Below are 57,671 nucleotides of genomic sequence, written 5' to 3' on the forward strand. Positions count from 1 at the left end.
TGCGTCGAAGCGGGCACGACGACGCAACTCAACCTCTCTGACTTCCTGCGCTCGAACTCGATAACCTATGAAGAGCGTGCCTTCCCGACGGCTGCCGCCGCTCTCGCTGCCTTCCAGGCAGGCGAATGCAATGTGCTGACGCGCGACCAGTCGGCGCTTTATGCCGAACGCCTGAAGCTTCCTCGCCCCGCCGATGCCGTCATCCTGCCTGACGTGATCTCGAAGGAGCCGCTCGGCCCGGTGACGCGCGGCGGCGACTTTGCCTGGTTCACCTTCGTCAAATGGGTGAATTTTGCTCTCGTGAACGCCGAGGAGCTCGGCATCACCTCGACCAACACCGCCGAGGCCCTGGCCTCCGCCAAGCCTGACGTCCGTCGCTTCGTCGGCGCCGAGGGCGGTTTCGGTAAGATGCTCGGCATCGACAACGCCTGGGCCATTCGCGCCGTGAAGGCCGTCGGCAACTACTCCGAACTCTACGAGCGCAATCTTGGTGTGAAATCCCGCCTCGGCATCCCGCGTGGTTTGAACCAGCTCTGGAGCATGGGCGGAATCCTGTACGCTCCCCCTCTGCGCTAGATCCGCTGAACGCAGCCCCCCGACCGTCGCCGTCCTCAGCCATCCTCTTCTAGCTTCCGCACGCGACGTGACGGCCATGGCCGACCGGCCACGGCCGTCATGTCGCGTGCGGCCCTCGTTAATCTCATGGAAACCACCGAGGCTGCGAACGCCGTATCTGAGGATTTTCCCTATCGACAGTTTTCCGCGCAGCAGCCAGCATCCGCAAATTCGGCAGAAACACGGGTGATTCGGCGCAAGGCGAGAACAGAAGCGAAGGACGCAAGCGCCACCGCAACCGGGGGGCATCATGAGAATGATGTACCGTTGGGTCGTGCCTACGAGTGGCCTGCCAGCCTGCGGAGCAGCAAGCGTCGGACTGCTCTTGTCCTCCCTCCCGCTCGGCGCCCAGACGGTCGGGCCAAGTCCGCCTACGATTACGGCGACGATCAATGTTACAGCGGGCACCACAACCGTCGTCGGGAGCACGAATGTCGCGACAGCAGGTGCCGCGAACGCAAGCAACGTCACCGGCGGCACGCTCGTCATCGACAGTCTGGCGGGGCCGCTTCCCGGCGCGATTACCTTCCAGGCCTTGAACGGCAATGCGCTGCAGGCCAATGGCGGCACGATCACGGTGCCGAACGGCAATCTCAGCATCCTGACCCAAGGCGGCCACGCAGTTCTCGCCAATGGCGCCACGAGTAGCGCAACTCTCAACGGCGCTTCGATCACGACGACTGGAGTTGGAGCAGCACTGGTCGCGATCGGCGGCAGGATCGACGCCACCAATGTCATCGTCAACAACACAGCGATCGCAACCCCGACCATTTCGGCCGGCCATGGCGCGATCGCCGAGGGCGGCGGCACCATCAATCTGCACAGCGGCACGAGCATCACGACGGCTGCGTTCAACTCGGTCGGTCTCGGTGCTTCGCGCGCCGGCAGCCGCGTGATTGCAGACGTTCTCATTCCGCTCACGATGAATGGTGGCGGCTCGATGGGGATCTATTTCCATGACGGCGGCCAGGTCAGCATCCTTCCCGGGTCGACGTTTCAAATGAACGGCACCGGCAATGTCGGCATAGGCGTCGACAATACGGCTGTGGCGCTCGGCACCATCGGCAACGGATTGACCGTCAATCTCAACAATGCCTCCGGCGGACCAGGCAGCACCGGCCTTTTCGCCGTCAACGGTGGCTCGCTCAACATCGCGGACGTGACAGTTCAGGGTCCGAATGCCGCTGCCGGCGCCTGGGCGCGCAACAATAGCAGCATCACGCTCTCAGGGCGCAGCGTCATCACCATCAACTCCGAGCAGGGCCCGAACGCCTATGTGCTCCAGACGGCTAATCTCGCGACGGCTGCAGGACCGGTCGGCTCGGTCTTCGGTCTGGTCGGCGCGATTCCAGTCAGCGGGCTGCTGGCACAGGGAGCCGGAGCCCTGATCACCAGCACGGGCACGACCATCACTGTGACCTCGAGCAATGGTGCAGCCGGCGTCGATGCTGGCCTCGGCGGTACGGTCGACATGACCGACAACACGATCACCACAACCGGGACAAACGCATTTGGCATCCGTGTCGATTCCAACGGCACCGTCATCGGGCGCGCTTCGCGCGTGACGACCTCCGGTGCAGGCGGCGCGGCGCTTTTCATTAATGCCGGCCCCGGCTCGATCCACCTCACCAACACCGCCGTGAGTGCCGTGGGGGCAGGCACATTCGGACTCTTCTCGCTGAACAACACCGCAGGGTTCATCAACCCTGTCCGGATTGCAGGGGGCAGCCTGGTCAGCAGCTCGGCTCCCGCGGTTGGTGCACAGGGGCCGCTCACCCTGACCGTGACGGACGGGGCTGTCCTCACCGGCGGCGACGGCAACCTCCTGGTGACCTTCGCGAGCACCGGTGCCCAGCTGACCGCCGTGCAGCTCGACGCCTCGAACGGAAGTATCCTGACCGGCGATGCCGTCATTGGGGCGCAGACCACCGCCAACATCAATCTCGCGACCGGAACGCAATGGACCGGCGCGGCCTTCGACGTCACCAATGTCACCGTCGACCCGACCAGCACCTGGACTGTCACAGCGAGCTCAACCGTCACGCAGCAGGTCACGAATGCCGGGCTGATCCAGTTCACGCCGCCGGGTGGCGACCCAACACTCTTGGCCAGCTACAAAACCCTGACAACGCAAAACTATCTCGGCGCAGGCGGAACACTCGGCCTCAACACCTTCCTCGGCAGCGATGGCTCTCCCTCCGACCGGCTCGTGATCAATGGCGGCACGGCCATCGGTAATTCGTTCCTGCGCGTGGCGAACACGACTGGACCGGGCGATCTCACCATCGGCAACGGCATCCTGGTGGTCGATGCGATCAATGGCGGCAGGACGGTGCCTGGAGCGTTCTCGCTCAGCCGGCCGGTGGTTGCCGGCCCCTATGAGTATTCGCTCTACCGCAGCAGCGTCGACGCCACGGGTCCGGAGAACTGGTATCTGCGCTCCGAGCTGACCCCGACGCCGCCCACCCCGGTTCCACCTGGTCCCGGACCGACGCCGCCGAACCCCGGGACGGGCATCCCGGATTTCCGGCGCGAGACCTCCCTCTATGCCGCGCTTCCGGCCATGGGACTGATATATGGCCGCACCCTGATCGACAGCCTGCATGAACGGGTCGGCGAATTGCGCCCGCTCGAACCGCCGCCGGTCAGCGAAGAACGCACGATCTGGTGCAAGAACCCGGAGAAGAACTTTCGCTGCACCACAACCGTGCAACTGCCGGCGGGAGCCACCGCCCCCGGCCGCTCCTATGCTTCCGCCGGATGGGCCCGGATCATCGGCCAGCACGGAAACCAGGACGGCGGCCCCTGGGGCATCTATCGCAACGGCCCGAACTACGACTACGACATCTACGCCTTCCAGGCCGGCCTCGATCTCTATCGCAGTCGCAGCGCCGACGGCAGCCGCGATCACGCCGGCCTCTATGCCGCCATCGGCCGGATCGAGGGCGATGTCACCCATTTCAACGGAACCAGGGCCGGTACCAACACGATCGACGGCTATTCGCTCGGCGCCTATTGGACGCATTTCGGACCGTCCGGCTGGTATCTCGACGGAGTCGTGCAAGGTACCTGGTTCGATGCCGAGGCCGATTCAAAACGCCTGATCAAATTGAAGCGCGACGGTTTCGGCTTCGCGGCCTCGCTCGAGGGCGGCTATCCGATTCAGCTCGGCAACGGTTTCATCCTCGAGCCACAGGCGCAAGTGATCTACCAGACCCTGGTCAACGGGTCCGGCCATGACGGGGCGGCGTTGGTGCGTTTCAGCGATGTGGATTCCCTTGCCGCACGGATCGGCGCACGCTTGGCGCGGAGCTGGACGCTGGAGGAGGACCCGCGCGCCAAGCCTCGCCTGCTCACGGCTTGCCTGAAGGCGAGCCTCTGGAACGAGTTCCTGGGCAATCCAAAGACCGAATTCTCATCGGCCACCGGGCTGATTCCCTTCCGTGCCGATCTCGGTGGCTCCTGGGCCGAACTGAGAACCGGCGTCGACGCGCAGATCACCAGCAACACGGCACTCTACGCCTCGGCAGGATACCAGATCAGCCTCAACGGCCGTTCGCACGCCTATGACGGCAAGCTCGGCATCAAGGTCAGTTGGTGAGCCTCATCGCCAGAGCGGGCAATTGAAGGGGCGGTGATGCGACGAACTCGTCCCTCCAGCGCAGTGCCGGCCGCGCGCGCCATTCTGCTTGCCCGGCTTACCCTCATATCGCGCTTCCAATGCGCAGCGGCTGAGGCAAGACCGCTCTCAGCCTCCAGGCTGCGCCACGATGCGGATATAGGGCTTGGGTTCCCTCCAGCCATCCGGATAGAGCTGCTTCGCTTCATCGTTCGACACCGAGCCGGCGATGATCACGTCTTCACCCTGCTTCCAGTTGGCGGGGGTCGCGACCCGATGCTTCGCCGTCAGCTGGAGTGAATCGATGACACGCAGAACCTCGTCGAAATTCCTCCCTGTCGTCATCGGATAGACCAGGATCAGTTTGATCTTCTTGTCGGGCCCGATGACGAAGACATTGCGCACGGTCTGGTTGTCGGCCGGCGTCCTGCCATCCGAGGTGCCGGATGTGCTGGCCGGCAGCATGCCGTAGAGCTTGGAGATCTCCAGTTCGGGATCGCCGATCATCGGGTAGTTCGGCTTGTGGCCTTGCGTTTCCCCGATGTCCTCCGCCCAGCGTGCATGGTTCCCGACCGGGTCGACGCTGAAGCTGATGATCTTGACGTTGCGCCGATCGAACTCGGGCTTGATCTTGGCCATGTAGCCGAGCTCGGTCGTGCAGACCGGCGTGAAATCCTTGGGGTGGGAGAAGAGCACACACCAGGAATCGCCGATCCAGTCGTGGAAGCGCATTCGCCCTTCCGTCGTTTCGGCCTCGAAATCAGGTGCTGTACTGCCGAGCTGGAGAATCATCACACGCCTCCTGTCGCAACGACCTTGTCGCACAGGCCGATATTAACACGGAACGGCTGGGCGAAGGACATTCGCGACCGGCCACTGGACCAGATCAATGGTGGCATGAGGCGGGCCACCGCGGCGAATGCAGGCAATCAGCCCTGACGCGGCCGGCCCCCGATCTTCAACAACCACCACGTCCCAACACTGTCGCGGTCTATCGAAGTCGACCGCGACAGCTCGCGCTTGCGGCTCAGGCTGATACCTCGGCCAGAAAGCGCTCCGCGTAATGGCAAGCGACAAGCCGCTCATCCAGCCGGCGCGCCACCGGGCGCTCGGCACGGCAGAGATCGGTCACATAGGGACAGCGTGTCGAGAACACGCAGCCCTTCGGCGGATCGAGCGGTGACGGCAGCTCGCCGCGCAGCACGATGCGTTCGCGCTTTCCTGCCGCCACGCTTGGCGTCGAGGCGAGCAGCGCCTGTGTATAGGGATGCAAGGGCCGAGCGAAGATCGCGTGTTTCGGGCCATGCTCGATGGCGTGGCCGAGATACATGACCATCACGTCATGTGCGATGTGACGCACGACGCCGAGATCATGCGAAATGAAGAGATAGGCGAGCTTCAGCTCGTCCTGAAGGTCGGCCAGCAGATTGAGCACCTGTGCCTGGATCGAGACGTCGAGCGCCGAGACCGGCTCGTCGGCCACCAGCAGCTTTGGCGAGAGGATGAGCGCGCGCGCGATCGCGATGCGCTGGCGCTGCCCCCCCGAAAACTGGTGCGGATAACGGTTGTAGTGCTCCGGACGCAGGCCGACCTTGGCCATCATCGCGCGCGCCCGCTCTGTCCGCTCCGCCTTCGTCAGCGAAGTATTGATGAGAAGTGGTTCTTCCAGGATCGCGCCGATCTTCTTGCGCGGGTTCAACGAGCCATAGGGGTTCTGAAAGACGAGTTGCACGGTTCGCCGCAGGCGCTTGGCTTCGCCCGGAGGAGGCGTGACGGCGTCAAGGCCGTCGAGCATCAGTGCGCCAGAAGTCGGCTTCTCGATCAGCGTCGCCATGCGGGCGAGCGTCGACTTCCCGCAACCGGACTCGCCGACGACGGCGAGCGTCTTGCCGGCTTCCACGGAGAAGGACACGCCGGTGACCGCCTGCAGCTGGGCCGGCGCGCGGAGGAAGCCGCGATTGACCGAATAGACCTGTGTCAGCTCGCGCGCTGTAACGATGGGAGTGCTCACGATGTGCTCTCCACCGTCACGGGGTGAACGCCGCCCGCCGCTCTGGCCTTCTCCCTCTCCGGATCGCCGAGCGGGTAGTGGCAGCGGATCTGCCCTCCCTGCCAGGGTCGGAGATCGGGGCGCACAAGGCGCGAATGATCGGTGGCATAGGCGCAGCGCGGGCTGAACAGGCACCCCTGCGGGCGGTCGTGCGGGCCGGGAACCATGCCGGGAATCGTCGCGAGCCGGTGCTCGCCTTCGCTGCGCTCCGGCAGGGCGGCAAGAAGTGCTGCGGAATAGGGATGCTGGGGGGCAGCGAAGAGGGACGCCACATTGCGCTCCTCCATCACCTGCCCGGCATACATCACCATGATGCGCTGCGCAGTCTCGGCCACCACACCCATATTATGGGTGATCAGGACGAGCGCCATGCCGCGCTCCTTCTGCAGTGACATGAGGAGATCGAGGATCTGCGCCTGGATGGTGACGTCGAGCGCCGTCGTCGGCTCGTCGGCGATCAGCAGCCGGGGATTGCACGCGATCGCCATGGCAATCATGACGCGCTGGTTCATGCCGCCGGACAATTGATGCGGGAAGGCCTTGAGGCGACTTTCCGGCGCCGGGATTCCAACCTGTTCGAGTAGCTCGATGCTGCGCCTGCGCGCCGCCTTGCTGTCCATCCCCTCATGCGCCTTCAGCGTCTCGGCCAGCTGGAAGCCGATGGTGAAGCAGGGATTGAGGCTGGTGCTCGGCTCCTGGAAGATCATCGCGACGTCCTTGCCGGTGAGCTTCCGGCGCTCCCGATCGGAGATCTTGAGCAGGTCGCGCCCGGCAAAGGCGAGGCGGTCGGCCTTGATCCGGCCGGGATATGCGACAAGTCCCATCAGCGCGAGCATGGTGACGCTCTTGCCTGAACCGGATTCGCCGACGACCCCGAGGATCTCTCCTTCCTCGAGCGACAGGCTGACACCGTCGACCGCCCGCATCACCCCCGTAGAGGTCGGGAATTCGACACTCAGATTCTCAACTTCGAGCAGCGGCATGGTCAGCGCTTCAGTTTGGGATCGAGGGCATCGCGGAGGCCATCACCGAGCAGGTTGAACGCCAGCACGGTGATCAGGATCATCAGGCCCGGCAGGGTGACGACCCACCAGGCGCGCAGCACGAATTCACGCGCATCGGCCAGCATCGTGCCCCATTCGGGCGTCGGCGGCTGGGCGCCAAGGCCGAGGAAGCCGAGCGCCGCCGCGTCGAGGATCGCGGTGGAGACGCCGAGCGTCGCCTGGACGATCAGAGGGGCGGCGCAATTCGGCAGCACTTCCTTGAACATCAGGCGTAGCGTGCCAGCACCGCTGACGCGGGCTGCGATGACATAGTCCTTGGAGGTTTCGCCGATCACCGCCGCACGCGTGATGCGGACATAATGCGGCAGCACCACGATGGCGACCGCCAGCATCGCGTTCATCAGGCCCGGCCCGAGGATTGCGACGATGACGATGGCCAGCAGCAGGCTCGGCATCGTCAGGACGATGTCCATCAGCCGCATGATGACGATCTCGGCGATGCCCTTGAAGAAGCCGGCGACGAGGCCGAGCACAATGCCTGCCGCCATGGCGATGGCAACGACCACGATGCCGATCACCAGCGAGAGACGGGCGCCGTGGAGCAGTCGGGACAGGATATCGCGGCCGATCGCGTCGGTGCCGAGCGGATAGGCCAGCGATCCGCCCTCCTGCCAGAAGGGCGGCTTGAGGAAGACGGCATTGTTGGTGAGATAGGGCGAGTGCGGCGAGAGGACGTCGGCGAACACCGCCATCAGCAACACCGCGACGATGACGACGAGCCCGGCAACCGCACCGCGATTGGCGCTGAAATAGCTCCAGAATTCGCGCAGCGGATGAGGCGGCGTGCCGGCCGGCACGGCAGCGGAGGGTGCTTCAAGGGTTTCGGCGGTCATTTGTCAGCGTCCCGCGAAGAAATCAGCCATGTCACGATCACAGGTCCTTCAGCGCGCATGTCTGATGCGTGGATTGATCAGGCCGTAGAGCAGATCGACCAGCAGGTTGACGCTCATGACGACGACGCCGATCAACAGGGTGCCGCCCTGCAGGACCGGATAGTCGCGCCGACTGATCGCCTCGATCAGCCATTTGCCGACCCCCGGCCAGGAGAAGATCGTCTCGGTCAGGATCGCGCCGGTAAACAGCACGCCGACCTGCAGACCGATAACCGTCACCACCGGAATGAGCGCATTGCGCAGCGCGTGCAGCGCAATGACCCTGAGAGGCGCCATGCCCTTGGCGCGTGCCGTCCGGATATAGTCCTCGCCGAGCACTTCCAGCATCGCGGAGCGCGTCATCCGGGCGATAACCGCAAGCGGGACCGTACCCAGGACAATCGCCGGCAGCACGAGATGCGACAGCGCCGACTTGAAGGCGCCGAAATCGCCCGCCAGCAGGCTGTCGATCGTCAGGAAGCCGGTTACCGGCTCGATATAGTATTGCACCGCAATGCGGCCGGAGACCGGCGTGATGCCGAGCTGCACGGAGAACAGCAGGATCAACAGCAGGCCCCACCAGAAGATCGGCATGGAATAGCCGGTCAGGGACAGCCCCATGACACCGTGATCAAAGATCGAGTTGCGTTTGACCGCAGCCAGGATGCCGGCCGGCAGGCCGATCGCCAGCGCCAGGAAGATGGCACATAACGCAAGCTCGATCGTCGCCGGGAACAGCGCGGAGAATTCCGAGATGACGCTTTCGCGGGTCACGATCGACTTACCGAGATCACCCTGCAGGACGCGGCTGATATAGATGCCGTATTGCGTCAGAACCGGCTTGTCGAAGCCGAACTCCTTGCGCAGAAGCTCGTGGCGGGCCGGATCGATGCCACGCTCGCCGGCCATGGTCTCGATCGGATCGCCCGGGACCAGCCGGATCAGGAAAAAGGCGAGCAGCGTGATGCCGATGAAGGTCGGAATCACCAGGCTGACACGGGTCAGGATGAAACGCAGCATGGGTGAGCCAGTCTTGTCAGGGTACCGGCGGCCTGAAGCATGGACCGCGAACGGGATGTTTCGTCCTGCTATTGCAAATTAGAACTATATCCTAATGCGAAGACCAGGAAACGCTGCAAATCGAGGATGTCGTCGGCGATGTAGCGCACCGTGAACGCGTCGATGCGCTCGATGCCCTTGAGCATCATGAGGAACTCGACCGGCTGCCGATAGAGGAAGCTGAGTTCCAGCGTGATCGGGCCCGGCAACCGATAGGGCACGATCCCCGCCCGGCGTGCGATCGCGCGCTGCACGCCCTCGGCAATCAGCTCGTAAGAGGCCTCCGGCATCAGCGTGCGCGCCGAGAGGCGGCTATGCGCCCATTTGACCGTGACGGCCTCGATATCGGGCAGGAGCGCCCGGGTCTCCTCGATGCAGATATCATCGCCGCTGACCAGCAGCACCGGCGTGCCGAAATGTCCGGCAATCGCTGCGTTGATCATTGATTCCGGCGCCGAGACGCCATTGACGCGAACCTCGCGCAGCGAGGCGCTGCGAAAAGTGTGCGCCAGGATACCGTCCGGATTGGTGGCTCCGGCATGGTAGCCGATGAAGAGCGCACCGGCATATTCGCCGGACTCCATGCCCTGCATCATCGAGAGCGGGCGCGGCCACGAACGGACGACCTGGACCGCTCTGGGCAGGCGATCCAGCAGCAGGTTCTGCGCGTTGCCATGGCTGTCGCTGATGACAACCTCGCTCGCTCCGGCGGCGAAGGCGGCGTTGGCGGCCGCCGCGACGCTGTCGGTCATCCAGATCCGGGCCGACTGATACTCAAACCCTTCGGGGCGCGTGTGCTCGCGCGTCACGACACCGGCGATACCCTCGATATCCGCCGAAATATAGATCCGCATGACACTGCGCCCCCGTCACCATTCGTATTCGGGCGCGGTTCGCCTCTCCGCGCCCGAATGTCAACGTCATTTCGCCAGCGATACACCGGTAAAGGGCTGACCGCCGAAGAAATGGATCTTGTAGTCTTTCACATCCTTGCGCACCGGCGTGAAGGCCTGTGCGTTTGCAAAGAGCAGACCCCCGACATCTTCCTGGAAAATCTCCTGCATGCGCAGGAACATCTTGGTGCGCTCGCCCTGATCCGTAATCGTGTTGGCCTTGGTCAGGAGGTCGGAGAATTCCTTGTTGCACCAGCGTGCCCGGTTGGCACCGGTTTTCACGCCATCGCAATGCCAGCCCGACAGCAGGATCTGGCTCGGGTCCGGATAGTCCCAGGTGTAGCCGAACATGCCGACCTCATGGTCGCCGGCGCGGCCGCGCTTGAGATACTCGCCCCATTCGAAACTCTGGATCTCCGCCTGGACGCCGATCTTCGCCCAGTCCGCCTGAATCAGCTCGGCCGCACGGCGTCCATTCGGCATATAGGCGCGGACGACGGGAATGGCCCAGAGCGTGGTCTTGAAGCCGTTCGGCAAGCCCGCCTCCGCGAGCAGGGCCTTGGCCTTCTCCGGATCATAGGGGCGCGGCTTCAGGCCTTCGTGGTGCGACCAGAGCGATGGCGGGACGATCGCGGCCGTCTGCTTGCCGGTGCCCTGATAGACTGCATCGATGATTGCAGGGATATTGGTCGCGTAGACCAGCGCCTCGCGCACCCGCTTATCGTCAAAGGGCTTTTTCTGCTGGTTGAAGGCGAGGAAGCTCTGATCGGCGATGCTGCCGGAGAGCATCGTCAGATTCGGATCCGCCCGCATCGCCGGCAGGTCGCCGGGATTCGGATAGCGCGCGATCTGGCATTCGCCCGATTTCACCTTGGCGAACCGAACCGAGGCATCCGGCGTAATCACGAAGATAAGGTCGTTGACCAGCGCCATGCGGTCCGGGTTTCCGGCTGCCTTGGTCCAGTGGTCGGGCACCGCGCGGAAACGGATCGTGGCGTCCTTCTGGTAGGCCAGCAACGAGAAGGGGCCGGTGCCGATCGGCGCCTGGTTGACCTGCTCGGGCGTGTTCGCCTTCAGCATCGCATTGCCATATTCCGCCGACAGGATCGACATGGGCTCGACCGAAAGCGCGCTGAGCAAGGGTGCGTAGGGCCGTGACAGGATGAGCCTGACGGTCTGGTCGTCGACCTTCTCGACCGCCTTCAGGCTGGGCCGGACGATCTCGTTGAAGAACTGATAATTCGTGCTGCCGACCTTATGGTAGGGGTGGTTCTCGTCGAACATGCGCTGGAACGAAAACACCACGTCGTCGGCGGTCAAGCCACGTGTCGGCGTGAACGCCTTGTTCGCGTGCCATTTCACGCCACTGCGCAGCTTGAACGTATAGGTCAGCCCATCCTCGGAAATGGTCCAGGATTCGGCGAGGCTCGGAATGATCTGGGAGCCGCCGCGTTCGGTGGCGACCAGGCGATCATAGATCTGGGCCGCGACGTCATAGGCCGTGTTCTGCGAGGAGAACTGCGGATTGAGGAAGTCGGGACTCGCCTCGGAGCAGACGACGAGCGTTTGAGCCGCGACCGCTCCAGCCTGCAAAGCCAGGGCAACGGCAGCAGCCGCTGCGAAATGTCGAATCTTCATCACGCTCTCCCGATGTAAAAAAGGGCGCAGCCTCTCGGCCGCGCCCCTAATCAATGCATCAGTCGGGCCGGAGCCTCAATTGATGTCAACGCCATAGAAGGTATGCCGGCTGAACGGGGACAGCTTGAAGTCCTTCACTTCCTTGCGGACCGGCTTCAGCTGCACCGCATGCGCAATCGTGAACCAGGGCGCCTGCTCCTTGAAGATCACCTGGGCCTGGCGATAGAGCTCGGCGCGCTGCTCCGTATCCGTGATCTTCTTGGCCTTCTGCACGAGGTCCTCGAAGGGCTGGTAGCAGAACTTCGCGACGTTGCCGCCATTGTTCTTCGAAGCATCGCAACCCAGCAGCGTGTGCAGGAAGTTGTCCGGATCGCCATTGTCGCCGGTCCAGCCGAACATGCCAGCCTGATGCTCGCCCGCCTGCAGGCGCTTGCGGTATTCACCCCATTCGAAGGTCTTGATCTCGGCCTTGATGCCGACCTTTGCGAGATCCGCCTGCATCAGCTCCGCGATGCGCTTGGCGTTGGGGTTGTAGGGCCGCTGTACCGGCATGGCCCAGAGATCCATCTCGAAGCCGTTCGGATAGCCCGCCTCCGCAAGCGCTTTCTTGGCCGCCTCGGGATCGAAGGGATCGTCCTTGACGGTCTCGTTGTAAGACCACATCGACGGCGGAATCGGATTGATCGCCGCGATGCCGCTGCTCAGATAGACGGCATCGATGATCGCCTTCTTGTTGATCGCCATGTTGACGGCATGGCGCACTTTGACGTCGTCGAACGGCTTCTTGGTGGTGTTATAGGCGAGATAGCCGATGTTCAGGCCCGGCTGCTCCAAGACCTGGACATTGGCGTCCTTCTTCATCGCATCGAGATCGGCCGGGTTCGGATAGGGCATGACATGGCATTCGCCCTTCTGAAGCTTGGCCCAGCGAACCGAGGCGTCCGGCGTGATGGCGAAGATCAGGTCGTCGATCTTGGCCTTGCCCGCCCAGTATTCCGGGAAGGCCTTGTACCGGATGATCGCGTCCTTCTGATACTGCACCAGCGAGAACGGCCCGGTTCCGATCGGGTCCTGATCGATCTTCTCAGGCGTGCCGGCCTTCAGCATCGCATCGGCATATTCCTTCGACTGGATGCTGGCATATTGCATCGCAAGGTCTGACAGGAACGGCGCCTCAGGGTTGTTCAGCGTGATCTTGACAGTGTAATCGTCGACCTTCTCGACCGATTTCAGCAACTTGGGCATGCCCATGTCGTTGAAATAGGAATGGTTCGAGCTGGTGACCTTGTAATAGGGATTGTCTTCCTTCCACTGCCGGTCGATCATGAAGATGAAATCGTCGGCATTGAAGTCACGGGTCGGCTTGAAGGCGCGGGTATTGTGCCACTTCACGCCCTTGCGCAGGTTGAACGTGTAGACCAGCCCGTCGTCCGAAACCGTCCATTTCTCGGCCAGACCGGGCAGGACCTTGGTGCCGCCGCGCTCGAACTGCACGATCGTGTCATAGATCTGGGTATTGGCGTCGAACGACGTACCCGTCGTGTTGATGCTCGGCGCGAAGTTCTCGGGACTGCCCTCCGAACAATAGACCAGCGTCTTGGCTGACAGCGGCGCCGCCGCCATCAGGGCGGCCGCCGACAGCGTGGCGAACAGGATTTTTTTCATGGTCAGCTCTCCCACTTAATGACCCTCGGGCCGGTTTGGTCCGCGCCCAGTTCCGCTGAACCCGCCCTGCCTGCGACAGGGTCGTCGGTCCGACCGGAAGTTGGTCCCGATTGAGGCTGAACCTATTGGAATGCGAAGAGAGTGGGTAGCTGATTTTCTGGGGTTATGAACGCCGATCGGGCCAGCGCCCCGAACGGCGATGTCGTTGGATTATCCGGTCAGTCTCAGCCCTGCTCCCGCTCTGGATGCAAGCCCTGCGTGCAGCCGCGCACAGGTGTCCCTGGCATGCTCATCAGGCCTATGCTGGGCAGAGCCCTGTTCGGGAAGCACGCCCTCCCAGCACGGGCCTCCGCTTGCATGTCTCCGTATTCTTCCGGGAACCTTTTTCGTCGCTTTCCATCTCATGCAGAGGGAGGAGACCATGTCCCAGATTCGAAGAGACGCACTCGACCCAGTCTCAATTCTCAATGACCTCGATCTGGCACGCCGGGCGGTCGGACGCGACGGCGATGCATTCCGCTCCATCATGCGGACGCATAATCAGCGGCTCTACCGTATCGCCCGGGGGATCGTCCGCAATGATAGCGAAGCCGAAGATGTCGTGCAGGAGGCTTATGTCCAAGCCTTCACCCATCTCGAGCGCTTTCGCGGTGATTCCACGCTTGCCACATGGCTGTCCCGCATCGTCATCAACGAAGCGCTCGGGCGTTTGCGCAGGAACCGCCAAGAGACGGAACTCGCGAGATCGGGCGATCGGGGCGCGGCGGCGCAGATTATTCAGTTTCCCCGCAACACCAGCTGTGACGATCCAGAGCGGGCCATGGCGCAACGACAGATCCTTCACCTTGTCGAGCGGGCAACCGACAATCTCCCCGACACCTATCGCTCGGTCTTCATGGCCAGGGTCATCGAAGGCCTGAGCGTCGTAGAAACGGCGGAATTGCTCGGTCTGCGGCCCGAAACAGTCAAGACCCGTCTGTACCGGGCCAGACACCTCCTGCGCAAGCAGCTGGACGAACAGATCGGTCCCGTCCTGCTCGACGCCTTTCCATTTGCCGGCCGGCGCTGCGAGCGCCTGACCGGCGCGGTGATGAAACGGCTCGGGTTTCCCTGATCAATCCGGGAACGTTTTCGATCCCGCAGCATCCAATGATCGTCAATTGAAAGACAAAGCCTGAAGCAATTCAGCGATCAGGCAAAGGAGGTTCCATGTTCACGCGACAGAACACGGCATTGGCCGCACTTTCTCTCCTCGGCACGATATCCTTGGCGCAGGCCGCCGACACGCCGACTGACCCACAGATCGCACATATCGCCTATACCGCCGGCACGATCGACGTCGAGGCGGCAAAGCAGGCCATCGCGAAATCCAAGAACAAGACCGTCATAGCCTTTGCTCATGACATGGTCCGCGACCATGAGGCGGTGAACAAGCAGGCGCTCGACCTGGTCAAGAAGCTGAAGGTCAGCCCTGAAGACAACGACACCAGCCGCGCCTTGTCTCAGGCCGCGACAGCGGAGCGGCGCAAGCTCTCGAAGCTCCAGGGCGCAGCCTTCGACAAGGCCTATGTCGATAACGAAGTGGCCTACCACAAGCAGGTGAACGGCGCGCTCCAGACACTGCTGATCCCGTCGGCGAGCAACACCGAGCTGAAGGGCCTGCTCGAAACCGGCCTGAAGATTTTCCAGGGCCACGAGCAGCACGCCGCACATGTCGCAACCGAACTCCGGTGAGGGCAAGATCATGTCGTTGAAGCGGCGCCTCTGGGCCGTTGCCGGACTGTCGCTGACTCTGGGCGCTGTTCCGGCACAAGCGGAAACCATTCAGGTCGGGATCGACCGGCTGGTGTTTTCGCCTGCGGAGATCACCGTGAAGGTCGGGGATAGCGTCGAATGGCTCAACAAGGACATTCTCGCCCACACCGCGACCGTGAGGGGTGGAATGGATGTGATGATCCAGCCGAAGAAATCGACGAGTCTGGTCCTGCAGAAGGTCGAAACGGTCGAGTATTACTGCCGCTTCCACCCCAACATGAAGGGCCGCATCACGGTGTCGGCGCCCTAGCCGCCGATATCCTGACTTTGCGGTCGTGACGGCATCCGGCGCCACGACCGCGAGACCCAAGGGGGCTCTGCCCATGTCCAGCAACGCCGCTCGACCAACAACCGCCTTCGTCCTTGCAGGAGGTGGCAGTTTCGGCGCCATCCAGGTCGGCATGCTGCGATCGCTCGCGAGCCGTGGCATTGCAGCGGATATGGTCGTTGGTTCAAGCGTCGGAGCGCTGAATGGGGCCTATTATGCGGGCAACCCCGCGCTGGAGGGCGTCCAACGACTGGAAGCGATCTGGCGCGGACTGCGCCGACGCGACGTATTCCCCTTGAGTTGGCGCACGATGCTCGGCTTCCTGTCTCGGCGGGACTTCCTCATCGCCTCGGATGCGTTGCACGAGTTCGTTGAGCACAATCTCTCCTACGCCAATCTGGAGGACGCAAAGATCCCGGTGCATATCGTCACGACCGATATTCTCTCGGGCGAGACCGTCGCGCTTTCGGAAGGTTCGGCTGCGCAAGCCATCATTGCGAGCGTGGCGATACCGGCAGCGTTCGCTCCGGTACAGTTCAACGGTCTCTATCTTGCCGATGGTGCGATATCGAGCAACACGCCGGTCAAGGTCGCCATCGGATGCGGCGCCAAGCGCCTGATCGTTCTGCCCACCGGTTACGCCTGTGCTCTCGACAAGCCACCGGTCGGGGCAGTCGCAAGCGCACTGCATGCCTTGACGCTGCTGATCGTGCGGCAACTTTTCAGCGAGCTGCAGGGGCTCGACGACAGCGTCGCTTTCTTCGTCCTGCCGCCGCTCTGCCCGCTCGTCGGATCGCCCTATGACTTCTCCCATACCAGTGAACTGATCGAGCGGGCCGCGAAGAGCACCGACGCCTGGATTGCCGGAGGTGGCCTCGAGCGGCCGGGCACTCTTGCCCATTTGAGCACCCACAAGCACGCGGGATCACCGGAGTCGGGTCGCTGGGGGAATGCGGCAGCGCGCTCTCATTGAGCGCTAACCTCGAAACGTTGCGCGTCAAAGGCGCAGCGCCGGGCTGACCGGCACGCCTCACGTTAGACAAAAATATTCGATTTGGAATTTACAGTCCATCTACCGGCTGTTATGGCTCCCGCAACGATCGGGAAGATCGGGGGGATGAATGGCTGCCGACAGGGTTGATCGCAGGAAGGGCGCGATTTACGGCGACGAGATCCTGGAGATCTCAGCGCTTCCGACGATCCGCAGACGCCATTACGGCCGCGTCGTCGGCGTGGCCCTGATCGTCGTCGCCCTGGCTTTCATCGCCAAGGCCTTCTCCGAGGGCCAGATCGAATGGAAGGTCGTTGGCCAGTTCTTCACGGCCCCGGCCATCCTCTTCGGCCTTCTCAACACGATCTGGATGACCTTATGCGCGATGACGCTGGGCATCGTGCTCGGCGTGATCTTCGCGATCATGTACATGTCACCCAATCCGGTGATCAGCCGCTGCGCAATCGCCTATATCTGGTTCTTTCGCGGCACGCCGCTGCTGCTCCAGCTTCTGCTCTGGTTCAACCTCGCTCTGGTCTTCCCCACCATCTCGATCCCCGGGCTCTTCGAAGCCCGCATGGTCGACGTGATGACACCCTTCGTCGCGACACTGCTGGGGCTCGGCCTGAACCAGGGCGCCTATACGGCGGAGGTCGTGCGCGGCGGCATTCTCTCGGTCGATACGGGCCAGGTCGAGGCGAGCAAAAGCATCGGCATGACGCCGCTGGCGACGCTGTTCCACATTGTGCTGCCGCAGGCGATGCGGGTCATCGTGCCGCCGGTCGGCAACGAGGTCATCAGCATGGTCAAGCTGACCTCGATCGCCAGCGTGATCGGCTACAGCGAAGTCCTGCGCAACTCACAGGACGTCTATTACGCGAATGGCCGCGTCATCGAGCTCCTGATCGTCACCGCATGCTGGTATCTCGCGGTCGTGACCGTGCTCCAGATCGGCCAGCACTTCATCGAGCGCTATTTCTCCAAGGGCTATAGCCGGCGCAACGGCGTGCCCGCTCCGGCCGCGTCGGCGTGAGGTGGCCATCATGAACGAGATGGTCCGCGCCGCCGGCGTCAACAAGGTCTTCGGAACATTCGCAGCACTGAAGGACGTCTCGCTTGCTGTCTCGCGCGGCGAGGTGACCTGCATCATCGGCCCCTCGGGCTCGGGCAAGAGCACGTTCCTGCGCTGCATCAACCAGCTTGAGCGCCCCGATTCCGGTGCGATCGTCATCGACGGCGAGCTCATCGGCTACCGTCGCGCCCAGCAGCACCTGCTGGAGCTCGCCGACAAGGAGATTGCCCGGCAACGGCTGATGACCGGCATGGTCTTCCAGCGCTTCAACCTGTTTGCGCATCTGACGGCCCTGCAAAACGTGATGCTCGGGCCGATCAAGGTCCAGGGCAGACCGCGGCGCGAGGTCGAGAAGGAAGCGGTGACTCTGCTCGAGCGAGTCGGCCTCGCCGACAAGCGCTTCAACTATCCCAGCGAACTCTCCGGCGGCCAGCAGCAGCGCGTGGCGATCGCCCGTGCGCTGGCGATCCAGCCGAAATTGCTGCTTTTCGACGAGCCGACATCGGCGCTCGACCCCGAACTGGTGGGCGAAGTCCTGAACGTCATGCGCGATCTGGCCCGCTCCGGAATGACCATGATCGTGGTGACGCATGAGCTCGCCTTTGCCCGCGAGGTCGCCGACCATGTCGTCTTCATGGATCAGGGCGCCATCGTCGAACGAGGCGCCCCCGGCGCCATCCTCGTCGATCCGCAGCATCCCCGGACGCAGAATTTTATCAAAGCGGTCCTGAAGTGACCGAGCAGGAGGAAAGCACCATGAAGAGATCGATTGCCCTTGGCGCCGGGTTGGCAGCGCTGCTCGCCTGCTCGTTCGCCCACGCCGACGACTCGCTCACGAAGCTCAAGCAGGCCGGCAAGCTCGTTATCGCGACAATGCCGAACTATCCGCCGATCACCTACAAGGATCCTGCCACGAGCAAGTTGACCGGCTTCGACATCGATCTCGGCGAGGCCATTGCCGCGGAGCTCGGGGTCAAGGCCGAGTGGCAGGAAATCGCCTTCGCCCAGATGCTCCCCTCGCTCCAGACCGAGCGTGTCGATACCGCCCTCGCCGGTATGAGCGACACCGTTCCCAGGCGCGAGATTGTCGACTTCGTCGACTACATGCGCTCCGGCACCCAGTTCTACACGGGCACTTTGCAGGCGGCCAAGATCAAGACCCCGGCCGATCTCTGCGGCAAAAAGGTCGGCGCCAGCCGCAGCACCAACAATCCGCAGCGCATCGCCGAATGGAGCACCGCGAATTGCGCATCCAAGGGCGCGCCCGCGATCACCGTGGTCGGCACCGAAGGCTCGGTCGACGCGCGCAATCAGCTCAAGACCCAGCGCATCGACGCCTCCGTCCAGGGCAACGAGACCCTGCCCTATTTCCAGGCGATGGAGCCGAACACCTATGTCCTGCTCGGCGAACCCTTGACCGAGGAGATCACCGGACTGCCGGTGCTGAAGACGAAACCGGCCCTGCGCGACGCCATCAAGGATGCGCTCGACAGGCTGGTGAAGAACGGCACCTATGCCAAGATCCTGGACAAATACGGTCTCGCCCGGAACGGTATGAGCGAGATCAAGATCAACAGCGCCAAGTGACACCCAATAGGTGACACGCAAAGGGGCGGCGTATGCCGCCCCTTTCGCCTATCCCCGCCGGGGCCTTGCACTGTCCATGCAGGGCTCGAGCCCACCACGTTCGGAACAACAGGAAGCTGAAGAGATGTCGGAGCAGAAGAGTGGCGCCAACAAGATGTGGGGCGGACGCTTCACAACGGCGCCGGCGGAGATCATGAAGAAGATCAATCCGTCGATCGGCTTCGACTACCGCCTCTACCGACAGGACATCGCCGCCTCAAAGGTCCATGCCCGGATGCTGGCGCGGCAGGGCATCATCGGCGAAGCGGACAACGCGAAAATTCAGGCGGGGCTCGACCAGATCCTGCAGGAAATCGAGGAGGGTCGCTTCAGCTTCAGCGTCGACCTCGAGGACATTCACATGAATGTCGAGGCGCGGCTGAAGGAGCTCGTGGGCGAACCGGCCGGCCGGCTTCACACCGCCCGCAGCCGTAACGACCAGGCCGTCACGGATGTCCGCCTGTGGATGCGCGATGCCATAGACGGGCTCGACGCCGTCGTGCAGGAACTGCAGCGCGCCCTGGTCGAACGTGCCGGTGAGCATGTCGAGACATTGATGCCGGGCTTCACCCATATGCAGGTGGCGCAGCCCGTCACCTTCGGCCACCATCTCATGGCCTATGTCGAGATGTTCGGCCGTGACCGTCAGCGGCTCGCGGGAGCTCGCGACCGCACCAATATCTGCCCGCTCGGGGCCGCGGCCCTGGCCGGGACCGCCTTCCCGATCGACCGGCATTTCACGGCCGAACAGCTCGGCTTCTCCGCCCCGACCGAGAACTCGATGGATTCGGTCGCCTCGCGCGATCACATCGCCGAACTGCTGTTCTGCTGCTCGATGCTGGCCGTGCATCTCTCGCGCATCGCCGAGGAGATCACCTTGTGGTGCAGCGACGGCTTCCGCTTCATCGCCCTGTCCGACGCCTTCACGACCGGCTCCTCGATCATGCCGCAGAAGCGCAATCCCGATGCGGCCGAACTCGTGCGCGGCAAGACCGGACGGGTCGTCGGCTCGCTGAATGCCGTGCTCATGACCGTCAAGGGCCTGCCCATGACATTCATGAAGGACATGCAGGAGGACAAGGAGCCGATGTTCGACGCACTGGAGACGGTCCAGCTCTGCGTCGAGGCGACGACCGGCATGGTCCGCGACCTGACAGTCCGCCCAGACCAGATGCGCGGCTTCCTCGAACGCGGCTTTCCGACCGCAACGGACCTCGCCGACTGGCTCGTGCGCGAGGGCGGCATCCCCTTCCGCGACGCCCATCACATCACCGCCAAGGTCGTTGCCAAAGCCGAGGCCAAGGGCTGCACCTTGAGCGCGCTCGATATCGAGAGCATGCGGGATGTCGATCCGCGCATCACGGAGAAAGTCTATTCTGTGCTTGCGCCGGAGCATTCGGTGAACAGCCGCCGCAGCTATGGCGGAACCTCGCCGGATGTCGTGCGCGAGGCGATCGTGCGGGCAACCGCGCGCTGGCTCTGAGGCCTGGTATCCAAGCAAAACCGAGGGGAAGCGCTGCCGTTCCGAAGAGAGCCCGCAGCCTTCCCGTTCAATGGAAGGACCGATCCTTGAAATTCGACATTTTCCAGATGGAGCGGAACCAGACGCTCTTCGAGAATGACGTGGAGATCAATCTCACCGAGAGCGGCGTTCATCCCTGGGCCATCGAGGACATCCTCCCGCCAAGCGAGATGCAGGACCTGCTCAAGCTGCCGCTGGGCTATGGCTGGACCGACGGGCGGCCTGATCTGCGGGCGAATATCGCCTCCTGGTATCCTGGAGCCGGGCCGTCCAATGTTCTCGTGACCAACGGCTCTTCCGAGGCGACGATGATCGCGCTGATGACGCTCGTCGAGCCGGGCGAACGTATCGTCTTTGCCGTACCCAATTTCATGCAGGTGGATGGTCTTGGCCGCGCACTCGGCTTCGACGTCCGGCGCCTTGAACTCAGTGGCGACAATGGCTGGCAGATCGACCCCGCCAGCCTCGACGCAGCTGCGGCGGGAGCCAAGGTCATCGCCGTCACCAATCCGGCCAACCCGACCGGCAGCGTTCTGACGCAACAGAGCCGCGAGGCGCTTATCGCTGCGGCGCGGCAGAGCGGCGCCTGGTTGCTGGTGGACGAGATCTATCGCGGAGGCGAGATCGACGGGCCCGAGACCCAGACGCTCTGGGGCTCCTATCCACGCCTGGTGGTGACCAGCAGCCTCTCGAAATCCTTTGCCTGCCCGGGCCTGCGCCTCGGCTGGATCGTCGCGCCAGCCGACGTGGTTGCCGGCGCCGCGGAACGTCAGGACTACACCACGATCGGCAGCGGCATCCTGAGCCAGATCCTGGCGGCAGCCGTCATGAAGCCCGATACGCGCGGTCGGCTCCTGTCGCGGGGGCGCGATCTGCTGCGGACGAATGCCAATCTGGTCGGAGACTGGATGTCGCGTCATCCCGGCTGGTCGTGGAAGCGGCCCGAGGCGGGCGGCATGGCCTTCCTGCGCTATCCGCTCAACCTGCCGTCCGAGGAATTCTCCCGCCTGCTTCGCGAGGAGGAGAGCGTCTTCGTCGTCGCCGGCAGCTGGTTCGGGATCGAGCAGCACATCCGGATCGGCATCGGCGTGCCGACCGAAACGCTCGCCGAAGGGCTAAAGCGCCTCGATCGGTTTCTGGACCGTCACGCGGGGTGAATGCAGTGGATGACGCGGTCAGCCGTGGACGGGACGATCTTACCCGTCTCGTCGCCATTCCCTCGGTCAGCGCCGAGGGGCGCTGCCTGAACGAGGCAGCGACGCTGATCCGGGAACTTCTCGGCGAGGCTGGTTTCGCCACCGAGATCCACCCCGGCTCGGTCGGTCCCTTCGTCGTCGGCACAGCTGGCGAGGGACCGCTGACCGTCGTGATCTACAATCACTCAGACGTGCAGCCGGAGGGTGACCTGTCGCTGTGGCTGAGCCCGCCCTACACCCTGACCGAGCGCGACGGCCGCCTCTATGGCCGCGGCGTGGCTGATGACAAGGGCGAATTCGCCAGCCGTCTCGCCGGCTGGCGCCGCTTCCGGGCACAGCAGGACGGCCCGCTTCCGTTCCGGCTGATCTGGATCGTTGATGGCGAGGAGGAGATCGGCAGCCCGTCGCTCGATGGCTTCCTGGCCAAGCGCTTCGCCGGCGAACGTGCCGATCTGTGCTGGTGGGAGTTCGGCGAGATCGATGCCTCTGGCCGCCCTGTCATCCTGTGCGGCTTCAAGGGCATCACCGCGATCGAGCTGCGCTGCCGCACTGCGAGAGGCGACCTCCATTCGAGCTACGGGGCGGTCTACGACAACGCGCTCTGGCGCATCTGCGCCGCCGTCGGTTCGATGCGCGACGCCGCAGGGCGGATCACGATCGATGGCTTCTATGACGATGTGCGGGCGCCATCCGTTGCCGAGCGCGCCGCCGCACTATCACCGCCTTTCTCGCTTGCCAGCGTCAGTGCAGCAACGGGCGGAGAACGTACGCTGAGCGGCATCGACGGCCAGACTTTCTTCTCCGCGATGAATTTCGCACCTTGTCTCAACGTCAATGGCATCGGCGGCGGATATCAGGGCGAGGGAGCCAAGACGGTGCTCCCCGCCGAGGCCTTCGCCAAGCTCGATTTCCGCCTCGTGCCCGATCAGACCCCGACGCGCGTCGTCGAGCTCGTGCGAAGCCATCTCGCGCGGATCGGCATGGCAGATATCGAGGTCATCGTTCACGACGCCATCGTCAGGCCGGTGCGCAGCGACGCCGGTCACTGGTTCGTCGCCGCCTGCGCGAAGATTCTCGAAGCTGAATTCGGCCGCCCGGCGATCGTCCAGCCGAGTTCCCCGGCGTCCGGCACCGCCCATCCCTTCATCGACCATCTCGGCACCGATGTGTTCGGGATCGGCCTCACCCATCACGGGGCGCAATTGCATGCGCCGAACGAAAACATCGAGATCGATCATTTCGAACGGATGGTCGCGGCGTCATCCGCCATCTTCAGGATGCTGGCGAGCCGTGCGAATGCGGACCAGGCCGCCAGCTAGCGCGACCTATAATTCGCCGGCTTCCCTTGGTCGAGACACCTGATCTCCGGTGCCCGCAGACACGATCAGGCCCCCGGCCTCGGTGAGGCGCCACAGCCTTCGAGGACAACGCGCGCGATCGCGATGTCCTGCACGGCAAGCCCGGTCAGATCGGCAATCGTGATGTCCCTGGCGTCGTTGCGACCGATCGCGTGTCCGGCAAGGACAGCACCGAGTTCGACGCAGGCTCTGCGCTCGATCAGCCCCTCGCGGGCCGCGGCGGCGAACTCGCCATGGTCAAGGCATTGATCGAGGGAATCGGCGATTCTGATATCGGCTGCCGCGACCAGTCCGCTCTCAAGTTCTTGCTTGCCTGGCGCATCCGCGCCCATGGCCGTGATGTGCGTGCCCGGGCGAATCCATGCCGCCTTGAGCAAAGGGCTCGCAGCCGGCGTCGTGGTAATGATGGCGTCCGCCTCGACACACAGAGCCTCGGGCGACGTCGCAAGGGCAACAGCAATGCCTTCGCCCAGAAGCTCCGCTCGCACCGCCTCGGCGCGCTCCGCAGAGCGCGCCCAGATCGCGAATTGCGGCACCCGTTCGCGCATGAGATGCGCGGCAGCGCGGATCTGAAAGCGGGCCTGCGTGCCGGCACCGACAATGCCGATGCGACGTGCGTCGCTGCGGGCTCCGGCTCTGGTCGCGATGGCACCGGCGAGCGCGGTGCGCAGATCGGTCAGCCACCCCTCGTCACGCAGGATCGCCACGACCGCACCGGTCTCGGCCGAGAGAGCGATCATCATGCCGCTGCTGGTCGGCAGGCCGCGCCTCGGATTGTCGTAGAAACCGGTCGCGATCTTCACCACGAAGATCGGATCCCCGGTGATGTGACCGAATTTGATATGGCAATCGCCGTGATGCGCGGGAAAGCCGAGATAGCCGACGGGCGGCATCTGCACCCGTCCCGCCGAGGCGGCCTTGAACCCCTCCTCCAGCGCCACGACGGCCCGGTCGAGATCAATGGCGGCTTCGATCTGGGCCCGAGCCAGATCAAGCATCGGACGGTCCGTTCGCCTGGTTCAGGTAGTTGTAGACGGTAGCGCGCGCGAGCCCGAGGACGCGCGAGATATAGGCTGCAGCATTGCGCCCGCCAAAAGCACCGCTCGCGGCAAGGTCGGCCACGAGTTGCCGCTTCTGTTCGCGGCTCAGCGCGGTCACGATCAGGCCGCGCTCCTGCGTCCATTGCTGGACATACTCGTTGATGCGCTCATGCCAATCCTCCTTGAACAGGACAGGCGGCTTGTCGGCACCGGCGGGCACAGCCACGAGCGCGCCGAGCGTCTGCATCACGGCGTGGAAATGCGAGACGTCGACATTGATGCAGAGTACGCCGATCGCCGCGCTATTGGCGGTGAGGACGACGCTGATCGATTTGATCCGGCGGCCGTCCCAGTTGATCTTCTCATAGGGACCGATCGTCGTCTCGGCCTCGTCGAAGCCGATCTCGTTCAGGAGCGAAGGTTCGCCCAGCACGCGCTGCGAGAAGTTTCCGGCGATATGGACCACGGTCTGCGAGCCGAGATCGTGCAGCACGACCTCGGCATAGGGACGGAACAGCAGGGCGACGGCGTCGCAAATCGGCGCATAGGCCAAGAGTTCAGTCGGCATGATCCAGGTCCTTGGCAGCCCCGATCTAGCGCGGCTGCGACTTCAGATAGTCGCTCAGGCGTTCGAGGCCGGCCTCCAGGTGGTCGCCCGGAGCCCCGATTCCGATACGGATATAGCCGTCGAGACCATAGACGTCTCCGGGCAGGAGCATGATGCCGCGTTCTTCGCGCAGCCGATGCACGAGTTCCGTCGAGTTCATCGAATGCGCATATTTCACGAAGGCCATGCCGCCGGCCTTGGGCGGAACGAAGGAGAAGAACTCGCTGTTGCGCTCGACCCAGTTCGTCAGAAGCGCCAGGTTCTGTCTCAGGATGGTCTTGCTGCGCTGGAGGATCTCGGCGCGCTTGGCCGGTTCGACGACGATGCGGGCGACATACTCGCTGATCGCGCTCGTGGTGATCGACGTATAGTCCTTGCGCTGCCAGGCGGCGTAGATATCGGCGGTGGGGCCGACCAGCCAGCCGATGCGCAGGCCAGGCAAGGCCATCGCCTTCGACAGGCCGCTGGTGATGATCGCCTTTTCGTAGAGATCGGCGAAGCTGGGCGGTTCGTCACCCTCGAGCTCGGCGCCCTTGTAGACCTCGTCGGCATGCAGATAGGTGCCGTTCTGGCGGGCAATGGCGACGAGCCCGTCCATCGTTTCGCGCGAAAGCAGGCTGCCGGTCGGGTTGTTCGGGTGGCAGATCGTCATCAACTTTGTACGCGGCGAAACGGCCTTGCGGACGTCGTCGAGATCCGGGGTCCAGCCGAGTTCCTCGCGCAGCGGAACCTCCTTCACCGTGACCCCGATGGCCCGGGCCCAACCCCAGATCTGCAGATAGTTCGGCACGAAGACGACGATCTCGTCGCCTGGCTCGAGCAGCGACATCACCATCAGGAAATTGGCCTCGGCCGAGCCATTGGTGACGATGACCTCGTCGGAGGTCCGACCGCGATAGAGCCGCGCCACCGCTTCGCGCAACTCGACGGCCCCATTCGTCCAGCCATAGCCCAGTTCGACATCGAGCAACGCGTTGCGCTGGCTTTCGTCGAGCAGCCCGTTCAGGCTGTAGGGATGAACGCCGCTATCCGAGAGATTGAACTCGACGGTGTTCTCGTAAAGCGACTGGATCCGCTCCAGGCTGAATTCTTCGATCTTCATGACGCTCGTCCAAACGCGGGTTCGAGCTGTCTAGCACAGGGAGAGAAGACAAAAAAGTCCAAATTAGAAGTACTGTCTAATTTGATCGCTCCTGGAGCTCTCGAGCACCTGTTCGCGATGGAGCCGATACACCGTCTTCGGTGTCCCGCGCAGGAATTCGCGTTTCGCCATCGCAGCCGGGTTGCACAGGCGCCCCCCAAGATTGCCCCGGCGGAGGGTGCCCACCGCCGGGCCTGTTTCAGCGAGCGACGCGCCTCGCCTGCTCGGTGCTTCTATCAGTGACTTCAGCCCAGCGTGTTGCGCATCGCCTCGTCCAGCGTCTCGAGCAGGATGTCTGCATGCTCGCGCCGAAAGGTCATGGGGGGGCGCAGCTTGATGACGTTGTCGAAGGGGCCGTCCGTCCCCATGAGCACGCCGAGCTCCCTGGCCCGATTGACGATGGCTGAAGCGGGTTCGCCGGCATGTTCCTTGGTTGCCCGGTCCCGCACGAGTTCAAGGCCGAGGAACAGGCCACGCCCGCGCACGTCGCCAACGATCGAATAACGGTCCATCAGCTTGCGCATGCCGGCGAGGAGATAGTCCCCCTGTTCCACGGCGTTCAGCAGAAGATGCTCGTCTTCGAGCACGTCGAGAACGGCGAGCCCGGCCGCGCAGGACACCGGATTGCCGCCAAATGTATTGAAATACTCCATGCCGTTGGCAAAGCCCTCCGCAACCTCGCGGCGCATCGCGACAACGGCAAGGGGATGGCCGTTGCCGATCGGCTTGCCCATGGTGACGATGTCCGGCACGACGCCATGTTCCTCGAAGGCCCACATCGATTGGCCAACGCGACCGAAGCCCACCTGGACCTCGTCCGCGATGCACAGGCCACCGGTGCGACGAACCGCGTCGTAGACCGCACCAAGATATCCCGGCGGCAGGAAGACCTGCCCGGCGACGCTTGGGATCGTTTCGGCAATGAAGGCGGCGGGCGCATTCCCATCCTTCACGAGCCGGTCGATGTTCTCGCAGGCATGCTCGCCATAGCGCTTGCCGATCTCGCCGTCCGGCCACTCCGCCGGTGCACGATAGGGATCAGCGACGGGTAGCACATGCGTATGCTCCGGCCGCCCGCTGCCTCCCTTGCGCTTAAACTTATAGGGGCTGATGTCGATCAGGCCCTGTGTGTGGCCGTGATAGGCCCAGTCCAGCACGACCATGTCGCGTCGGCGCGTATAGGCTCGCGCCGCGCGCAGCGCGAGTTCGTTCGCCTCGCTCCCGGTGCACACCACGAAGAACGTATCAAGCTCGCCCGGCAGCGTCTTCGCCAGACGCTCCGTGTAGTCGATGATGTTGTCGTGGAGATAGCGTGTGTTGGTGTTGAGGCGCTGGGCCTGCCGCGTGATCGCGTCCACCACGCGTGGGTGGCAATGCCCGATATGGGCGACGTTGTTGTAGCAATCGAGATGCGCCCGCCCGGTCTCGTCGATCAGCCAGACATCTTCGCCGCGAACCATCTTGAGCGGCCTGCGATAGGAGAGCGACAGATTGGGGCCCAGTCGCTTCTTGCGCGCCGCCTGCAGCGCATCCCTTTCCTGCCCGGTCCTGTCGAAGGTCTCCGACGGCAGGCCAGCGAAATCATAGGGCGAAGGAAAGAGATCGTTCCAAACACCACGGAATGCCGCCTCGCCAACGCCCGGAATGACGCTGACGTCATCATAATCCGAGGCGACGAGTTGCAGATGGAGATGCGGTATCCAGCCCCCATTCTCCGCATAGTCGCCGAGCCGCGCGACACAGGTGCCGGCCGGCAGTTCTTCGCCCACATGCCGATCGCGAACCGACGCATGATCCAGATGGCCCCAGAGGCTCCGAAAGCGCAGGCCGGGCTCCGGCTCATGCTCGAGGAGCAAGAGCCCACCATAATCCTGCGGCGCAGGATTGATCGTTGCGGCCACGACCTTTGCCGGCAGCGGAGTGAAGAGCGGTGTACCCGCAGGCGCAAAGATATCGAGGCCGAGATGGATGTTCCGGCGCACGCCATCGATCAGGGTCGAGTCGAAAAAGGGCGCCGTATAGACGGTGCGCAGTTCGCCATACGGCCCGAGGCCGAGCGTAAAGCCGTGTTCCCTCTGCAGATCGGCATAGGCCCGGTCCGCGGCAGCATGATCCTGCGCCGCGCTCGCCCGCGCCAGTGGCGCCTCGGGATTGCCGAGATCGACCACATGCTTCTGCTGGCGCGCCGGATGCGGGTGCATGAGCGGCGCCAGCGTCCTACGGTTTTCGGCCAGCCAGCCCCGCAGGCGCCCGGCCCCTGGCGTCGACTCGAGGCTACAAGCGTTGCGCAGGATTGCCGTGGCGATACGGCGGTCGACCTTGCCGAGCCGCTCCAGGAGATTCCAGGCCGGCCCTTCGCTGACGAGGAGGTAGGGATTCTCGATCGCCTCGGCATGGCGCGTCGCCGAAATCGACACGCTCACCGCCAACCGTGCGGCGATCAAATCGAGCAGGATGTCGAACTCGGCGTCCTGCAGCGGCAGTTCCGCGTGATAGCCTGCGGCGATCACGGCGGCTGTTTCGATCGGGCTCTTCTCGTCGAGCATCGCGTAAGTGCAGGCAACGGCGAGTTCGGCGATGAGCGGCGAATGGGCCGCGTCACCAAAATCGATCAGGCCCGCGATCGCGCCCTGCGCGGGATCGGCGACCAACAGGTTCCAGTCATTGGCGTCATTGTGGATGACACCGTGGCGCAGGCGCCCGAGCGTCGGCGCGACCCGGGAATCATAGGTGTCGAGCACCTGCTCCAGACAGCGCCGCTGCGCCGCATCGGCGACATGAGACAGGCGCTGGCGCGCCCGCGGCGTCTCGCGAATCTCCCAATCGAAGGCGCCATGCGCACCGGGATGACCGAAGCTGCCGAGCACCCGGTCGAGCTGCCCGAGGACGCGCCCGATGTCGCGCAGCGTTTCCGGCGTCTTGGCAACCTCGGCCAGCGGCGTGCCGGGGAGATAGGAGACGAGACGGACGCAGTGACGCTCGCCGCCGCGGCCGGTCAAAAGGCCGAATTCCAGCCCATCGCGCGTCGGCACAACACGCGGCGTCGGCAAGCTTGGATCGTTGATTTCGACGTGCCGCAGCAGAGCGGTCTGGAATTCGATCGCGGTGAGCGGCTCGGCCGCATTGACGATCTTCAGGATGAAACGCTGCCCATCGTCCGCGCGCACGTCGAAATTCTGGTCGCGCTCACTGGGCAGGCCATCAAGGCGACCGACAACTCCGAAGCGTTGCCGCAAGACCTCCGCCGCCTCGTCGAGGGAGAATGTCGGGCGTGGGTGGTTGACGAAGGTCATCGCAGGCTTTCCGAATTGTCGCTCTGCCATCAATCTGACATTGATGCGGTGGCGGCCGCGCTGCTCCAATCGGCGGTTTTGCCGCCATTGTGGCGGTAGCAACCTGCTATCGCCGCCACCCGAATATCTGCGAGCCCTTGATGGCGATGGACGAGACGAACGCGAAGATTCTGCGGCTGCTCCAGGACAATGCGCGGCTGCCGATCAAGACGATTGCGGGAAGCGTCGGGCTCGCCCGCAGCTCCGTGCGCGAACGCATCGCCAAGATGGAGACCGACGGCACCATCCGCGGCTATACGGCAACCGTCATGGAGGGTCGTCCGGGGGCCGACGCATTCCGCGCCTTCCTGATCATCCGCCTCACCAAGACACCGGCGCGCGACACGGTGGATCGGATTGCCGCGCTCCCGGCGGTCAGGCGGTGCTACTCAATCGGCGGCGAGATCGACGTCATCGCCGAAATCGAGGCTGATACGACCCGGGCATTGAACTCCGTGCGTGACGAGATTGCGTCGATGCCGCATGTCGCCGACCTGACGACGGCAATCGTGCTCGCAGACGAGAAGCCAGCCTGAGAGATCGACGGACGCCGGCGGTCAGCTCTTGGTCACGCCCGCGTCGCGTCAGCCCGCATCACATGCGAGACCGCGCATGAGCGATCAGGTACTCGACCTGCGCTTGCGTCTCGATCGCGCCGGCTGCGTGTTCATGCCGGATTTTCGCGATCGCGGCCTCGGCTTCGAGGCCGCATTCGATGAGCAAATGCGCTGCGACCGTGCCGGTGCGCCCAAGCCCCGCCTTGCAATGGATGGCCCAGTTCTCCCCCGCCGCGAGGCGACGCAACAGCGCAAGCCTCTGCCAGTCCTCGGCGAAGGCCGCAGTCGGCGCGCTGTAATCGGGAATGGCTGCATGGGCCCACTCCAGTCCGGCCTCCCGGACAGCCACGGAAAACAGATTCTGCTCGCAAGGCAGCTCATGCGCCTCGACGAGACTGAGCAGCCCGCCGGCTCCGAGCCTGGCGAGATGATCGAGATCCTGGGCGAGAGCCATCACGGGATCGGCGCCTGGCAAGGGGCGCCCTCGCCACAATCCCGGACAAGGGGCCAGCACCAGCTTTCCGGCGATCCCGGGCAGCGCGATGATCGATGCTGGCTTCGAAGCTGACTTGTCCAAGCAGACCCCTCCGGGCCGAGCGCAAAGCCCGCAACGCCCATCAATTGACTCAGTGATATAGCTGTGTACAGCTATATCACTATGGAGTCCATGTCAGCCCCTCCGCCCAAAGCCGCGAGTTCCATGCCGCCTCCGCCACGGACGAGGCGTGAGCGGCTCGCGGACGTGCTTTGGCCGGCTGCGACAATGCTCGGGATCGCCCTTCTCGGTCTCCTCGCGGCTCGCAACGTCTCTGCGAACCTCGCGGCTGCGGGAATGGAAATCGACTTCTCGTTCCTCTGGCAGGAAGCGGGTTTCGATGTCAGCGAAAGCCTGATCGGCTATTCGCCCCGCGACACCTACGCCCGTGTGCTGCTCGTCGGCATCTTGAATACCCTCGCCGCGGCGGCCCTCATCCTCGTCCTGGCTAGCGGCATCGGGCTGTTCGTCGGCATCGCCATGACCAGTTCCAACTGGCTCGTGCGCACGTTGGCGCGCACCTATGTCGAGTTGCTCCGCAATCTGCCGAAGCTCCTGATCGTGATCGCGCTCTATGTCGCGATGGTGCGCAGCCTACCCCATATCCGCTCGGCCTGGACCAGCCCCTTCGGCGCGATGCTGAGCAATCGCGGTCTCGTGCTGCCCTGGCCCATCATCGAGCAGGGCGGCCAGGCGCTTGCGATGGCAGCCTGCCTCTGGCTCGCAGGCGCGTTTCTGTGGCTCCGCGCCGCCCGGCTGCACCAGGACCGCACAGGCGAGCGCCGCCCGGTCTTCCTGCCTGTGGTCGCTGCCGCGGCGAGCCTCTACGCGGCGCTCGACCTGACAGGGACGCTCCATGTCACCTGGTCTGTGCCGAAGCTGGCGGGCTTCAATGTCACCGGGGGCGTGAGCCTGTCCTTGCAGTTCACCGCGCTTGTGGTGGCCCTGTCGGTCTATCACGGCGGGCAGATCGGAGCGATCGTGCGCGGCGGCATCATCGCCACTTCGCACGGGCAGCGCGAGGCAGCACAAGCGCTCGGCCTCGACTGGTTGAAGACGATGCGGCTCATCGTGCTGCCCCAGGCACTGCGCGTGATCACGCCGCCGCTCGGCAATCAGTACTCCAACCTGCTGAAGAACACCTCGATCGCGCTGGCGATCGGATACTCCGATTTGCTCAGCGTCGTGAGCACATCGGTGAATCAGACATTCCGCCCGATCGAACTGATGGTGCTCGTGGCCGCCTTCTTCCTGATCGCGAACCTGCTGATCTCGGCGTTGGTGAACTGGTGCGACCATGCCTTCCGGCTGAAGGCGCGCTGAGAATGACGCTGACAGTCGAGACGATCGCCCGCGCAAATACCCCTCCCCGGAAGGGGCTCGCGCCCATGCTGGGCTGGCTGCGCCAGAATCTGTTTTCGAGCTGGTGGAATACGGTGCTGACTGTCGTCACGCTCGCTCTCCTGGTCCTGTTCGCCTGGAGCGCGCTGACCTGGGTGGTGCTCGAGGCGGTCCCGTTTTCCGGCAGCCGGGCCGAATGCCTGAATGCCACGGGAGCCTGCTGGGCCTTTCTCAGCGAGAAGGCCAATCTCGTCCTGACCGGGACCTACCCGGCCGCCGAGCGCTGGCGCGCACATCTCGCCAGCGGCCTGATCATCGTGACGATCCTCGTCTTTGCGCTGGTCCCGATGAGGCTTGCGATCCGGGCAGCCATGGTCGTGGGCACTGCTGTGCTCTCCTACCTGCTTCTGCGCGGAGGCATCGCTGGCCTGCCCTTCGTCGAATCGCACCGCTGGAACGGCCTACCCCTGATCCTGTTCCTGTCCGCCTTCACGATGGCTGCAGCGTTTCCGCTCGGTGTCGTGCTGGCGCTGGCTCGCTGGTCGCAGCACCGCGCGCTGAACCTTGCCGCCGTCGCCTATATCGAGACGGTACGCGCCATTCCGATGGTCGCAGTGCTGTTCGCCGGCATTTTCGTGCTGCCGCTCCTGCTGACGCGGGGCGCGACCATCGAACCCGTCGCCGCCATCCTGATCGTGCTGACCCTCTTCTATGCGGCCTATTTCGCCGAGGACATTCGCAGCGGGCTGCAGGCGCTGCCCAAGGGGCAGATCGAGGCGGGAGCCAGCCTCGGCCTCACCGCCGCGCAACGCATCCGCCTGATCGTGCTGCCCCAGGCCCTGCGCACGGCCATCCCCGGCATGACGAACACGATTATCGGCAGCTTCAAGGACACCTCGCTCGTCGCCATCGTCGGCATGCATGATTTGCTTTCGACAGCCCGCATGGCATATGCCGATCCTCTCTGGCAGGCCTATGCTTTGGAGGCGAACATTGCGATCGGGCTGTTCTATTTCCTCTGCTGCTGGATGATCTCCGAACGAGCGCGGCGGCTCGGGCACGGCGCCGGCAAGCTCGGCTGAGACCGGCCTTGCGACAGGGAGAGTTATGACGATCGAACTCACCAGCCCCGAGGCGCAGCAGCTTCGCCAGATGGTCCGCTCGCGCAACGACGTGATCTTCGAGATCGTGCGCGACCGCATCTGCCTGCGTGAATATGACGAAGGGCATGTCATCCACGAAGCAGCGCTTGCCGCGGAGTTCCACGTCAGCCGCACGCCGATCCGGCAGGTCCTGCAGCGCCTTGTCTACGAACAGCTGGCGGAGACGCGAAACGGCGTCGGCACCATCGTGTCCTATGTCGATCATCACGCTGTCGACATGCTGCGTTTCCGCATCGGCCTGACGGGTCTGATCGCCGATCTCGTGCCGCTGCAGCTCCCGACTTCGCTCCGGTCCGACTATGCGCGGTTGCGCTCACTGGCCGAGGGGCTGCGTGACACATCCCCCGTCAAGGATGTCTGGGGCGTCTGGCGCGCCCATCACGAGGCGCGCAACGCCCTGATCGGCGACGAGGCGCTGCGCCAGATGGACGACATGATTTTCTTCCGCATCGCGCGAAGCTGGGTCAGCTGGCTGAAATGCGATCCGGGGCTCGTGCGCGCCCTGCTCGAGCAGGAAATCGCGGCGACCGCCGAGAAGACCGAAAGCCTGCCGGCATCGGAGCTGTTTCGCCTGCATGCGGCGCATCTCGAATTGCTGCTCGCACGCTATGGCGAGGACGACAGCAAGTAGGAGACCTGGGCCTCGCTTTCGATTGCGCCCGGCCGAGCCGAGCGCACCGCGGCGATCGCGTCCTGCGGCGGCATTCCGGTCTCGATCAGCACGCGCGCGGCCATCATGCCGCTGCGGCCATATCCGGCGAGACAACAGAAGGCGACGCCCCCGCCGAGACCTAACTCGCCAAGGATCGCCTGGACCAAGTGCGGCCAGTCCAACGTCTCGTCCGGGGCTGAGAAGTCCGCGACAGGCGCGCACAGGAGGCGGATCCCGCGCAGTTCCGCAGCGCGCTCCAGGTGCTCCCTGTCATCGGCATCGCATTCCGTCTCGTCCAGAAGACTGATCAGGAGTGTCGTTCCCGTCGCCTTCAACCTGTCGAGAACCTGTTCCTGCAGATCCGCGTCGATGGTCCGCTCCCCACGCCGGAGGATAACGAGCCCCGGCAGCGGCAACATGCCGACGGTTCCGGCATGCCCCCGGACAGTGACCCACGCCGCGCCGTCCTCCATGCCCGCCCCCTTCCGCAAACGCTGCCGGATCCAGTGCTCCGATCGCCGCCGACTAGAGGCAGATCAGCTGGCGCTGTCCAGAGGCACGGCATTGGCAGTCTTGGAAGAGGATGCAAAGGCAGGGCCGGAACGCGTTCCGGCTCGCCGAGCGATCGGCGAGCCGGAAGAAGGACACGCAGCCGGGCTGCGGCTGAACGACGGCGGCTAGCGAACCGGAAAGGCGAAGATCAGTCCGCCATCCCTGGCCAGCCGGTTCGGCGAGGCTGAACGGTCCATGGCGAGAGGCGAGCCCTTGCCGATATGCTTTTCAAAAACCTCGCCGTAATTGCCGACCTGCTTGATGATCTGCGCGCTCCAATCGGGACGCAGGCCAAGCTTCTTCGCCATGTCCGCCGTCGGCCCCGTCGGGGAGATCAGGCGCTGCTCGTCGACTGGCAGATCCTTGAGCGAGCCGAGCTTGGCATCGATATTCTGCGAGGTGACGCCGAATTCCTCGGCGGCGATCATGATCTGGACACCCCAGAAGAGGGTCTTCTCCAGCTCCGTATCCGGACGCGACACCAGGGCGAGCGGCTCGGTGGCTGAGCGTTGCGGAACGATCACGTAGTCATCAGGCTTCGGTGCCAGCAGGCGGTCGGCGGCCAGGGCGGATACCGAGCTTGCCACCGCATCGCATTTTCCGGAGAAGAATGCCTGCAGACGGGCCGTCTTGTCCGCAATGTTCTCGACCTTGTAGGGCAGCTTCGCCGTGCCGAACCAGTCGGCGAGATAGAGCAGCGTCGTCGAGCCCTCTTCGGCACAGACGGTCGCGCCGGACAGGTCCGCGAGCTTCGTCATGCCAAGGCTTTTCGGCACCATGAAGCCCTGCCCGTCATAGAAGGTGGTCGTCACGAAGGACACGCCGGGATCGGCATCGCGGGTGCCGGTCGCGGTAATGCCGCGCGAGGCAATATGCGCACTACCGCTGATGATCGCCTTCAGGCTGTCGGAGAACCCGATGCCACGCAGCTCGGCCTTGGCCCCATCGCCGAAGATCGCCGCCGCCGCCATGCGGCAGAAATCGACATTGAATCCGCGGAATGCGCCCTGGCTGTCGGGGACGGAGAATCCCGGTGAGTTCGGGTTGACCAGGCAGACGATCTTTCCATCCTGCTTGATCTTGTCGAGAACCGGACCAGCCTGTGCGCCCGGTGCAGCGGCAAGCAGAGCGGCCGCGGACAAGACCATGCGGAGCACGTGAAACGCCATATCAATCCCCCTCTTCCATGGCGGAAGCTTGTAGCTATCTACCTGTATACAGCAACGCAGCAAACCGTCAAACCCACGACGGTCTTCAGGCCCCCTTGGGCCGTTACTGGCGGATAGGAGCCTCCCCGTCGCGACCCGAGCGCATCGTCGGCAGGGACTGCGACGTCTTCCGGATTGCGGCACGCGAAGGGGAGACCAGCCGGGCCGCCACTGTGCGGCAGCCGCCATTGCGCTAGATTCGTCGCAACGGAAGCAGCGGATGGGCCGGACGCGATCGCGTCGGTTGCTTTCGGGTCACGGAAACGCCGACATGCCGCCTGACGCGGCATCAGAGCCTCGAAGAGACGAATGGAGCAGGGATGAGCATTCGCGAGCAACTGGTCGAGCGGTTCTTCCGCTATCTGGCGGTTGAGAGTCAGAGCAACGCTGCTGCGGCGACGCTGCCGAGTACGCCCGGCCAGCAGCGGCTCGCCGAATTGCTCGCAGGAGAGCTGCGCGCACTGGGACTTGAGAAGGTTGTCCTGGACGATCATGCCACCGTCACCGCAATGAAGCCGGGCACCAGACCGGGCGCGCCAAGGATCGGCTTCATCGCGCATCTCGACACGATCGACACCGGCCTCTCGCCGACGATCCGCCCGCGCATCCTGCGCTTCGAAGGCGAGGATCTTTGCCTGAATCCGGAGAAGGACATCTGGCTGCGCGTGGCTGAGCATCCCGAGATCCGCCCCTGGATCGACCAGGACGTCATCGTCGGGGATGGCACAAGTGTGCTCGGAGCCGACAACAAGGCCGCGATTGCCGTCATCATGACGCTGCTTGAGGGGCTCGACGCCGAGAGCCAGCATGGCGACATCGTGGTCGCCTTCGTACCCGACGAGGAGATTGGCTTGCGCGGTGCGAAGGCGCTCGACCTCGCCCGCTTCGACTGCGAATTCGCCTATACGATCGATTGCTGCGAACTCGGCGAGGTCGTGATCGAGAACTTCAACGCCGCCTCAGCCGAAATCATCTTCACTGGCGTCACCGCCCACCCGATGTCCGCGAAGGACGTCATGGTGAACCCGCTGCTGATGGCGCTCGACTTCATCGGCCAGTTCGACCGCGTGGAGACGCCAGAGCACACCGATGGCCGCAACGGCTATTTCTGGTTCAACGACATCGTCGCCAATGCCAGCGAGGCGCGCCTGCGTGTCCTGATCCGCGACTTCGACAGGGAGCAGTTCGAGCAGCGCAAACGACGTATCGGCGAGGTTGCCGACCTGATCGCCGCGCAATATCCCAAAGGCTGCGTCAACTGCCAGGTGACCGATACCTATCGCAACATCCATGACAGCCTGGGCGATGACCGCCGCTCGGTCGACCTGCTTTTCGCGGCTCTGGAAGCACTGCGGATCGAGCCGAAGCTGATCCCGATGCGCGGCGGAACAGACGGCGCAGCGCTCTCGGCCAAGGGGCTGCCGACCCCCAACTTCTTCACGGGCGCTTATAATTTCCACTCGCGCTTCGAGTTCCTGCCCGTCCCAGCCTTTGAGAAATCATGGGAGGTCGCGCGCATGCTCTGCACCTTGGCAGCGCAACCAAACGGCCCACTCAAGGTGATCCACCCGGATTGAACGGGTCCACGCTGAGCGTCGTCGGACGCTAAGAGGTCATGCTCCCGAGGACGCTGGCCGGCAGGGCGGATCGGGCGCCCGGACGCGTGGTTGGCGAGCAGATTTTCGCCGGACGCCAGCGACGCGCCTCGACCTGCTCGGCATCTACGCTGCCACGGCCACCCGAACGCCAGCCCGTGTGGATCCAGGATCATTAGAATTCTTATAAACTATTGATATTGCAGAGATTTATGTTTCTCGTCTATGACGGATCCTAGGGTACGGATGCCATGGGGCAGGAATGGACGATAGGCTCGATCAGGATCGGTCGTCAGCTTCGATGCAGTTGTTCTCGAAGCGTCTGAAGGTGTCCGCCGGAACGTTTCGGCACGGGCGGGGCGAACAGGTCGTCGGGCCGATGAAGCGGGGGCTCAAGGTCGTCGTCATGCTGCAGGGACATCAGTCCTATGAGCTCGACGACAGGCCACCTCTGACCATCAACAGCCCGATGCTGCTGGTCGCCGCCAATGACGGCGATCATGTCCAGAAACGGACCTGCCTGTCGGGCGAGGGCGTGCGCTGCGCGATCGTGCAGCTCGATGCCGACTTCGCGCAGGACGAACTTGGCGCCAGCTTCTCAGGTCTGATGGGACAGATGCAGGGCAGCGGGATCGGCCCGGGACTATGGGCACGCGCTGCCGGCGCCGATCTGCGCGGGATCGCGCTGCAGATGGCGGAATGCCGGATCGAAGGCGCGATGCGCAATCTCTACATGGCCGGGAAGGCGCTCGAACTCGCGGCCACAGTTGTGGACCAGATCGTCAACGAGCGGCCGCAGCGGGCCGCGCGGCTGTCGCCGCGAACGATCGAGCAACTGCGTGCGGCGCACGCTCTGCTTCTTCAATCGGCCCGCAATCCCCCGACACTGGGGGAACTCGCCAGGAATACCGGCCTTAATGTCACCAAGCTGACAGCCGGATTTCGTCAGCTCTACGGCGCGAGCGTCTTCGACTACCTGCAAGCACACCGCCTGCAACAGGCCTACGACCTGATCCGCAGCGGCGAGAAGAGCGTCACTGAGGCGGCCTATCACGTCGGTTACAACCCTGCGCATTTCTCGGGCATCTTCCGGAGGCGCTTCGGCGTTCTGCCCAGCGCGTTGCGTTGACGGCGTTTCGCCGAAGTTCAGGCGAACGATTGGAAATCTTCAAAACTCTTTCGAAAGAAATACTGCGGGCAGCCAAAGTCGTTCCGATTGCCCCGCTTGTTGTGCTGGTCGAGAAGAAGGCCGCAATACGGCGAGGCATCTCGATCATGAATATCTATAACCCGAATAAGGATGGATCTTGGTCGATCCGAGCAGCAGGCGCTCCTATATGCTTCTGGCGTCGTGCCAGGAGCGTGGCACTCGCCAGCGTCGCTCTCTGTGTCCTCCCGGTCGCGTTCGCTGGTCCGGCCCTCGCTCAGGGCGTGCCCCCCACCCTCTCGCTCGACACGATCGAGGTTCAAGGCGCGACGGAGAAGGCGAATGGGCCAGTCGACGGCTATATCGCGCGGCGCAGCGCCAGCGGCACCAAGACCGACACTCCCCTGATCGAGACGCCGCAATCGATTACGGTCATCCCGCGCGCCCAGATCGACGATCAGGCCGCGCAGAGCGTCGGCCAGGCGCTGCGCTATTCCGCCGGCGTCCTGGCTGAGACGCGCCTGTCATCGGGCCGTTACGACAGCACCTTCATCCGCGGTTTCGGCGGCAGCGGTTCGAATGCCGGCTTCATCAATTTCCAGGACGGCCTGCGTGTCCAGCGTGGCGTCAATTTCCTCGTCCCAGCCATGGAAACCTACGGCCTTGAGCGGATCGAGGTGCTGCGCGGTCCGGCCTCCGTGATCTTCGGGCAGGTCAAGCCCGGTGGTCTGGTGAATCTGGTCAGCAAGCGCCCGACGGATCAAGCCTTTGGCGAGGTTCAGGCCCAGATCGGCTCGCATCAGCGCCGCCAGCTCGCCTTCGACATCGGCGGGCCAGTGAACCCGGACAAGACTGTCCTCTACCGGATCGTCGGGCTCGGCAGGGCCGCCGATACGCAGGTCGATTTCACCAAGGAGGAGCGAGTCTATATCGCGCCATCGCTGACCTTCCAGCCCAGCGCTGCGACGAGCCTGACCATCCTCACCTCCTTCCAGCGTGACCCGGAAACCGGCTTCTACGGCTTCATCCCGGCAGTCGGCAGCGCATTGCCCAACCGCTACGGCCGCATCCCGAGCAAATTCTTCCCCGGCGAGCCCGCCTATGAGGGTTACAGCCGAAACCAGATCGCTGCAGGTTATGCGCTCGAGCACCGCTTCAACGATGTCTTCAGCTTCCGCCAGAATCTACGGTTCACCGACCTCGAATCGCGCTTCAGGACTGTCGCCGTGGCAAGCCTGGCCGCCGACCAGCGCACCCTGGTTCGCCGCGTGACCGCATCGAACGAGAAGGCCAGGACCTTCGGCGTCGACAACCAGCTTCAGGCCGATTTCCGCACCGGTCCGCTGACTCACAAGGTCCTGCTCGGCGTCGACGGCTACTGGATGGACGGCACCGCCTTCACCGGCGCGGGTGGCACCGTCCAGACCCTCGATTGGGTCAACCCGGTCTATGGCCGCACGCCCTTTGCAACACCGGCCCTGCCCGGCACCACGCAGGAAACGACGCAGTTCGGCGTCTATCTGCAGGACCAGATCAAGCTCGACCGGCTCTCGCTCCTCGTCGGCGGGCGCTTCGACAACGCCAGAAGCCGCACGCGCGCCCTCACCAATGGCGCACTGACGAAGCAGGACGACGAGGCCACGACAGGCCGCGCCGCCTTGATGTACAATTTCGACAACGGCCTGGCGCCCTATGCGAGCTATTCGACCTCATTCGAACCGGTTGCGGGCACGACCTTTGGCGGTTCGCCCTTCAAGCCGACCGACGGCGAGCAATACGAGATCGGTATCAAATATGCGCCGCCCGGCTATGACGCCTTCATCCAGGCGGCCGTGTATCAACTCACCCAGAGCAATGTACCGACCGCCGATCCCGCCAATGTCGGCTTCCAGATCCAAACGGGCGAGGTACGGGCGCGTGGTTTCGAGGTCGAGGGTCGGGCGAAGCTATTCGACAGTCTCGAGCTGATCGCAGCCTATGCCTATACCGACGCCGAGGTGACGAAGAGCACCGGCGTCGACCTCGGCAAGAGGCCGACGGTGGTTCCCCGCAACATGGCTTCACTCTGGGGCCACTACACCTTCAAGACAGGCCTGTTCGCGGGCTTCGCGCTCGGCGCCGGCGTGCGTTATGTCGGCGAGGGCGCAGGCGATCCCGGCAACACCTTCAAGACGCCGGACTATACCCTGGTCGATGCCGCCATCAGCTATGATTTTGGTGTCCGCACCCAGGCGCTGAAGGGCTGGAAGGTTCAGGTCAACGCCCAAAACCTGCTCGACAAGGACTATGTGGCGGGTTGCTACGCCCTGACCCAGTGCTCGTTCGGCCTGCGCCGGACCGTGCTTGCGACCCTGTCCTACAGATGGTGAGCCGCGACGCCATGGAGGCGGCAACGTTTCGAAACACAGGCGGTCCCGCGATTCCGTTAGCGGAGCCCGCAACTCTGGCGCAAGCGCGCCAGCTGGACATCGTCGCGGGCCATGGCGAGATCTATCGGCTGCTGATCGCGATCCCGCCTGGCCCGGCTCCGGCGGCAGGATTTCCGGTGATCTATCTGGTCGACGGTAATGCTCTTTTCGCCACGGCCGTCGAGACGGCGCAGCTTCAGGGTCGGCGGCAGGATGTGACGGGGGTCGATCCGGCGGTCATCGTGGGCATCGGTTATCCCATCGACACCCCGTTCGATGGCGCGCGGCGCCAGAGCGATCTCCTGCCGGACGACGGAGGGGCCGACCGGTTCCTCGATTTCATCGAGGAGAGCGTGAAGCCGGCGGTCACAGCGCTTGCCGCCATCGATCCCGGCCGCCAGGCTCTGGTGGGCCATTCCTTCGGTGGTTTGTTCGCTCTGCATGCGCTGTTCACGCGTCCCGAGCAGTTCAGGTCCTATGTCGCCGGCAGCCCTTCGATCTGGTGGAACGATCGCGCGATTGAGGTCAGCGAGGCCAGTTTTGTTGCGCGCAGCAGCGCGGCAACCCTGCCGCGGCTGCTGATCACAGTCGGTGGCGGCGAACAGACATGCGACGCCAGAACCTCTCCGGAGCGGGCTCAACGCCTGCAGATGGCGCGCATGCTCGACAATGCCGGCGAGATGGCGCAGCGGCTGCCCTCGTCGCGCTGCGTCGTGGTGGAGCATATGGTCTTCGACGGCGAGAACCACATCTCGGTCATCCCGGCGATGCTCGCGAGGGCGGTTTCGTTCGCGATCGCCGGCACCGCCGGCCGGGAGGCGGCGCCATGAGCCAGGTACGGATCTCGTCGCGCCGGCAGCGGCCATTTGCGTGGATTCTGGGCCTCATGCTGACGCTCTTTGCGTTGACGGCAGCCGCCCCGGCCCTGGCCGCCCCCGTGACGGTGACCGATGTGCTCGGGCGAACGGTGACCTTGCCGGGCCCGGCCAAACGCATCGTGCTGGGGCAGGGGCGCCAGCTCAACGCGCTGGGGCTCATTCATTCCAATCCGATCAGCCTGCTCGTCGGCTGGGGCAATGACTTCCAGCGCCAAATGGGCGACGCCTACGCGCTGTACCGCGCGCGGTTTCCCGCGATCGAGACGCTGCCAACGGTTGGAGACAGCACCCCGGACGGGTTCTCCTTTGAGAAGGCAGTCGAGCTTGACCCGGACCTGGTCGTTCTGAGCCTGTCGATCGCCGGGACGCGCCGAGGCCCTGGTGATCTCGTTGCGAAATTCGAGGCCGCGGGCATCCCGGTCATCGTGGTGGATTTCTTCCTGCAGCCGTTCCGCGACACGGTGCCCAGCCTGCGCATCCTGGGCAAAGTGATCGGCAGGGAGGCGGCGGCCGAAGAGTTCGTCACCTTCTACCAAGAGCGGAGACAGCGCATCGCCCAGCGGCTCGGTCCGGTCGAGCGACCGTCCGTCTTCATGCATGCGCATGCTGGAAGCGCCGAATGCTGCTTCTCGCCGGGAAAGGGCACCTTCGACGACTACATCACGGCCGCAGGCGGAAGAAACATCGCGGCAGCGCTGCTGCCGGGAGCGACAGGCCAGGTCAGCCTCGAGCAGGTTCTCGCTCTGGACCCGGCGATCTATATTGCGACAGGCGGCACCCATCTCGCCAGGAGCGGCGGGCTGGTGCTGGGTCTGGGCGTTCCCGCCGAAATCGCGTCGCGCAGCCTTGCAGCCCAGCTCGCCCGCCCCGGCCTCAAGGCACTGACGGCCGTGAGGAACGGCCATGCCTATGGTCTCTGGCATCTGTTCAACGACACCCCCACCCATGTCGCAGCGATCGAGGCGATGGCGAAGTGGTTCCATCCGCAGCTATTTGCCGATATCGATCCGCAGGCGACGCTGGACGAGATTTCCCGGCGCTTTTCGGCGATCCCGCTGCACGGAACGTTCTGGCTCGAGCCACAGGGCGGAAATCCGGGAGGCCTTGCAAGCCCGCCGGCAAAGCCATGAATCCCGCCATACGCCTGCAAATCCTGATCGATAGGCTGGCAAACCACGCCCCACCTGCCGCCGCCCGCGAGGTTGCCCTGCCATGACCGCTCTCGTTGCCCACGCACGGATCGCCCTGACCGATCCGGACGCCATCATCGCTCCGCTCTGCGAGCACCTGGCCGAGCACGGCGCCGAGGTCTCGCAGGAAGACGGCGCGACCGTCATCGCGCTCGGCAGCTACCGTGGCTGGCTGCAGTCCAGCGACGGGCATCTCGTCGTGCGCGCCGAGGCGCCCGATTTGGCGAGCCTGCAGGGCGCCAAACAGGCAATCGCCAGCCATGTCATCGAATTTGCGCCCCGCGGCGAGGCGGTCCCCACTATCGCCTGGAGCGGAGCCGGGAGCGGCGTCGCGATCCCATCGAGTTTTCGTATCCTGACCGTGACGGGTGTCCGGGACATCTCGCCGCATATGCGGCGGATCCACTTCCAGGGCGAAGACCTTGCCAGGTTCGACAGCCTGGAGGCGCTGCATGTCAGGTTGTTCCTGCCGCCACCTGATCTGGCCGAGCCGGAATGGCCGACATTCGGAGAGGATGGGATCTTGCGTCTGCCGGAGGCGGACAAGGCGCCGGCCGTACGCAAATACACGATCCGGGAGATCGATACGGTCGCGGGGACGGTCGCGCTCGATTTCGTGCTGCACGAGGATGCCGGCCCCGGCGCCGCCTTTGCGGCGCGGGCTCGGCCTGGCGATCGTATCGGCATGGCAGGTCCCGGCGGACGTGGCTTACGCGAGGCCGACTGGTATCTGTTCATGGGCGACGAGACCGCGCTGCCCGCGATCGGTCGCATGCTCGCCCACCTGCCACCGACGGCACGGGGCATCGCCTTCATCGAAGTCGCCGATGCCGGTGAAGAGCAGGCCCTGGTTTGCCCGGCCGGCGTGGAGATTCGCTGGCTGCATCGCCTGGGGGCCGAAGCCGGCGCCTCGACGCTGCTCCAGGACGCCTTCGAAGCCGTGGCATGGCCTTCGGACGAGGCGAGCGTCTATCTCTGGGCCGCACTCGAACACGCCGGCTTCAAGGCCCTCCGCATGGCTGCGCGCAGCCGCCTGCGGCCCGAGCGCGATCATCATCTGATCGTCAGCTATTGGCGTCGCGGCATCAGCGAAGACCGGCAAGCCGACTGAAGGTGCAGCGCCACGCCCCGTCGGCCTTTTCGATCAGGGGTCTATGCCCCCGATCCCATTTTCAGCCGTGACAGAGATGAGGCCGCCGGCGAGCGATCCAGCGCGTGCGACGGCCATCTGTACTCACCCGGCGGCCGGCGGGGTACCGTGCGTGTGGAAGCTCTCGATCGTCTTCAGCCCCCATGCCTGGCCCTTCTTCCGCTCGGCTTCGGTCCACGTCACCGTTTGCCAGTCCGGATCGAGAATGAGGCGTGCGCCGGCATTGGCGATCTCGATGCGATTGCCGGCAGGCTCGTAGACATAGAGGAAGAAGGTCTGCTGAACCGCGTGCTTATGGGGCCCGGTCTCGATGTGAATACCATTCTCGAGAAAGATGTCGGCAGCTTCGAGAATATGTTCGCGCTGGTCGGCAGCATAGGTGAGGTGGTGGAAGCGCCCGAGTGCCGCAGTGTGGTCGCGCGTGTAGGCGATGTCGTAGCTCTTGTTGTTGACGGTGAACCAGCAGCCGCCGACCTCGCCGGAATCGAGCACGATCTGTTCCGTGATGCGGCTGCCCAGGGCCTTCGGCATGAAATCGCGGATCACCGCGACGTCCTGCGCCAGCAGATTGAGATGGTCGAGACGGCGAACAGCGCAACCGCGGCCATGATTGCGCTGAGCCTGGTTCTTCAGCGCCGGCCGTTCATGCGGCGGCGCGGCATATTTCTGGGTGTCGAAATAGATCTCGAACACATGATTGTCGGGATCGCGGAACCGATAGGCCCTGCCATGGCCGAGATCGCCATCGTTCCAGCCGATGCCCGCTCCCATGGCCTCGATCGCCTTGACGCGGCGCATGAGCGCCGCCTCGCTTGTCGCGCGATAGCCGATATGGCCGACGCCCGTCGTGGTCGAAGCCGTGAGTTTGAGGGTGTGGAACTCGTAGTCGTCCCAGGCGCGCAGATAGACGCTGTCCCCCCCTCGTCCGCTCTCGGTCAGCCCGAGGATATTGACGAAAAAGTCGAGACTTGCCTCCGGCTTGTTCGTGTACAGCTCGACATGGGCGAGATGAGCGATATCGAAACAGGGTTCCTGGTTCATCCCCAGACCTCCTGCGCCACCTCGACGATGCGCGCCAGCTTGGCCCATTGCTCGTCCTCGGCCAGCACATTGCCCTCCTCGGTGGAGGCGAAGCCGCATTGCGGCGAGAGGCAGAGCTGGTCCAGAGGCGCGAAGGCCGATGCCTGCTCGATCCTCCGCTTCAGGTTGTCCTTGCTTTCGACGCTGCCGAATTTGGAGGTGACGAGCCCCAGCACGACCTGCTTGCCCTTGGGCAGGAAACGCAACGGCTCGAAGCCGCCGGAGCGGTCATCGTCCCATTCCATGAAGTAGCCGTCGACATTGATCTGGTTGAAGACCAGATCGGCGACGGGTTCATAGCCGCCCGAGGCGATGAAGGTCGATTTGAAATTGCCGCGGCAGGTATGAGTGGTGATCGTCATATCCGCCGGCTTGGCCGCCGTCGCCGTGTTGATGACGTCGCGATAGATATGGATCAGCTTGTCGGGCTCATCACCCCGATCGACCAACATCTGGCGCTGCTCGGGATCGCAGAAATAGGACAGGCTGGTATCGTCGAGTTGCAGATAGCGGCAACCGGCATCGTAAAAGGCCTTAACCGCCTTGGCGTAGGCCATGCCGAGATCGGCATAGTAATCCTCCATCCTGTAATAGGCGGAGATGTCGACGGCTTTCCGGCCGCCGCGATAATGCAGCATGCTCGGGCTCGGGATCGTCATCTTCGGCACGCGGTCGGTGACGGAGGCGAGAAACCTGAAATGGGCGAGATGCGGGTGGTCGTCGGGGAAGTCGAGTTTGCCGGTCACGCGAAGGCCACGGGCCTTGGTCGCGACGCCCTTGAACTGGATGCCTGAATCCGAGTCGTATCCCTGCACACCGGAGAGATTCTCCAGGAAGTCGAAATGCCAGAAGGCCCGACGGAACTCGCCATCCGTGACGGCCTGGAGCCCGACCTCTTCCTGCTTCTTCACCAGTGCCCTGATCTCGGCGTCTTCGATCGCCGTCAGATCGGCGGCGGAGATTTCGCCCGTCACCAGCTTGGCGCGCGCGTCCTTCACGCGTGCGCTGCGCAACAGGCTTCCCACCATATCGGCCCGGAACGGCGGCTTGTGTCGGAGGGGCATGCGGTTTCCTTCCCTGATCATGGTCTTCTAGGCAGCGGCGCTGAGGCCGAGATGGCGCTCCAGCCGCGCCGGTTCGCGCAGCAGCGCGGCACTGTCGTCGGCGAGCACGACGCGACCGCGCTCCAGCACGATTGCGGTGTCCGTCAGTTCCAGGATCGTCCTGGCATGCTGTTCGATGACGATGGCTGCCAGCCCTTCGTCCCGGAACAGCGTCTTCAATGCCGCGAGCAGTTCCTCGACGATGATCGGCGCCAGCCCCTCGGTCGGTTCGTCCAGAAGCAGCAGCCTGGGATTGAGCATCAGGGCGCGACCGATGGCCAGCATCTGCTGTTCGCCACCGGAGAGCTGGTTGCCGAGATTGCTCTTGCGTTCGGCGAGGCGCGGAAACATCCGGAAAACGCGTTCAGTCGTCCATGGTCCGGGACGTGCGACCGCGGTCAAATTCTCGACGACGGTCAGCGACTTGAAGATGTTGCGCTCCTGCGGCACCCAACCAATGCCGGCATGGGCACGCTGCTCGGGCGTAGCCGTGGAGATGTCGGCATCGGCAAATGTGATCCGCCCGGCTCGCCGGCGCGTTACGCCGATGATCGTGTTGACCAGCGTCGTCTTGCCGACGCCGTTGCGGCCCAGCAAGGCGAGCGAGCGCCCCTCGTCAAGGGACAGTGCGACATCGAACAGGACGAGCGCGTCGCCGTAGCCGGCACTCAGCCCTTCGATCCGCAGGAGCTCAGACATGAGCGGCCTCGCCGAGATAGGCCTGTTTGACGGCAGCGTCGCGCGCGACCACCGCGGGTTCGCCTTCTGTCAGCACACGGCCATTGACGAGAACGGTGATCCGGGTCGCGAACCGGAAGATGATATCCATGTCATGCTCGATCAGGAGCACCGAGACATCGTCCGGCAATGCCGCGACGGTCTCCAGCAATTCGCGCCTCTCGGCTTCGGGAACGCCGGCGGCGGGCTCGTCGAGCAGGAGTACGCTCGGCCTGGCCGCAAAGGCCGCGGCGATCTCGATCTGGCGCTGCTTGCCATAGGGCAATGTCGCGATGCGCTGATCCATGATGTCCTCGAGCTTGAAGCGGGCGAGGATATCGGCCGTCTCCGCGATGGCCTCGCCATCGGCATCGAGCCTCTGGAAAAGCCGCATGCCCCGGCCGAGCCGCTCTGCGGTGACGAGCGAGATCATCTCGAGCGGCGTCATCGTGCGGAAGAGCTGGTTGATCTGGAAGGTGCGGGCGACACCGCGCTTGACCCGCGCCTCCCGCGACAGGCCGGTAATGTCCTGCCCCACCAGGCTTACGCGCCCCGATGTCGGCCGGAGAACCCCTGTGAGCAGATTGACGAAGGTCGTCTTGCCCGCGCCGTTCGGGCCGATCAGCGCGTGGCGCGCGCCCTTCTCCAGCGAGAACGTCACGTCGTCGGTCGCAGTGATGCCTCCGAAGGTCTTGACGAGATTGAAGGTCTGCAGGACGGCGCTCACGACGAGGCCCCGCGTTCCGGAAACCGCGCAACCAGCGCCTTGATCGCGCCATGGATCAGTTCGCGGCCGCCAAGCACGAAGAGGACGAGGAAAAGTCCGATCCAGAACATCCAGTATTGCGGGGTGAAGGTCGCGATGGCGTCCTGCAGGAACTTGAACGCGATCGCACCGATCAGGCCGCCATAGAGATAGCCGGCGCCGCCGATGATCAGCACCAGCATCAGGTCGGCCGATCGATGGAAGTCGAACACGTCGAGCGAGACGAATTGCGTGGTCTGGGCGAGCAAGGCGCCCGCCGCCCCGGCATAGGCCGCCGACAGGGCATAGATGGCCGCAAGGCGCCACGGGACAGGCACGCCGGATGCCGCAGCGCGCAATTGGTTGTCGCGAATGCCGCGAAGGGACAAGCCGAATGGCGAATTCACGATGCGCCGCGCGATCAGGAACAGGATGAACAGCACCAACAGTGAATAGAGATAGGCCGTGCGCCCGAAGATATCGAAATCGAACGTCCCGAAGATTGGTGCCATCGTGATGCCCTGCAGGCCGTCGGCGCCACCCGTGAGCCATGCCAGCGAGTTCGCAACCTCGTAGAGGATCAATGCCACGCCGAGCGTGATCATGAGGCGGGTCAGATCCGTGCCACGCAGGACGAGCGGACTGGTGAGCAGCCCGAGCAGCGCGGATGTCGCCATGCCGAATGCCAGGCCGGCCAGTGGATCGGCCGTGACATACTTGGCCAACAGCCCGGCCGAATAAGCGCCCATCCCCAGGAAGGCGGCATGCCCAAGCGATACGATCCCGGCATAGCCGAGGATCAGATCGAGCGAGAGTGCGAACAGGGCCAGGATCGCGATCTCGTTGAGGATCAGAAAGCGCGTTGGGAACAGCGCGAAGGACGCCGCGGCGAGGAGCCAGAATGCCAGCTCGGCGGGGTGCCAGCGCCGGGCGCGGCGCAGCGATTGCCTGACGTGCTGTTCGAGAACCGTACCGCTCATGTGCGAGCCCTCGCGAATAGGCCCTCGGGGCGAAGCAGCAGCAGGATGACCATCAGCGCGTAGATGATGAAGGCTCCGGCCTGCGGGACCAGATATTTGCCCATCACGTCGGCAACGCCGAGCAACATGGCTGCGAGGAAGGGGCCGGTGATCGTCGAGGTACCGCCGACCGTAACGACGATCAGGAAGTAGATCATGAACTTCAGCGGGAAGGTGGGATCGAGACCCATGAGCTCGATCCCAAGCGCGCCTCCAAGCCCCGCCAGTCCGGAACCGAGCGCAAAGGTCAGCGCGAACAACCGGTTCACCGGAATGCCCAGGCCACGCGCGACGCGGGCATCGTCCACGGCGGCACGCAGCCGGCTGCCGAAGCGGGTCTTCGCGAAGCCCCATTGCAGAGCGACCGCCAGCAGCCCGCAGATGCCGATCACGAACAGGCGATAGTAGCCGATGCCAACGCCGAGCACGTAGAAGCGCCCCTGAAGCCAGCGCGGCAGCTGGATGATCTGCTGGCTCGAGCCGAGCAGCCAGTCCGTGCCCGCAACAGCCATGAAGACGAGCCCGATCGAGAACATCACCTGATCGAGATGGCTCTTGGCATACATCGGCCGGTAGACGAGCCGCTCGAGCACGATCCCCGCCAGCGCAGCGGCAAGGAAGGCGGCCGGAAGCGAAGCCAGGAACGGCAGACCCAGCCGCTGCATCAGCAGCACGGTTACATAGCCGCCGAGCATGGCGAAGGCGCCATGAGCGAGGTTGACGAAATTCATCAACCCCATCGTCACGGAAAGCCCGCAAGCGAGGACAAACAGCACCATCCCATAGGCGATGCCATCGAACAGGATGGTGAGCATGTCGTCGGTCCGGCCGCGTCAGACCGCCTATTTGCGCGCCTTCACCGGATCTTTGACCTGCGGGATCGTGGCAAACTCGATGTTGAACAGGTCGGAACCAACCTTCTCGGTGCGGCGGACATAGATGTTCTGGATGATGTCGCGCGTCGCCGGATCGATCGTGATCGGTCCGCGCGGGCTCTCCCAGGACGCGCCCTTCATCGCCGCGATGAGCTTTTCGCCGCTGGCGTCGCCATTTGTCGCCTTGAGCGCCTCGGCGATCAGCCGCATGCCGTCATATCCGCCGACGGCCATGAAGTTCGGACGCACGCCTGGATTGGCGGCCTCGAACGCCTTCACAAAGGCCTGGTTGGCTGCGCTGTCGTGCTTGGCCGAATAATGATGCGTGGTGATGGCGCCGATCGCGACGTCTCCCATGCCGTTGAGGATATCGTCATCGACCACGTCGCCTGGGCCGATCAGCTTGACGCCGGCCTTGTCGAGGCCGCGCTCGACGAACTGCTTCATGAACTGCGCGCCGATGCCCGACGGCACGAAGACGAACAGGGCGTCGGGCTTTGCCTCGGAGACGCGCTGCAGAAAGGGCGCAAAATCCGGGTTGCGCAACGGCACGCGCACGCTTTCGACCGTGCCGCCGGCAGCCTTGAACTTGTTGGCAAAGGAGGTCTCGGCGTCGATCCCGGGGCCGTAATCGGTCACGACGGTGAAGACGCGTTTGATGCCGTTCGACCAGGCCCAGTCCGCCATCGGCTCGGACGCTTGCGGCAGGGTGAACGAGGTGCGCACGATGAAGGGCGAGGCCTCGGTGATCGACGCCGTCGCAGCCGCCATCACGATCTGCGGGATCTTGGCCTGGGTCGCGATCGGGGCCGTCGCCATGGCGAGTGGCGTCAGGCCGAAGCCAGCCAGAACCGCAACCTTGTCGTTGACCACGAGCTCCTGTGCGATCCGGCGCGTCGCGTCAGCGTTGCCGGTATCGTCCTTGAGAATGACTTCCAGGCGCTTTCCGCCATGCGTCGCGCCGCTCTGAGCCAGGAAGAGCTTCACGGCAGCTTCGATTTGGCGTCCCGTCGACGCGAAGGGCCCCGTCATCGGCAGGATCAGCCCGACCTTGACCACCTCCTGGGCCTGCGCCGCGCAGCCCAGTGTCACCGCGAGCGCACCTGCCATGAAGCCCTTCAGAACCGTCCTGCGGAATGTCACCGTGGTACCCCTCCCTGGGTCTGGCTCTTGTTTTCGAGCCGCCTTTTAGTTGTCGTCGCGATAGACGAGCCCGGCCTTCGCCAGCCCATCGCGCATTCCATACATATCGAGCCCGAGCTCGCCGGCGGAGAGCCGGCGACGCTTCTCATCTTCATTCGCCTCCCGCGCCCGCGCCGCGGCAGCAACCCTCTCCGCCTCGAGCCGGGGAACCACCACCACGCCATCATCGTCCGCGACGATCACGTCGCCAGGATTGATCATCGCGCCGGCACAGACCACCGGCACGTTCACCGATCCGAGCGTCGCCTTGACTGTCCCCTTGGCCGAGATCGCGCGCGACCACACCGGGAACCCCATCTCCGTCAGGATGCGTACATCACGAACCCCGGCATCGATGACGAGGCCGATGCCGCCGCGCGCCCTCAGAGAGGTCGCGAGAAGATCGCCGAACATGCCGTCAGTGTTGTCTGCCGTGCAGGCGACCACAAGTATGTCGCCGGGCATGACCTGCTCGATCGCGACATGGATCATCCAGTTGTCGCCGGGTTGGGCGAGGACGGTGACGGCCCCACCGGCGATCGAGGCGCCGGCATAGATCGGGCGCATATATGGCTTCATCAGCCCGGTCCGGCCCATGGCCTCATGGGTGGTCGAGACGCCAAGTTCCTGGAATGCCGCCATATCGGCGCTTGCAGCCCGTTTCTTCGTGCGGACGACGACGCCGGTCATGCCAGTGACTCCAGGGCTTCGGGGAACAGGCGCTGGTAGGCCTCACCGTAAGTCATCGCCTTGCCGGAGTTGCGCCCACCCTGCATGCCGCGGTTCAGCGCCACTCGCGTATAGTATTCCCAGAGATGTTTCTGCGCGGCCAGGATTTCGAAGGCCTTGCGCTTCGTCTCCCAGACCTCGTCGATGTTGAGGATCAGGTTCGGCTTGAAATTGCACTGCTCGGGCTGGTGCGGCTCGAAGAGGAAGACGGGCGGTGCGGCATAGGGACGTGCAGGGTCCGGCTTGTGGCCTGCAGCCTGAGCGATGATCCGCGCTTCCTGCGCGAAACGCGCCGCTTCGGGATGGTCGACATTGTAGGGGTCTTCGAGCGCATGGGTCAGCACGAAGCTGGGATTGAGCTCATGGAAGAGGTCGATCGCCCGGTCGAGCATCGGCCCTGTCGTGCGCAGCGGGTAGTCGCCGGCATCCATGAATTCGATCTCGGCCCCGAGGACCCCGGCGGCGCGCTCGGCTTCGTCGCGACGCTGCGCCTTGACGTCCTCCACCCGCACACCCGCCTGTTTCCAGGCGAACTGGCTTTCGCCGCGCTCGCCATAGGCCAGGCACAGGATCTTTACCCGCATGCCCTGCCTGGCATGCAAGGCGATGGCACCGCCCGCACGCCAGACGAAATCGCCGGGGTGGGCGGTAATCACCAGACCCGTCTTCTGCAGGCTCGCCATTGAGCTGTAATCCTCTCTTCTTGGTCCTATTCGGCGGCGCTGCGTGCTTCGTCGCCGCTGCGCGCGAGCGCATGCGGCGGCACGTAGGCCTGGCCATCCATCAGAATGCGCGCGGTACGCAGCAGGCCGGCACGCTCGATGACGGGACGCTCCGTCGTGCCTCCCACGGTGAGCTTCACGGTGAATTCCCCGGTCGGATGCTCGACGGAAATCGCGCGTTCGCGACCGGCAGGCATCGCGGCGACCGAAGCTGCCGGCGACCCCGGCAGGGCTGCGGCTGTCGCCACCGTCACCGCTGCAAAGACACCGATCGAAGCGTGGCACTCATGCGGGATGAAGCTGCGCGTCGCGATCGAGCCTGCAACGGGACGCGCGACAAGGGCGATCTTCGGGACCACCATCTTGGCCACATCGCCGAGATTCATCAGCGGCCCGGCCGCGAGGCGGATGCGCTCGATGCGCTGCTTCAGCTCCGTATCCTCTTGCAGCACTTCGCGGGCTTCGTGGCCGGTGCGCCCGACATCGACCGCCCGCAAAACGATGACCGGCATGCCGTTATCGATCAGGGTGCATTCGACACCATCGATAATGTCGACCGGATTTCCCGTCGGCAGCAGCGCGCCACAGACGGAGCCTTCCGTACCGAGGAAACTGATGTCGATCGGTGCGGAGGTCCCGGGCACCCCATCGATGCGGGCATCGCCCTCGACACCAGCCTGACCGGCATCCGTCCGCATGGTGAGATCGGCGATGGTGCCCGTGTTCAGCGTCCGAACCCGGACGGTGGTGCTGGCGCCCTCTGCTCGAACGAGGCCCCGCGCCAGCGCGAAGGGACCGATACCGGCGAGGATGTTGCCGCAGTTCGGCGTGGTGTCGACCGACGCGGTCTCGATGCCGACCTGCGCAAACAGGAAATCGACGTCGCAGTCCGGCTCGTTCGAGCGAGAGACGATCGCAACCTTGCTCGTCAACGGATGCGCCCCACCAAGCCCGTCGACCTGGCGCTTGTCGGGTGAGCCCATGACCGCGAGCAGGAACGCGTCGCGCGCGGCCGTGCCAACCGGCAGATCCTCGGCGAGGAAATAGGCGCCCTTCGACGTACCGCCCCGGATCAGCATGCATGGCACGGCAATCTGCAACATCGCTCAGCCTCCGCCCTTGATGCTGGCACGCGTGATGATATCGCGCCACAGCGTCCCTTCCGACGCGATCAGACGCCCGAAGCCCTCCGGCGTCTCGCGGCGCGCAATCGCGCCGTCGCGATCGAGCGCCGCGACGAATTCGGGCTGGTCGAGCAGCGCGTTGATCTCGCGGTTGAGGCGCTCGACAATTGCAGCCGGCGTGTGCGCGGGGGCAACGATGCCATACCACTGCACGGCTTCGAAACCCGGCAGTCCGCTTTCGGCGATGGTCGGGAGCTGAGGGGCAAAGGAGGTGCGCTCGGAGCTGGCGACGCCGAGCGCCCGCAACTGGCCCGCTGCGGCGAGCGGCAGCACCGCTGGACCGCCAGTCAGCGTGAACTGCACGGAACCGGCGACGAGATCCGTCACCGACGGTGCGGTGCCGCGATAGGGCACATGAATCGCCTCGAAACCGGCCCGATGCGCGAGATAGGCACCGGCAATATGCGCCGCGCTGCCTTGTCCACCGGAGCTGTAGTTCAGCTTGCCCGGATTGGCCTTGGCATAGGCCACGAATTCCCGGAACGAGTTCGCCGGCAGACTGGGATTGATGACGAGGATGTTCGGCACCATGGCGACCAGGGCGACCGGCTGGAAATCCTTGACCGGATCATAGGGGACATTGGGATAGAGCGCAGGGTTGAAGGCAAGCGTTCCGATATGCCCCATCATCAGAGTATGGCCGTCCGGATCGGATTTCGCGACCTGGCTCGCCGCGATCATGCCGCCGGCGCCGGGGCGGTTCTCGATGACGAAGCCCTTGCCGGGAAGGGTGCGTTCCAGTCGGCTGGCGATCAGACGCGCGAGGAGGTCGGTGCTGCCGCCCGGGGTGAACGGCACCACGAGCCGAATGATTTGCGTCGGCCAGGCCGGCTGGACCTGCGCACGCGCAGCGTGCCCGAGGCCTGCCAAACCCAGCCCCGCAAGAAATGCTCGGCGGTCGATGTTCATCACGCGCCACGCCCTTGCCGCGCGCCGTACCCGGTCGCCTCGCCAAATCCGATGAACGCGATCGTCGCTGCTTTGGAGCCAGGCATGGGTCGTCCCTTGCTTGTGCGTTTCCTTGTCCCGCACGGACCCTGACCCCAAGCTATTCTGCCATCAAATGAGAAGAATGCAGCGATTGATTACTTTCATGCATCTTTATCCGAGACACTGTTTCTCAGCGCCTCGCTCACCAGCGCCAGGAGGTCGCGCGCCGCCGGCCGCAGCAGCATATTCTTGCGGGTGACGATGCCGAGGGTGCGGCTGATGCTCGGCGAGCGCAGTGGGATCGCGACCAATTCGCCGGCATCGACAGAGTCGAGCGCGAGCTGCGGCACGATCGCGTACCCGATCGCGGAGCGGACCAGGCTCACTGCCGTGATGACGCGCTGGACCTCATAGCGCCACGTCAAGGTCTCGCGCCGCGCGCCCAGCGCATCGTCGATCAGGACACGGTTCCCGGTCTCAGCGCTGATGCGCACAAGCGGCAGCCCCTGCAACTGCGCCCAGGTCAGCGACTCCGATCGAGCGAGCGGCATGCTGCGATGACTGACGAGCACGAACGGCTCCTTGACCACGGGCTTGAGCTCGAGGTCCCAGCGATTGGCGGCGACGATGGTCACGCCGAACGCGGCCTGGCCCGACTGGACCTTGTCGGCGATCTCCGAAGCCGAGTTATCATGCACCCGGACGCGCACCGCAGGATATCGCCTGGCGAACTCGGCGATCACCGACGGCATGCAGTGGACCGCAATGGTTGGCAGACAGCCGACCGCGACCTCCTCCTCGGCATCCGCGGCATCGACCCGCGCTTCATCGATGGCCGCGCCAAGCTCTTCAAAGATCTTGCGGGCGCGAGGCAGGAGCGCCGACCCTGCCGGGGTCAACGAGACCTGGCGCGTGGTGCGCAAGAGCAGCGTCGTTCCGAGCGATTCCTCAAGCTTCCGGATGCGATGGCTCAGCGCGGTCTGAGAGAGATTGAGATGCGAGGCTGCGGCATGAAAACTGCCCCGCTCGGCGATACTGACGAAGGCCTGCAGGCCCAGAACGTCGACCCTCACCCGCAAGATCCTCCAGCTTGGCCCAATCGGCGCCAGTACGACCTCAAGAACTTATCAACCATGCGCAGTGAACCGGCATCAGACTCTTCGCCCAACCCACAGAGGCTAGCTCGGCAGAATCGATAGATCGGCGCGACGGCAGCATCACGGGAGCGGTCACTGCTGACAACAGCCTCGTTGAATGCCTCGACCTTAGCCGGTTCAGCAATGTCGGCCACCCCGCGGGAAGTGAGGCAGCCTGCTGGCATGTTCCGGCAGCCTGAAGAGCAATCACCAGGAGCTGGAGCCGGCAATCCGCATGCTTCTGCTGCAGCCCCCATAGCCCGGAAATGGCCTCGACCGGTCGCCGACATTGCCGGAAGACCAGTGCAGCGTCGCAATCCCTGCATGCTCGTGCTGGAGCTGGAAGGAGAATGACAAGCGGCGATGGGACGGGAGGTCTGCCTTGAAGCTGCCGGTCTGGGCGAGCGCCCTCAGCGCGACCCTCCTTGTGCAAGTCATCAGCTCGTTTGCCGCCGCCGCGATCCCTCTCCTTGGGCCGATTCTGACGCAACGATGGGGCATGACGCCAGAAAGCATCGGCTACGTGTCAGCAGTGGTTTCGGTCGGCATCTGCTGGTTCCTGGCTTGCGGCGGCCCGATGCTCGATCACCACGGCCCGATCCGAGCCTTGCAGCTCGGCCTGATCTTCGTCGCGGTCGGTCTCCTGCTCCTGTCGCAGTCGTTCGGACTGCTTGGCCTCGTCGGCGCCCTCCTGGTGGGCCTTGGCCTGGCGCCCAATACGCCAGCTGGCAGCCAATTGCTGATGCGTACGGCGCCGCCCAGGCACCGCACGCTTGTGTTTTCGATCAAACAGGCGGGCGTCCCGCTGGGTGGTACCATCGCCGGTCTCGTCGTCGCGCCCCTGGTCCTGGGGCTCGGCTTCGTCGGCGCGGTCTGGACCATCGTCGCGATCATCTTTTTCTGCATCGTGCTGGTTCAGCCCTTTCAACGGAGCCTCGATGCGGAGAAGGGTCCTCAGAACCGGGCCTGGGCCCGGCTGTTCCTCTCGCCGTCTTCGCTCAGCCGATCGGCCCGGGTTCTGAATTCGCACCCGTCCTTGCCGATGCTCACCGCGCTGGGTGTGTCGTTCTCCATAACGCAGGCCAGCATCACGGCCTTCACCGCAACCTACATGGTCACGCAGCACGGAAAGACCCTGGCGCAGGCGGGGCACTACATCGCCGTCTTGCTTGCAGCAAGCACAGTCGCGCGCATCTTCTTTGGATGGCTGGCGGATCGGATGGGCGCCGGGCTTCTGCTTCTCTCGCTTCTGGCCTTCGGCGCAGGCTCCGCGATCATGCTGCTTGTCGCTTCGACAAACGCCAGTCCCTGGATGGTCTATGGCTGCATGGCGCTGGTCGGTGCCACCTCGATGGGATGGAACGGTGTCCACATGGCCGAACTCGCGCGGGTCGCGCCGCCCACTCTGATCGGCGACGTGACGTCCGGCGCAAGCCTGTTCGGCTTCGTCGGATCGATCTGCGGGCCATTGGTGTTTGCCATCGTCGCCAGCCGCACCGGGAGCTTTGACTGGCCTTTCCTGCTGGTCGCTGGCCAGCTCGCCGCATTCGGATTGTTCGCTCTTGGACGTCAGATCAAACGTCCCGCGTGAGGAGGCGCATGCGCCCTTGCGCGCCCCAACTGCCGGCCGACACCATCGGCAGGCCCTTGGGCCTCGATGCTACCCGTCGCTCAAAACTAGGGGTAACGGCCCCCCGCAAGAGTCGGCGGCCGGTGCGAACCGGGCCGCCAGTCCTGAGAGCTCCAAATACAGCACTGCCGAAGCCGACCTGACTATCGGACGCGGGACCCTATCGGGTATCGCGTGCGGCACCGCGCACTGCTTCCAGTGTAACCTCGACGATGCCAGCATCGTGCTCGGACGAGACGAACCAGGCGCCACGCTCAAGCACGCGAACGCCGCGTTTCAGCAGCGCGAGCGCGAAACGGCTATAGGCCGCCTTGTCGGAGGCCGCGACTTCACGATAGTCGCGCGCCGGCGCATCGAGCCCGAAGGCAATGTGGAACATCAGCGGGAAACCCACGACCTGAGCCTTGATGCCCTCCTCTGCCAGGATATCGCGGATACCATCTTGAAGACGCTGGCCGTGAGCCGAGCTGCGCTCGTAATGCTCCGGAGTCAGGGCCTGCTGCGTCGCGACCATTGCCGCCATGGCGATCGGCTGCGCATTAAAAGTGCCACCATGCAGCACGCCATCCGCAAACAAGTCGATCAGGTCGCCCCGCCCGGCGACCGCCGCCACCGGAAATCCGTTGGCAATCGCCTTCGCCAGGATCGTCAGGTCTGGCGTGACGCCAAAGCGCTCCTGAGCACCGCCGCGACCAAGACGGAATCCGGTGATCACCTCATCGAAGATCAGCAGGGCGCCATGGGCGCGGCAGGCCGCGAGTGCGCCTTCCAGATAGCCCGGCAGCGGTGCGATGGCGCCC

51 protein-coding genes (2 of these 51 running past the window's edge) are annotated in these 57,671 nt (G+C 64.3%); 23 read left to right on the plus strand and 28 right to left on the minus strand.

Annotated elements, in window-relative coordinates; all coding sequences use genetic code 11:
• Positions 1–576, plus strand: partial view of an amino acid ABC transporter substrate-binding protein gene (locus AB4099_RS06550; protein WP_441477440.1) — the 3' portion only. Its footprint begins 462 nt before the window's first position; the window shows 576 of its 1,038 coding nt (coding positions 463–1,038); the start codon falls outside the window, past its left edge; its stop codon occupies positions 574–576.
• 364 nt (positions 577–940) lie between these two features.
• The gene (locus tag AB4099_RS06555) at positions 941–4,216 is read left to right on the plus strand and encodes an autotransporter family protein (RefSeq protein WP_441477441.1); all 3,276 of its coding nucleotides are present in this window, start codon (positions 941–943) and stop codon (positions 4,214–4,216) included.
• Between the two features lie 147 nt (positions 4,217–4,363).
• Here the strand turns inward: AB4099_RS06555 and AB4099_RS06560 are convergent, their stop codons facing one another.
• The 8 genes from AB4099_RS06560 to AB4099_RS06595 form a co-directional block, all read right to left on the minus strand.
• Entirely contained in the window at positions 4,364–5,026 is a 663-nt protein-coding gene (locus tag AB4099_RS06560; RefSeq protein ID WP_113516209.1) for a peroxiredoxin, read from the minus strand.
• A gap of 235 nt (positions 5,027–5,261) precedes the next feature.
• Positions 5,262–6,245, minus strand: coding sequence for a peptide ABC transporter ATP-binding protein (locus tag AB4099_RS06565; protein WP_441477442.1), 984 nt, complete (start codon positions 6,243–6,245; stop codon positions 5,262–5,264).
• Positions 6,242–7,267, minus strand: a complete 1,026-nt coding sequence (locus AB4099_RS06570; RefSeq protein WP_069879022.1) for an ABC transporter ATP-binding protein — start codon at positions 7,265–7,267, stop codon at positions 6,242–6,244. Before AB4099_RS06570 ends, AB4099_RS06565 begins: the two co-directional genes overlap by 4 nt.
• Before the next feature lie 2 nt (positions 7,268–7,269).
• A complete protein-coding gene (locus AB4099_RS06575) occupies positions 7,270–8,181 on the minus strand; it encodes an ABC transporter permease subunit (RefSeq protein ID WP_441477443.1) in 912 nt (303 codons plus the stop codon).
• A gap of 48 nt (positions 8,182–8,229) precedes the next feature.
• Complete coding sequence (locus AB4099_RS06580; protein WP_069879020.1) at positions 8,230–9,240, minus strand: ABC transporter permease subunit; 1,011 nt, start codon at positions 9,238–9,240, stop codon at positions 8,230–8,232.
• A gap of 68 nt (positions 9,241–9,308) precedes the next feature.
• Complete coding sequence (locus AB4099_RS06585; RefSeq protein ID WP_113516206.1) at positions 9,309–10,133, minus strand: M55 family metallopeptidase; 825 nt, start codon at positions 10,131–10,133, stop codon at positions 9,309–9,311.
• Positions 10,134–10,199: 66 nt separating this feature from the next.
• Entirely contained in the window at positions 10,200–11,810 is a 1,611-nt protein-coding gene (locus tag AB4099_RS06590) for an ABC transporter substrate-binding protein (RefSeq protein WP_113516205.1), read from the minus strand.
• Positions 11,811–11,885: 75 nt separating this feature from the next.
• Positions 11,886–13,475, minus strand: a complete 1,590-nt coding sequence (locus AB4099_RS06595; protein WP_441477444.1) for an ABC transporter substrate-binding protein — start codon at positions 13,473–13,475, stop codon at positions 11,886–11,888.
• 421 nt (positions 13,476–13,896) lie between these two features.
• On the opposite strand from AB4099_RS06595, the gene AB4099_RS06600 reads away from it, so the two are divergent.
• From AB4099_RS06600 to AB4099_RS06645, 10 genes are all read left to right on the plus strand, one after another.
• Positions 13,897–14,589, plus strand: coding sequence for an RNA polymerase sigma factor (locus tag AB4099_RS06600; protein WP_441477683.1), 693 nt, complete (start codon positions 13,897–13,899; stop codon positions 14,587–14,589).
• Between the two features lie 95 nt (positions 14,590–14,684).
• Complete coding sequence (locus AB4099_RS06605; protein ID WP_441477445.1) at positions 14,685–15,209, plus strand: DUF4142 domain-containing protein; 525 nt, start codon at positions 14,685–14,687, stop codon at positions 15,207–15,209.
• Positions 15,187–15,540 (plus strand): cupredoxin domain-containing protein, encoded by a 354-nt coding sequence (locus AB4099_RS06610; protein WP_441477446.1) that lies wholly within the window; start codon positions 15,187–15,189, stop codon positions 15,538–15,540. The genes AB4099_RS06605 and AB4099_RS06610 overlap by 23 nt, the downstream gene beginning before the upstream one ends.
• Positions 15,541–15,613: 73 nt before the next feature.
• Positions 15,614–16,531, plus strand: a complete 918-nt coding sequence (locus tag AB4099_RS06615) for a patatin-like phospholipase family protein (protein WP_441477447.1) — start codon at positions 15,614–15,616, stop codon at positions 16,529–16,531.
• A 148-nt stretch (positions 16,532–16,679) separates the two neighbouring features.
• On the plus strand, positions 16,680–17,582 hold the full coding sequence (locus AB4099_RS06620; RefSeq protein ID WP_441477448.1) for an amino acid ABC transporter permease: 903 nt from the start codon (positions 16,680–16,682) through the stop codon (positions 17,580–17,582).
• A gap of 10 nt (positions 17,583–17,592) precedes the next feature.
• Positions 17,593–18,357 (plus strand): amino acid ABC transporter ATP-binding protein, encoded by a 765-nt coding sequence (locus AB4099_RS06625; protein WP_441477449.1) that lies wholly within the window; start codon positions 17,593–17,595, stop codon positions 18,355–18,357.
• A gap of 20 nt (positions 18,358–18,377) precedes the next feature.
• A complete protein-coding gene (locus tag AB4099_RS06630; RefSeq protein WP_441477450.1) occupies positions 18,378–19,208 on the plus strand; it encodes an ABC transporter substrate-binding protein in 831 nt (276 codons plus the stop codon).
• 124 nt (positions 19,209–19,332) lie between these two features.
• Entirely contained in the window at positions 19,333–20,730 is a 1,398-nt protein-coding gene (argH, locus tag AB4099_RS06635; RefSeq protein ID WP_441477451.1) for an argininosuccinate lyase, read from the plus strand.
• 86 nt (positions 20,731–20,816) lie between these two features.
• Positions 20,817–21,926, plus strand: a complete 1,110-nt coding sequence (locus AB4099_RS06640) for an aminotransferase class I/II-fold pyridoxal phosphate-dependent enzyme (protein WP_441477452.1) — start codon at positions 20,817–20,819, stop codon at positions 21,924–21,926.
• Between the two features lie 5 nt (positions 21,927–21,931).
• Positions 21,932–23,284 (plus strand): M20/M25/M40 family metallo-hydrolase, encoded by a 1,353-nt coding sequence (locus tag AB4099_RS06645; protein WP_441477453.1) that lies wholly within the window; start codon positions 21,932–21,934, stop codon positions 23,282–23,284.
• Between the two features lie 65 nt (positions 23,285–23,349).
• Here the strand turns inward: AB4099_RS06645 and AB4099_RS06650 are convergent, their stop codons facing one another.
• The 4 genes from AB4099_RS06650 to AB4099_RS06665 form a co-directional block, all read right to left on the minus strand.
• Positions 23,350–24,321, minus strand: a complete 972-nt coding sequence (locus tag AB4099_RS06650; protein WP_441477454.1) for a Rossmann-fold NAD(P)-binding domain-containing protein — start codon at positions 24,319–24,321, stop codon at positions 23,350–23,352.
• Complete coding sequence (locus tag AB4099_RS06655) at positions 24,314–24,931, minus strand: helix-turn-helix transcriptional regulator (RefSeq protein WP_441477455.1); 618 nt, start codon at positions 24,929–24,931, stop codon at positions 24,314–24,316. Before AB4099_RS06655 ends, AB4099_RS06650 begins: the two co-directional genes overlap by 8 nt.
• Before the next feature lie 25 nt (positions 24,932–24,956).
• The gene (locus tag AB4099_RS06660; RefSeq protein ID WP_113516199.1) at positions 24,957–26,072 is read right to left on the minus strand and encodes an aminotransferase class I/II-fold pyridoxal phosphate-dependent enzyme; all 1,116 of its coding nucleotides are present in this window, start codon (positions 26,070–26,072) and stop codon (positions 24,957–24,959) included.
• A 284-nt stretch (positions 26,073–26,356) separates the two neighbouring features.
• Positions 26,357–29,404 (minus strand): aminotransferase class III-fold pyridoxal phosphate-dependent enzyme, encoded by a 3,048-nt coding sequence (locus AB4099_RS06665; protein ID WP_441477456.1) that lies wholly within the window; start codon positions 29,402–29,404, stop codon positions 26,357–26,359.
• Positions 29,405–29,544: 140 nt separating this feature from the next.
• Here AB4099_RS06665 and AB4099_RS06670 point away from each other — a divergent pair, with 140 nt between their 5' ends.
• A complete protein-coding gene (locus AB4099_RS06670; protein WP_113516198.1) occupies positions 29,545–29,979 on the plus strand; it encodes an Lrp/AsnC family transcriptional regulator in 435 nt (144 codons plus the stop codon).
• A gap of 58 nt (positions 29,980–30,037) precedes the next feature.
• On the opposite strand, the gene AB4099_RS06675 is transcribed toward AB4099_RS06670, so the two are convergent.
• Complete coding sequence (locus tag AB4099_RS06675; RefSeq protein WP_162768203.1) at positions 30,038–30,577, minus strand: phosphatase domain-containing putative toxin; 540 nt, start codon at positions 30,575–30,577, stop codon at positions 30,038–30,040.
• A 186-nt stretch (positions 30,578–30,763) separates the two neighbouring features.
• Between AB4099_RS06675 and AB4099_RS06680 the strand changes: the two genes are divergently transcribed.
• The 3 genes from AB4099_RS06680 to AB4099_RS06690 are packed head-to-tail and all read left to right on the plus strand — an operon-like array spanning position 30,764 to position 33,670.
• Positions 30,764–31,858, plus strand: a complete 1,095-nt coding sequence (locus AB4099_RS06680) for an amino acid ABC transporter permease (protein WP_162768202.1) — start codon at positions 30,764–30,766, stop codon at positions 31,856–31,858.
• A gap of 2 nt (positions 31,859–31,860) precedes the next feature.
• Positions 31,861–32,958: an amino acid ABC transporter permease gene (locus AB4099_RS06685; protein ID WP_441477457.1), complete on the plus strand. Its 1,098-nt coding sequence runs from the start codon at positions 31,861–31,863 to the stop codon at positions 32,956–32,958.
• Positions 32,959–32,983: 25 nt separating this feature from the next.
• On the plus strand, positions 32,984–33,670 hold the full coding sequence (locus AB4099_RS06690; RefSeq protein WP_441477458.1) for a GntR family transcriptional regulator: 687 nt from the start codon (positions 32,984–32,986) through the stop codon (positions 33,668–33,670).
• Here AB4099_RS06690 and AB4099_RS06695 read toward each other — a convergent pair.
• The gene (locus AB4099_RS06695) at positions 33,646–34,164 is read right to left on the minus strand and encodes a phosphatase domain-containing putative toxin (RefSeq protein ID WP_441477459.1); all 519 of its coding nucleotides are present in this window, start codon (positions 34,162–34,164) and stop codon (positions 33,646–33,648) included. The two genes, AB4099_RS06690 and AB4099_RS06695, sit on opposite strands and share 25 nt — an antisense overlap.
• A 204-nt stretch (positions 34,165–34,368) precedes the next feature.
• Positions 34,369–35,412, minus strand: a complete 1,044-nt coding sequence (locus AB4099_RS06700) for a transporter substrate-binding domain-containing protein (RefSeq protein ID WP_441477460.1) — start codon at positions 35,410–35,412, stop codon at positions 34,369–34,371.
• A 359-nt stretch (positions 35,413–35,771) separates the two neighbouring features.
• On the opposite strand from AB4099_RS06700, the gene pepT reads away from it, so the two are divergent.
• From pepT to AB4099_RS06730, 6 genes are all read left to right on the plus strand, one after another.
• Complete coding sequence (pepT, locus tag AB4099_RS06705; protein WP_441477461.1) at positions 35,772–37,028, plus strand: peptidase T; 1,257 nt, start codon at positions 35,772–35,774, stop codon at positions 37,026–37,028.
• A gap of 280 nt (positions 37,029–37,308) precedes the next feature.
• Positions 37,309–38,175, plus strand: coding sequence for a helix-turn-helix transcriptional regulator (locus AB4099_RS06710; protein ID WP_441477462.1), 867 nt, complete (start codon positions 37,309–37,311; stop codon positions 38,173–38,175).
• 233 nt (positions 38,176–38,408) lie between these two features.
• On the plus strand, positions 38,409–40,562 hold the full coding sequence (locus tag AB4099_RS06715; RefSeq protein WP_441477463.1) for a TonB-dependent siderophore receptor: 2,154 nt from the start codon (positions 38,409–38,411) through the stop codon (positions 40,560–40,562).
• A gap of 11 nt (positions 40,563–40,573) precedes the next feature.
• Positions 40,574–41,431, plus strand: coding sequence for an alpha/beta hydrolase (locus tag AB4099_RS06720; RefSeq protein WP_441477464.1), 858 nt, complete (start codon positions 40,574–40,576; stop codon positions 41,429–41,431).
• Positions 41,428–42,609 (plus strand): ABC transporter substrate-binding protein, encoded by a 1,182-nt coding sequence (locus tag AB4099_RS06725; protein WP_441477465.1) that lies wholly within the window; start codon positions 41,428–41,430, stop codon positions 42,607–42,609. The genes AB4099_RS06720 and AB4099_RS06725 overlap by 4 nt, the downstream gene beginning before the upstream one ends.
• An 82-nt stretch (positions 42,610–42,691) precedes the next feature.
• Positions 42,692–43,780, plus strand: a complete 1,089-nt coding sequence (locus AB4099_RS06730; protein ID WP_113516187.1) for a DUF2218 domain-containing protein — start codon at positions 42,692–42,694, stop codon at positions 43,778–43,780.
• Between the two features lie 123 nt (positions 43,781–43,903).
• On the opposite strand, the gene AB4099_RS06735 is transcribed toward AB4099_RS06730, so the two are convergent.
• The 12 genes from AB4099_RS06735 to AB4099_RS06790 all read right to left on the minus strand — a co-directional run bounded on the left by AB4099_RS06735 (position 43,904) and on the right by AB4099_RS06790 (position 55,178).
• Positions 43,904–44,860 (minus strand): catechol 2,3-dioxygenase, encoded by a 957-nt coding sequence (locus AB4099_RS06735; protein WP_113516186.1) that lies wholly within the window; start codon positions 44,858–44,860, stop codon positions 43,904–43,906.
• On the minus strand, positions 44,857–45,963 hold the full coding sequence (locus AB4099_RS06740; RefSeq protein ID WP_113516185.1) for a 5-methyltetrahydropteroyltriglutamate--homocysteine S-methyltransferase: 1,107 nt from the start codon (positions 45,961–45,963) through the stop codon (positions 44,857–44,859). The genes AB4099_RS06735 and AB4099_RS06740 overlap by 4 nt, the downstream gene beginning before the upstream one ends.
• A 27-nt stretch (positions 45,964–45,990) precedes the next feature.
• Complete coding sequence (locus tag AB4099_RS06745; protein ID WP_113516184.1) at positions 45,991–46,701, minus strand: ABC transporter ATP-binding protein; 711 nt, start codon at positions 46,699–46,701, stop codon at positions 45,991–45,993.
• Positions 46,694–47,446 carry an ABC transporter ATP-binding protein gene (locus AB4099_RS06750; RefSeq protein WP_113516183.1) on the minus strand — a complete coding sequence of 251 codons (753 nt, stop codon included), beginning with the start codon at positions 47,444–47,446 and terminating at the stop codon, positions 46,694–46,696. The genes AB4099_RS06745 and AB4099_RS06750 overlap by 8 nt, the downstream gene beginning before the upstream one ends.
• Entirely contained in the window at positions 47,443–48,444 is a 1,002-nt protein-coding gene (locus AB4099_RS06755) for a branched-chain amino acid ABC transporter permease (protein ID WP_113516182.1), read from the minus strand. The genes AB4099_RS06750 and AB4099_RS06755 overlap by 4 nt, the downstream gene beginning before the upstream one ends.
• The gene (locus AB4099_RS06760) at positions 48,441–49,298 is read right to left on the minus strand and encodes a branched-chain amino acid ABC transporter permease (protein WP_113516181.1); all 858 of its coding nucleotides are present in this window, start codon (positions 49,296–49,298) and stop codon (positions 48,441–48,443) included. Before AB4099_RS06760 ends, AB4099_RS06755 begins: the two co-directional genes overlap by 4 nt.
• A gap of 27 nt (positions 49,299–49,325) precedes the next feature.
• The gene (locus AB4099_RS06765; protein ID WP_441477684.1) at positions 49,326–50,468 is read right to left on the minus strand and encodes an ABC transporter substrate-binding protein; all 1,143 of its coding nucleotides are present in this window, start codon (positions 50,466–50,468) and stop codon (positions 49,326–49,328) included.
• Positions 50,469–50,546: 78 nt separating this feature from the next.
• Positions 50,547–51,230 carry a 4-carboxy-4-hydroxy-2-oxoadipate aldolase/oxaloacetate decarboxylase gene (locus tag AB4099_RS06770; RefSeq protein WP_113516179.1) on the minus strand — a complete coding sequence of 228 codons (684 nt, stop codon included), beginning with the start codon at positions 51,228–51,230 and terminating at the stop codon, positions 50,547–50,549.
• Positions 51,227–51,952, minus strand: a complete 726-nt coding sequence (locus tag AB4099_RS06775) for a PIG-L deacetylase family protein (RefSeq protein ID WP_113516178.1) — start codon at positions 51,950–51,952, stop codon at positions 51,227–51,229. The genes AB4099_RS06770 and AB4099_RS06775 overlap by 4 nt, the downstream gene beginning before the upstream one ends.
• Before the next feature lie 26 nt (positions 51,953–51,978).
• Positions 51,979–53,094 (minus strand): 4-oxalomesaconate tautomerase, encoded by a 1,116-nt coding sequence (locus AB4099_RS06780; protein WP_113516177.1) that lies wholly within the window; start codon positions 53,092–53,094, stop codon positions 51,979–51,981.
• Between the two features lie 3 nt (positions 53,095–53,097).
• Positions 53,098–54,084: a Bug family tripartite tricarboxylate transporter substrate binding protein gene (locus tag AB4099_RS06785; RefSeq protein ID WP_113516176.1), complete on the minus strand. Its 987-nt coding sequence runs from the start codon at positions 54,082–54,084 to the stop codon at positions 53,098–53,100.
• A 182-nt stretch (positions 54,085–54,266) separates the two neighbouring features.
• Positions 54,267–55,178 carry a LysR family transcriptional regulator gene (locus AB4099_RS06790; protein WP_162768198.1) on the minus strand — a complete coding sequence of 304 codons (912 nt, stop codon included), beginning with the start codon at positions 55,176–55,178 and terminating at the stop codon, positions 54,267–54,269.
• A 490-nt stretch (positions 55,179–55,668) separates the two neighbouring features.
• Here AB4099_RS06790 and AB4099_RS06795 point away from each other — a divergent pair, with 490 nt between their 5' ends.
• Positions 55,669–56,832 carry an MFS transporter gene (locus tag AB4099_RS06795; protein WP_441477685.1) on the plus strand — a complete coding sequence of 388 codons (1,164 nt, stop codon included), beginning with the start codon at positions 55,669–55,671 and terminating at the stop codon, positions 56,830–56,832.
• Between the two features lie 199 nt (positions 56,833–57,031).
• Here the strand turns inward: AB4099_RS06795 and AB4099_RS06800 are convergent, their stop codons facing one another.
• Positions 57,032–57,671 carry the 3' end of an aspartate aminotransferase family protein gene (locus AB4099_RS06800; protein WP_441477466.1) on the minus strand. The gene runs 677 nt beyond the window's last position, so 640 of the gene's 1,317 nt are visible here — the last part of the coding sequence; the start codon falls outside the window, past its right edge; its stop codon occupies positions 57,032–57,034.

Source organism: Allobosea sp. 2KB_26 (genome assembly GCF_052115715.1).
Lineage (GTDB): Bacteria > Pseudomonadota > Alphaproteobacteria > Rhizobiales > Beijerinckiaceae > Allobosea.

What these genes read in the sequence shown, in the direction of transcription:
- AB4099_RS06740 (WP_113516185.1), bottom strand. Translation starts at nt 45,963, where the DNA reads ATGCCCCTCCGACACAAGCCGCCGTTCCGGGCCGATATGGTGGGAAGC.
- AB4099_RS06730 (WP_113516187.1), top strand. Translation starts at nt 42,692, where the DNA reads ATGACCGCTCTCGTTGCCCACGCACGGATCGCCCTGACCGATCCGGAC.
- AB4099_RS06745 (WP_113516184.1), bottom strand. Translation starts at nt 46,701, where the DNA reads ATGTCTGAGCTCCTGCGGATCGAAGGGCTGAGTGCCGGCTACGGCGAC.
- AB4099_RS06620 (WP_441477448.1), top strand. Translation starts at nt 16,680, where the DNA reads ATGGCTGCCGACAGGGTTGATCGCAGGAAGGGCGCGATTTACGGCGAC.
- AB4099_RS06765 (WP_441477684.1), bottom strand. Translation starts at nt 50,468, where the DNA reads ATGGCAGGTGCGCTCGCGGTGACACTGGGCTGCGCGGCGCAGGCCCAG.
- AB4099_RS06655 (WP_441477455.1), bottom strand. Translation starts at nt 24,931, where the DNA reads ATGCCGACTGAACTCTTGGCCTATGCGCCGATTTGCGACGCCGTCGCC.
- AB4099_RS06585 (WP_113516206.1), bottom strand. Translation starts at nt 10,133, where the DNA reads ATGCGGATCTATATTTCGGCGGATATCGAGGGTATCGCCGGTGTCGTG.
- AB4099_RS06780 (WP_113516177.1), bottom strand. Translation starts at nt 53,094, where the DNA reads ATGTTGCAGATTGCCGTGCCATGCATGCTGATCCGGGGCGGTACGTCG.
- AB4099_RS06575 (WP_441477443.1), bottom strand. Translation starts at nt 8,181, where the DNA reads ATGACCGCCGAAACCCTTGAAGCACCCTCCGCTGCCGTGCCGGCCGGC.
- AB4099_RS06725 (WP_441477465.1), top strand. Translation starts at nt 41,428, where the DNA reads ATGAGCCAGGTACGGATCTCGTCGCGCCGGCAGCGGCCATTTGCGTGG.
- AB4099_RS06755 (WP_113516182.1), bottom strand. Translation starts at nt 48,444, where the DNA reads ATGAGCGGTACGGTTCTCGAACAGCACGTCAGGCAATCGCTGCGCCGC.
- AB4099_RS06665 (WP_441477456.1), bottom strand. Translation starts at nt 29,404, where the DNA reads ATGACCTTCGTCAACCACCCACGCCCGACATTCTCCCTCGACGAGGCG.
- AB4099_RS06650 (WP_441477454.1), bottom strand. Translation starts at nt 24,321, where the DNA reads ATGCTTGATCTGGCTCGGGCCCAGATCGAAGCCGCCATTGATCTCGAC.
- AB4099_RS06610 (WP_441477446.1), top strand. Translation starts at nt 15,187, where the DNA reads ATGTCGCAACCGAACTCCGGTGAGGGCAAGATCATGTCGTTGAAGCGG.
- AB4099_RS06570 (WP_069879022.1), bottom strand. Translation starts at nt 7,267, where the DNA reads ATGCCGCTGCTCGAAGTTGAGAATCTGAGTGTCGAATTCCCGACCTCT.
- AB4099_RS06600 (WP_441477683.1), top strand. Translation starts at nt 13,897, where the DNA reads ATGTCCCAGATTCGAAGAGACGCACTCGACCCAGTCTCAATTCTCAAT.
- AB4099_RS06670 (WP_113516198.1), top strand. Translation starts at nt 29,545, where the DNA reads ATGGCGATGGACGAGACGAACGCGAAGATTCTGCGGCTGCTCCAGGAC.
- AB4099_RS06660 (WP_113516199.1), bottom strand. Translation starts at nt 26,072, where the DNA reads ATGAAGATCGAAGAATTCAGCCTGGAGCGGATCCAGTCGCTTTACGAG.
- AB4099_RS06770 (WP_113516179.1), bottom strand. Translation starts at nt 51,230, where the DNA reads ATGACCGGCGTCGTCGTCCGCACGAAGAAACGGGCTGCAAGCGCCGAT.
- argH (WP_441477451.1), top strand. Translation starts at nt 19,333, where the DNA reads ATGTCGGAGCAGAAGAGTGGCGCCAACAAGATGTGGGGCGGACGCTTC.
- AB4099_RS06560 (WP_113516209.1), bottom strand. Translation starts at nt 5,026, where the DNA reads ATGATTCTCCAGCTCGGCAGTACAGCACCTGATTTCGAGGCCGAAACG.
- AB4099_RS06785 (WP_113516176.1), bottom strand. Translation starts at nt 54,084, where the DNA reads ATGAACATCGACCGCCGAGCATTTCTTGCGGGGCTGGGTTTGGCAGGC.
- AB4099_RS06605 (WP_441477445.1), top strand. Translation starts at nt 14,685, where the DNA reads ATGTTCACGCGACAGAACACGGCATTGGCCGCACTTTCTCTCCTCGGC.
- AB4099_RS06580 (WP_069879020.1), bottom strand. Translation starts at nt 9,240, where the DNA reads ATGCTGCGTTTCATCCTGACCCGTGTCAGCCTGGTGATTCCGACCTTC.
- AB4099_RS06690 (WP_441477458.1), top strand. Translation starts at nt 32,984, where the DNA reads ATGACGATCGAACTCACCAGCCCCGAGGCGCAGCAGCTTCGCCAGATG.
- AB4099_RS06630 (WP_441477450.1), top strand. Translation starts at nt 18,378, where the DNA reads ATGAAGAGATCGATTGCCCTTGGCGCCGGGTTGGCAGCGCTGCTCGCC.
- AB4099_RS06595 (WP_441477444.1), bottom strand. Translation starts at nt 13,475, where the DNA reads ATGAAAAAAATCCTGTTCGCCACGCTGTCGGCGGCCGCCCTGATGGCG.
- AB4099_RS06615 (WP_441477447.1), top strand. Translation starts at nt 15,614, where the DNA reads ATGTCCAGCAACGCCGCTCGACCAACAACCGCCTTCGTCCTTGCAGGA.
- AB4099_RS06775 (WP_113516178.1), bottom strand. Translation starts at nt 51,952, where the DNA reads ATGGCGAGCCTGCAGAAGACGGGTCTGGTGATTACCGCCCACCCCGGC.
- AB4099_RS06700 (WP_441477460.1), bottom strand. Translation starts at nt 35,412, where the DNA reads ATGGCGTTTCACGTGCTCCGCATGGTCTTGTCCGCGGCCGCTCTGCTT.
- AB4099_RS06710 (WP_441477462.1), top strand. Translation starts at nt 37,309, where the DNA reads ATGGACGATAGGCTCGATCAGGATCGGTCGTCAGCTTCGATGCAGTTG.
- pepT (WP_441477461.1), top strand. Translation starts at nt 35,772, where the DNA reads ATGAGCATTCGCGAGCAACTGGTCGAGCGGTTCTTCCGCTATCTGGCG.
- AB4099_RS06720 (WP_441477464.1), top strand. Translation starts at nt 40,574, where the DNA reads ATGGAGGCGGCAACGTTTCGAAACACAGGCGGTCCCGCGATTCCGTTA.
- AB4099_RS06625 (WP_441477449.1), top strand. Translation starts at nt 17,593, where the DNA reads ATGAACGAGATGGTCCGCGCCGCCGGCGTCAACAAGGTCTTCGGAACA.
- AB4099_RS06685 (WP_441477457.1), top strand. Translation starts at nt 31,861, where the DNA reads ATGACGCTGACAGTCGAGACGATCGCCCGCGCAAATACCCCTCCCCGG.
- AB4099_RS06760 (WP_113516181.1), bottom strand. Translation starts at nt 49,298, where the DNA reads ATGCTCACCATCCTGTTCGATGGCATCGCCTATGGGATGGTGCTGTTT.
- AB4099_RS06735 (WP_113516186.1), bottom strand. Translation starts at nt 44,860, where the DNA reads ATGAACCAGGAACCCTGTTTCGATATCGCTCATCTCGCCCATGTCGAG.
- AB4099_RS06695 (WP_441477459.1), bottom strand. Translation starts at nt 34,164, where the DNA reads ATGGAGGACGGCGCGGCGTGGGTCACTGTCCGGGGGCATGCCGGAACC.
- AB4099_RS06680 (WP_162768202.1), top strand. Translation starts at nt 30,764, where the DNA reads ATGCTCGGGATCGCCCTTCTCGGTCTCCTCGCGGCTCGCAACGTCTCT.
- AB4099_RS06590 (WP_113516205.1), bottom strand. Translation starts at nt 11,810, where the DNA reads ATGAAGATTCGACATTTCGCAGCGGCTGCTGCCGTTGCCCTGGCTTTG.